This window comes from Pseudarthrobacter sp. NamE5 (genome assembly GCF_005796225.1).
Lineage (GTDB): Bacteria > Actinomycetota > Actinomycetes > Actinomycetales > Micrococcaceae > Arthrobacter.
Genome location: NZ_VAHO01000005.1, coordinates 1 through 57,671, shown reverse-complemented (window position 1 = coordinate 57,671; position 57,671 = coordinate 1). Strand labels below are relative to the sequence as shown.

General features: G+C 60.3%; 48 protein-coding genes (1 of these 48 running past the window's edge). 24 read left to right on the top strand and 24 right to left on the bottom strand.

Going from position 1 to position 57,671, the window contains the following annotated elements:
• The 5 genes from FDW84_RS08100 to FDW84_RS08080 form a co-directional block, all read left to right on the top strand.
• Positions 1–7, top strand: the 3' end of a protein-coding gene (locus FDW84_RS08100) for an SIR2 family protein (protein ID WP_138608341.1). It extends 1,778 nt beyond the left edge of the window; only the last 7 of its 1,785 coding nucleotides appear in the window; its start codon lies off the left edge, out of view; its stop codon occupies positions 5–7.
• 207 nt (positions 8–214) lie between these two features.
• Complete coding sequence (locus FDW84_RS08095) at positions 215–415, top strand: helix-turn-helix domain-containing protein (RefSeq protein WP_138608634.1); 201 nt, start codon at positions 215–217, stop codon at positions 413–415.
• Entirely contained in the window at positions 412–3,903 is a 3,492-nt protein-coding gene (locus FDW84_RS08090; RefSeq protein WP_138608339.1) for a helicase-related protein, read from the top strand. Before FDW84_RS08095 ends, FDW84_RS08090 begins: the two co-directional genes overlap by 4 nt.
• Positions 3,900–6,584: a DUF1156 domain-containing protein gene (locus FDW84_RS08085; RefSeq protein WP_171046719.1), complete on the top strand. Its 2,685-nt coding sequence runs from the start codon at positions 3,900–3,902 to the stop codon at positions 6,582–6,584. The genes FDW84_RS08090 and FDW84_RS08085 overlap by 4 nt, the downstream gene beginning before the upstream one ends.
• A gap of 1 nt (position 6,585) precedes the next feature.
• Positions 6,586–9,948 carry a DUF499 domain-containing protein gene (locus FDW84_RS08080; protein ID WP_138608335.1) on the top strand — a complete coding sequence of 1,121 codons (3,363 nt, stop codon included), beginning with the start codon at positions 6,586–6,588 and terminating at the stop codon, positions 9,946–9,948.
• A gap of 1,278 nt (positions 9,949–11,226) precedes the next feature.
• Here FDW84_RS08080 and FDW84_RS08075 read toward each other — a convergent pair.
• The 5 genes from FDW84_RS08075 to FDW84_RS08055 form a co-directional block, all read right to left on the bottom strand.
• Positions 11,227–12,564, bottom strand: a complete 1,338-nt coding sequence (locus FDW84_RS08075) for a hypothetical protein (RefSeq protein ID WP_138608333.1) — start codon at positions 12,562–12,564, stop codon at positions 11,227–11,229.
• 3 nt (positions 12,565–12,567) lie between these two features.
• On the bottom strand, positions 12,568–14,334 hold the full coding sequence (locus FDW84_RS08070; protein WP_138608331.1) for an Hsp70 family protein: 1,767 nt from the start codon (positions 14,332–14,334) through the stop codon (positions 12,568–12,570).
• The gene (locus FDW84_RS08065; RefSeq protein ID WP_138608329.1) at positions 14,331–15,464 is read right to left on the bottom strand and encodes a hypothetical protein; all 1,134 of its coding nucleotides are present in this window, start codon (positions 15,462–15,464) and stop codon (positions 14,331–14,333) included. Before FDW84_RS08065 ends, FDW84_RS08070 begins: the two co-directional genes overlap by 4 nt.
• On the bottom strand, positions 15,461–16,597 hold the full coding sequence (locus tag FDW84_RS08060; RefSeq protein WP_138608327.1) for a hypothetical protein: 1,137 nt from the start codon (positions 16,595–16,597) through the stop codon (positions 15,461–15,463). The genes FDW84_RS08065 and FDW84_RS08060 overlap by 4 nt, the downstream gene beginning before the upstream one ends.
• A gap of 414 nt (positions 16,598–17,011) precedes the next feature.
• Positions 17,012–20,131 (bottom strand): DEAD/DEAH box helicase, encoded by a 3,120-nt coding sequence (locus FDW84_RS08055; protein ID WP_171046731.1) that lies wholly within the window; start codon positions 20,129–20,131, stop codon positions 17,012–17,014.
• 217 nt (positions 20,132–20,348) lie between these two features.
• Between FDW84_RS08055 and FDW84_RS08050 the strand changes: the two genes are divergently transcribed.
• Positions 20,349–21,719, top strand: a complete 1,371-nt coding sequence (locus tag FDW84_RS08050; protein WP_138608323.1) for a phosphoribosyltransferase-like protein — start codon at positions 20,349–20,351, stop codon at positions 21,717–21,719.
• Positions 21,720–21,946: 227 nt separating this feature from the next.
• A complete protein-coding gene (locus FDW84_RS08045) occupies positions 21,947–23,053 on the top strand; it encodes a reverse transcriptase family protein (protein WP_138608321.1) in 1,107 nt (368 codons plus the stop codon).
• 4 nt (positions 23,054–23,057) lie between these two features.
• Here the strand turns inward: FDW84_RS08045 and FDW84_RS19690 are convergent, their stop codons facing one another.
• Positions 23,058–23,432, bottom strand: coding sequence for a hypothetical protein (locus FDW84_RS19690; RefSeq protein WP_240721436.1), 375 nt, complete (start codon positions 23,430–23,432; stop codon positions 23,058–23,060).
• 207 nt (positions 23,433–23,639) lie between these two features.
• On the opposite strand from FDW84_RS19690, the gene FDW84_RS08030 reads away from it, so the two are divergent.
• Complete coding sequence (locus tag FDW84_RS08030; protein ID WP_138608319.1) at positions 23,640–24,668, top strand: pentapeptide repeat-containing protein; 1,029 nt, start codon at positions 23,640–23,642, stop codon at positions 24,666–24,668.
• 203 nt (positions 24,669–24,871) lie between these two features.
• Here FDW84_RS08030 and FDW84_RS19490 read toward each other — a convergent pair whose 3' ends face one another.
• The 5 genes from FDW84_RS19490 to FDW84_RS19680 form a co-directional block, all read right to left on the bottom strand.
• Entirely contained in the window at positions 24,872–25,237 is a 366-nt protein-coding gene (locus tag FDW84_RS19490) for a nitrilase-related carbon-nitrogen hydrolase (RefSeq protein ID WP_240721435.1), read from the bottom strand.
• Positions 25,238–25,506: 269 nt separating this feature from the next.
• Positions 25,507–26,232 carry a response regulator gene (locus FDW84_RS08020; RefSeq protein WP_138608316.1) on the bottom strand — a complete coding sequence of 242 codons (726 nt, stop codon included), beginning with the start codon at positions 26,230–26,232 and terminating at the stop codon, positions 25,507–25,509.
• Between the two features lie 341 nt (positions 26,233–26,573).
• Complete coding sequence (locus FDW84_RS08015; protein ID WP_138608314.1) at positions 26,574–27,593, bottom strand: hypothetical protein; 1,020 nt, start codon at positions 27,591–27,593, stop codon at positions 26,574–26,576.
• Positions 27,590–28,039 carry a hypothetical protein gene (locus tag FDW84_RS19685; protein WP_240721448.1) on the bottom strand — a complete coding sequence of 150 codons (450 nt, stop codon included), beginning with the start codon at positions 28,037–28,039 and terminating at the stop codon, positions 27,590–27,592. The genes FDW84_RS08015 and FDW84_RS19685 overlap by 4 nt, the downstream gene beginning before the upstream one ends.
• Positions 28,036–28,242, bottom strand: a complete 207-nt coding sequence (locus FDW84_RS19680) for a hypothetical protein (RefSeq protein WP_240721434.1) — start codon at positions 28,240–28,242, stop codon at positions 28,036–28,038. The genes FDW84_RS19685 and FDW84_RS19680 overlap by 4 nt, the downstream gene beginning before the upstream one ends.
• A gap of 95 nt (positions 28,243–28,337) precedes the next feature.
• Between FDW84_RS19680 and FDW84_RS19885 the strand changes: the two genes are divergently transcribed.
• Entirely contained in the window at positions 28,338–28,469 is a 132-nt protein-coding gene (locus FDW84_RS19885; protein ID WP_256371718.1) for a hypothetical protein, read from the top strand.
• Complete coding sequence (locus FDW84_RS08005) at positions 28,466–29,101, top strand: FadR/GntR family transcriptional regulator (protein ID WP_240721433.1); 636 nt, start codon at positions 28,466–28,468, stop codon at positions 29,099–29,101. The genes FDW84_RS19885 and FDW84_RS08005 overlap by 4 nt, the downstream gene beginning before the upstream one ends.
• 95 nt (positions 29,102–29,196) lie before the next feature.
• Here FDW84_RS08005 and FDW84_RS20010 read toward each other — a convergent pair whose 3' ends face one another.
• Positions 29,197–29,841, bottom strand: coding sequence for an 8-oxoguanine DNA glycosylase OGG fold protein (locus FDW84_RS20010; RefSeq protein ID WP_371419154.1), 645 nt, complete (start codon positions 29,839–29,841; stop codon positions 29,197–29,199).
• A gap of 1,193 nt (positions 29,842–31,034) precedes the next feature.
• Positions 31,035–31,220: a hypothetical protein gene (locus FDW84_RS19290; RefSeq protein WP_171046715.1), complete on the bottom strand. Its 186-nt coding sequence runs from the start codon at positions 31,218–31,220 to the stop codon at positions 31,035–31,037.
• A 752-nt stretch (positions 31,221–31,972) separates the two neighbouring features.
• Between FDW84_RS19290 and FDW84_RS07995 the strand changes: the two genes are divergently transcribed.
• Positions 31,973–32,608 (top strand): hypothetical protein, encoded by a 636-nt coding sequence (locus FDW84_RS07995; RefSeq protein ID WP_138608312.1) that lies wholly within the window; start codon positions 31,973–31,975, stop codon positions 32,606–32,608.
• 206 nt (positions 32,609–32,814) lie between these two features.
• Here FDW84_RS07995 and FDW84_RS07990 read toward each other — a convergent pair whose 3' ends face one another.
• Both FDW84_RS07990 and hisC read right to left on the bottom strand, forming a co-directional pair.
• On the bottom strand, positions 32,815–34,227 hold the full coding sequence (locus FDW84_RS07990) for an amino acid permease (protein WP_138608310.1): 1,413 nt from the start codon (positions 34,225–34,227) through the stop codon (positions 32,815–32,817).
• Positions 34,228–34,278: 51 nt separating this feature from the next.
• Positions 34,279–35,376 (bottom strand): histidinol-phosphate transaminase, encoded by a 1,098-nt coding sequence (gene hisC / locus FDW84_RS07985; RefSeq protein WP_138608308.1) that lies wholly within the window; start codon positions 35,374–35,376, stop codon positions 34,279–34,281.
• Positions 35,377–35,469: 93 nt separating this feature from the next.
• Between hisC and FDW84_RS07980 the strand changes: the two genes are divergently transcribed.
• Complete coding sequence (locus tag FDW84_RS07980) at positions 35,470–35,973, top strand: Lrp/AsnC family transcriptional regulator (protein ID WP_138608305.1); 504 nt, start codon at positions 35,470–35,472, stop codon at positions 35,971–35,973.
• Between the two features lie 119 nt (positions 35,974–36,092).
• Positions 36,093–37,751 carry a thiamine pyrophosphate-binding protein gene (locus FDW84_RS07975; RefSeq protein ID WP_138608303.1) on the top strand — a complete coding sequence of 553 codons (1,659 nt, stop codon included), beginning with the start codon at positions 36,093–36,095 and terminating at the stop codon, positions 37,749–37,751.
• 108 nt (positions 37,752–37,859) lie between these two features.
• On the opposite strand, the gene FDW84_RS07970 is transcribed toward FDW84_RS07975, so the two are convergent.
• Entirely contained in the window at positions 37,860–38,321 is a 462-nt protein-coding gene (locus FDW84_RS07970) for an Ltp family lipoprotein (RefSeq protein ID WP_240721432.1), read from the bottom strand.
• Positions 38,322–38,704: 383 nt separating this feature from the next.
• Complete coding sequence (locus FDW84_RS19285; protein WP_171046714.1) at positions 38,705–38,848, bottom strand: hypothetical protein; 144 nt, start codon at positions 38,846–38,848, stop codon at positions 38,705–38,707.
• A gap of 176 nt (positions 38,849–39,024) precedes the next feature.
• Between FDW84_RS19285 and FDW84_RS07965 the strand changes: the two genes are divergently transcribed.
• Entirely contained in the window at positions 39,025–39,954 is a 930-nt protein-coding gene (locus tag FDW84_RS07965) for an NADP-dependent oxidoreductase (protein WP_138608297.1), read from the top strand.
• A gap of 145 nt (positions 39,955–40,099) precedes the next feature.
• On the opposite strand, the gene FDW84_RS07960 is transcribed toward FDW84_RS07965, so the two are convergent.
• Complete coding sequence (locus tag FDW84_RS07960; protein ID WP_171046713.1) at positions 40,100–40,720, bottom strand: hypothetical protein; 621 nt, start codon at positions 40,718–40,720, stop codon at positions 40,100–40,102.
• A gap of 214 nt (positions 40,721–40,934) precedes the next feature.
• Here FDW84_RS07960 and FDW84_RS07955 point away from each other — a divergent pair, with 214 nt between their 5' ends.
• The gene (locus FDW84_RS07955) at positions 40,935–41,783 is read left to right on the top strand and encodes an alpha/beta fold hydrolase (protein WP_138608293.1); all 849 of its coding nucleotides are present in this window, start codon (positions 40,935–40,937) and stop codon (positions 41,781–41,783) included.
• 136 nt (positions 41,784–41,919) lie between these two features.
• On the opposite strand, the gene FDW84_RS07950 is transcribed toward FDW84_RS07955, so the two are convergent.
• The 3 genes from FDW84_RS07950 to FDW84_RS07940 form a co-directional block, all read right to left on the bottom strand.
• A complete protein-coding gene (locus tag FDW84_RS07950; RefSeq protein ID WP_171046712.1) occupies positions 41,920–42,327 on the bottom strand; it encodes a nuclear transport factor 2 family protein in 408 nt (135 codons plus the stop codon).
• Entirely contained in the window at positions 42,327–42,992 is a 666-nt protein-coding gene (locus FDW84_RS07945; protein ID WP_138608289.1) for a dihydrofolate reductase family protein, read from the bottom strand. The genes FDW84_RS07950 and FDW84_RS07945 overlap by 1 nt, the downstream gene beginning before the upstream one ends.
• Positions 42,993–43,093: 101 nt before the next feature.
• Complete coding sequence (locus tag FDW84_RS07940) at positions 43,094–44,608, bottom strand: MFS transporter (RefSeq protein WP_138608287.1); 1,515 nt, start codon at positions 44,606–44,608, stop codon at positions 43,094–43,096.
• A gap of 316 nt (positions 44,609–44,924) precedes the next feature.
• Between FDW84_RS07940 and FDW84_RS07935 the strand changes: the two genes are divergently transcribed.
• The 3 genes from FDW84_RS07935 to FDW84_RS07925 all read left to right on the top strand — a co-directional run bounded on the left by FDW84_RS07935 (position 44,925) and on the right by FDW84_RS07925 (position 46,903).
• Entirely contained in the window at positions 44,925–45,248 is a 324-nt protein-coding gene (locus tag FDW84_RS07935; RefSeq protein WP_138608285.1) for a hypothetical protein, read from the top strand.
• A 251-nt stretch (positions 45,249–45,499) separates the two neighbouring features.
• Complete coding sequence (locus FDW84_RS07930; protein WP_138608283.1) at positions 45,500–46,039, top strand: hypothetical protein; 540 nt, start codon at positions 45,500–45,502, stop codon at positions 46,037–46,039.
• A 174-nt stretch (positions 46,040–46,213) separates the two neighbouring features.
• Complete coding sequence (locus FDW84_RS07925) at positions 46,214–46,903, top strand: response regulator transcription factor (RefSeq protein WP_138608281.1); 690 nt, start codon at positions 46,214–46,216, stop codon at positions 46,901–46,903.
• Between the two features lie 33 nt (positions 46,904–46,936).
• Here FDW84_RS07925 and FDW84_RS07920 read toward each other — a convergent pair whose 3' ends face one another.
• Positions 46,937–48,610, bottom strand: a complete 1,674-nt coding sequence (locus tag FDW84_RS07920; protein WP_138608279.1) for a GAF domain-containing sensor histidine kinase — start codon at positions 48,608–48,610, stop codon at positions 46,937–46,939.
• A 261-nt stretch (positions 48,611–48,871) separates the two neighbouring features.
• Positions 48,872–49,192, bottom strand: a complete 321-nt coding sequence (locus FDW84_RS07915; RefSeq protein ID WP_138608277.1) for a GYD domain-containing protein — start codon at positions 49,190–49,192, stop codon at positions 48,872–48,874.
• Positions 49,193–49,419: 227 nt separating this feature from the next.
• Between FDW84_RS07915 and FDW84_RS07910 the strand changes: the two genes are divergently transcribed.
• The 4 genes from FDW84_RS07910 to FDW84_RS07895 all read left to right on the top strand — a co-directional run bounded on the left by FDW84_RS07910 (position 49,420) and on the right by FDW84_RS07895 (position 54,402).
• Positions 49,420–50,535, top strand: coding sequence for a glycerophosphodiester phosphodiesterase family protein (locus tag FDW84_RS07910; protein ID WP_138608275.1), 1,116 nt, complete (start codon positions 49,420–49,422; stop codon positions 50,533–50,535).
• 114 nt (positions 50,536–50,649) lie between these two features.
• A complete protein-coding gene (locus FDW84_RS07905; RefSeq protein WP_240721431.1) occupies positions 50,650–52,182 on the top strand; it encodes a serine hydrolase domain-containing protein in 1,533 nt (510 codons plus the stop codon).
• 13 nt (positions 52,183–52,195) lie between these two features.
• A complete protein-coding gene (locus FDW84_RS07900) occupies positions 52,196–53,197 on the top strand; it encodes a bile acid:sodium symporter family protein (protein ID WP_138608271.1) in 1,002 nt (333 codons plus the stop codon).
• A gap of 218 nt (positions 53,198–53,415) precedes the next feature.
• Positions 53,416–54,402 carry a LysM peptidoglycan-binding domain-containing protein gene (locus FDW84_RS07895; protein WP_138608269.1) on the top strand — a complete coding sequence of 329 codons (987 nt, stop codon included), beginning with the start codon at positions 53,416–53,418 and terminating at the stop codon, positions 54,400–54,402.
• 51 nt (positions 54,403–54,453) lie between these two features.
• Here FDW84_RS07895 and FDW84_RS07890 read toward each other — a convergent pair whose 3' ends face one another.
• Positions 54,454–55,320 (bottom strand): GmrSD restriction endonuclease domain-containing protein, encoded by an 867-nt coding sequence (locus tag FDW84_RS07890; RefSeq protein ID WP_138608268.1) that lies wholly within the window; start codon positions 55,318–55,320, stop codon positions 54,454–54,456.
• 547 nt (positions 55,321–55,867) lie between these two features.
• Here FDW84_RS07890 and FDW84_RS07885 point away from each other — a divergent pair.
• Positions 55,868–57,397 carry a hypothetical protein gene (locus tag FDW84_RS07885; protein ID WP_138608266.1) on the top strand — a complete coding sequence of 510 codons (1,530 nt, stop codon included), beginning with the start codon at positions 55,868–55,870 and terminating at the stop codon, positions 57,395–57,397.
• On the top strand, positions 57,394–57,531 hold the full coding sequence (locus FDW84_RS19280; RefSeq protein WP_171046711.1) for a hypothetical protein: 138 nt from the start codon (positions 57,394–57,396) through the stop codon (positions 57,529–57,531). Before FDW84_RS07885 ends, FDW84_RS19280 begins: the two co-directional genes overlap by 4 nt.
• Positions 57,532–57,671: the final 140 nt, after the last annotated feature.

Sequence of the window (57,671 nt, the reverse complement as noted above, 5' to 3'; positions counted from 1 at the left end):
CTGGTAGGGACTCTGGCCACGCCAGTAACGCTGCACCCGCGTCATTAAACCCCGGTCTGAGCTGCCCGCTTCCTTGCACGGGTTTCTTTCGTCTTGTCCCCGGCCAAGCGGTAAAACTAACCCGTACAGACAGGAAGAGCGGACGATACCCGGCCTAACCCTGTGAGCATTTAGGGTGGGAGTTGATAGGACGACTATATTGGAAGGTTTCGCTTTGACTGAGCCCTGGCTATCGGCGGACGACGTGGCGACTCACCTCGGCGTCGCCAAGGACACCGTCTATGTATGGATAGCCGAGAAAGGCATACCGGCCCACAAGATTGGCCGACTGTGGAAGTTTCAGGTCAGCGAGATTGATGAATGGGTCCATAGCGGCGGTGCAGCAATTGACGATGGAAGTACGGAGCCCTCATGACTGACCCTCGGAATTCGATCTTCGATGTTCTCCAGGTGGGCGCCACCGTAATAGGACTGGCTGGGCAGGAGCCAGCGAAGATTGTCGCGGTAGAGCATCTTACTGATGATTCAGCCAACGTGGCGTTCAGAACGGCGGCTGGACTCGTAGAGAAGATCGTCTTTGCAAACGCAATGGATCATCTGCGCAGCGTCAAACCCGGGATTGCCTTCAGCTTCGACGCGGAGCCGAATGCCTTTCTACTTGCGGCCGAAGCAAGGCGCATGCGTTTGGCCTATCTGTTCGATCCCTTGGCGGCCCTCGGGACGAGCGATGTTCAGCCCCTGCCCCATCAGCTCCGGGCGGTCTATGGAATCATGCTGGAGAAACAGCCCCTCCGGTACGTGCTTGCTGACGACCCTGGAGCCGGCAAGACCGTTATGGCCGGCCTACTAATGAAGGAACTTCTTCTGAGGGGCGACGCCGCGAACGTGTTGGTGGTATCCCCAGGTGTACTCGTCGATCAGTGGGACGAGGAAATGCGGGAGAAATTCGGCCTAGAGTTCGAAATGCTGACGCGGGACAAAGTACTTAATGAAAGCAACCCATTCGCCCGTGGGGGCCTCTGGCTCGCACGCCTGGACATGCTTGCCCGCAACAGCGAAGGCATCCTCGAAAAGGCCTGCCAAATCGACTGGGATCTAGTCATTTTCGACGAGGCGCACAAGATGTCTGCCTCCGTCTGGGGCAGCGAAGTGAGGAAAACTAAGCGCTATCAAATGGCCGAAGAGATTGGGCAGCACACCCGAAATCTCCTTCTCATGACAGCGACCCCGCACTCCGGGAAGGAAGAGCAGTTCCAACTCTTCATGGCCCTTCTCGATTCTGACCGCTTTGAGGGGGTGGCACGGGAGGGTACTCGCAGAGTCGACGTGTCAGACCTAATGCGACGCCTGGTCAAAGAGGAACTTCTGACATTCGAGGGCAAGCGCCTATTTCCAGAACGCTTTGCATTCACGGTTCAGTATGAGCTGACGGCCGCGGAGAAGAATCTTTACGCTGCTGTCACCAGCTATGTCCGTGAGGAAATGAACCGTGCTGACGCAATCGAAGGTGACAATCGGCGCCGCACTGCGGTCGGCTTCGCTCTGACCACGCTTCAACGCCGGCTTGCTTCGTCGCCCGCCGCTATCCACCGTTCCCTAGAAAGACGTCGCCGGAGGCTGGAGTCAGAGCTTGAAGATGCACAACTGCTCTCCAAGAGGATCAGTGACGATGTTGATGTGGTCGATGTGGACGACTTCGAAGAGCTGACAGACGAAGAACGCGAAGCATTGGAAGATCGGGCAGTGGCTGGTGCCACCGCCGCCCGTACTCCCGAGGAGCTCAAAACTGAGATTGCCGTCCTAGACCGCCTGCTTAGCCAGTCTCTGGCAGTGAAGTCCTCCCCCACCTATGCCAAGTGGAACGCCCTACGGGAGACGCTCGACGACAACGAAGAAATGCGTGATGACACGGGCGCACGCCGTAAGGTCATCATTTTCACCGAACATAAAGACACGCTGAATGATCTGGTCTCCCGTCTTACTCAACACCTCGGCCGAGACGACGCTGTCATCACCATACATGGCGGAACGAAGCGTGAAGACCGCAAAAAGGCAAAGGAGACGTTCGAACAGAATGAACGTTGCATATTCCTGATCGCCACGGACGCTGCCGGTGAAGGCGTAAACCTCCACAAAAACGCACACTTGTTGATCAACTACGACCTTCCATGGAACCCCAACCGGATAGAGCAGCGATTCGGACGAGTTCACCGAATCGGCCAACCCAACACCTGCTTCATGTGGTCACTAGTAGCGGAAGATACACGGGAGGGTGACGTTTACGGACGTCTCTTGGAGAAGCTCGATGAGCAACGGGCTACTTTAGGTGGACGTGTCTATGACGTACTCGGTCAGCTCTTCCAAGGGAATGCCCTTCGTGATCTGATGATTGCCGCCATTAAAGAGGCAAACGCGCCCGAACGGCAGCGGTATCTCACGGAGGTAGTCGATCCGAAAATTTCCGAAGGCATACCAGAACTGCTGAGTGCCAGCCAACTCGTTCCGTCGCAGATGGAACAATCCGAAGTGAACGAGGTGAGGCGACAAATGGAGCGGGCAGAAGCAGCTCGTCTCCAGCCACACCATGTGGAGGCCTTCTTCCACAAGGCATTCGCTGATGCGGGTGGCTCGCTCCGAATGCGTGAGAATCACCGCTTTGAGATAAAACGTGTCCCCGGGGAAATCAAGGAACGCGATCGAGTCACAGGTTACGGTCAGCCGGTCGTGGATGCGTATCACCGGGTGGCTTTTGATCCGCAATACGTCAAGGTCGAGGGCAATAACCACGTTGCCACGCTGCTTCACCCAGGGCATCCACTGATGTCTGCAACGATGAGTGTTGTTTCAGACCGGCACCATGAGGCTCTGCAGCGTGGTGCCATCCTTGTTGATCGATCGGATCTTGCTGTCCAGCCTTATGTCATCAGCTTGTTAGAGCATGACGTCACAGACGGCAGGACGGGACGAGATGGTCAGCCGCTAGTCGTTTCTAGACGCGCCCAATACGTTCGATCAGACCCAGACGGGACAATTACGCCGTTGGACGGCTCTCCAATCCCGAACTTCGAGCCGGCGGATGGTGGGGAGCGCCAACTGGCTAAAAAGGTATTGGCAGAGCCGTGGGCACAATCATCGGATCTAGACGCAAGGGTCATCCGTCAAGCATCCGTCACCATCGCCCGCAAGCATGCAGAAGATGTCACTCAGCGCACGCTTGCCCGAGTTGAAAAAACCAAGCGTCTAGTCCGGGAGCGGCTTACGCGCGAAATCAACTACTGGGACCAACGTGCCTTCGAGCTCAACGAGCAGGAACGCGCCGGTAAGAGAACGAGACTGCCCGCATCACAGATGCGTGATCGGGCAGAAAGCCTCGCCCGTCGCCTAGACCGCCGTCTAGATGACCTGCGGAAGGAAGGCGATATTTCAGTCCGGCCTCCCCGGGTAACCGGCGCCTGCTTGGTCATAACTCAGGGTTGGTTGGACGCCCAAATCGATCCCCAGGGTGCAGACGCACGGGCAAAGGAAACTACGCGAGTCGAACGACTAGCGGTTGATGCAGCACTCCGAGTTGAACGAGCGTTGGGCCATCGTCCTACAGAAATGCATCACAACAACCCCGGATATGACATTGAATCTGATACAGGTAACGGCCTCGACTTCATTGAAGTGAAGGGACGGGTCCTTGGCGGAAGAACCTTTGTTCTGACCCGTCAAGAGGCGGTCACGGCACTTAACAAGGGCAGCCATTCTGTTTTGGCGCTTGTTCAGGTGGCCGCCGACGATTCGACCAGTGTCAGATATCTACGCCGCCCAATAACACAACCCCTCGACCCTCGCGCAGCTCGCGTTGAGTATGACTGGGAACCCTTCTGGAATCAAGCAACAGAGATGAGCCAACAGTGAGCGAGACGGCCCGCAGGAAGAAGTTGATCGAGGTCGCCCTGCCTTTGGACGAAATAAATGCCGCGTCGAAGGCTGACAAGGAACGCAAGACCGGAACCGTGCGCAATCTCCATAAATGGTTCGCGCCTATGCCGCTGCCTGCATGGCGTGCACTTCTATTTGCCGCGTTAGTCGATGATCCCGAAGACGATAACCATCGCGTGTATTTGCTTGATCTAATCAAGCGCCTTGTCCAAAATGGCGCAGACCTGCCGGACCAGTCCGATATCGCAGAAGCGACTGCGATCCTGGCTAAACAATTCCCGGACGGACTTCCGACTGTGATGGATCCCTTCTGTGGAGGCGGATCAACCCTTATCGAGGCTCAACGTCTTGGGCTCCCTACATTTGGGTCAGACCTAAACCCGGTTCCGGCACTGATCAGCCGTACCCTCACTGAAGTCCTGCCCCATGTCTATGGCACTCAGCCGTTGCGACCTACAACATTCCCTGAAGGAGAGCTCGCTCTCGGGCGAGTCTATAAGGGGTACGAAGGTCTAGCTGAGGATGTGCGCTTCTACGGCCAAGTCGTGTTGAACCGCGTTTCTAGTGCAATAGCTGATGCCTACCCAGCTGATACCGCAGAGATTCCGGTGGCCTGGCTCTGGGGCAGGACTGCAAAGTGCGTCAATCCGGCCTGCGGAATCGAAACTGTATTGGTCACCTCTCTATGGGTTTCAAAGAAGCCAGGGGATTTAGCTTGGATGGAACCTGAAGTCTTCGAGGGCAAAGTTCGGATGCGTGTCATTTTCGGGCAGCGCACTGGTGCACCGCCAAACCCGCCGAAGGTGGGGCGTGGCACGAGCTTTGCTTGCCTCGCGTGCAGCAGTGTTCTAGGAGACGCCACTTTGGTGGAGGCGGGCCAACGAGGCGAGATTGGGTATCGGTTGCTCGCTGTAACCTCAACCGTGCGAGGCCGACGCGTCTATCGGGCAGCTACGCCAGCCGAGGAAGCTGTTGCATTGGAGGTACCGGTCCCGGAGGACATTGCCGATATTCCTCAATCAACAGACACTAGATCCTTCTCTGGCCCACGTTTTGGGTTCCCAAATTTTGCTGACTTATTTATGCCCCGCCAACTCCTTGCGTTGGCAGCTTTCGCAGATCGAGTGGCAGAACTCCACTCAGAACTTATCGAGTCTGGCGTCGCAGAAGACCGGGCGAAGGCGATCGTCAGTTTGCTTGGCCTAGGCGTAGGCAAGCTTGCTCACGGAAGTTCTACGCAGAGCAGGTGGAAGTTCGATTCCCGTAGTGGAACCGCAAAGGCAATCTCAGCATTCGCACGGAACGATCTGCGGTTGACGTGGGACTTCGCTGAGGTCAATCCTTTATCTGATGGTGCAATGAGCTGGCTCCAGTCGCTTGACACCCTGCTTGACGCTCTGCCCTATGCGCCGCACGGATCGGGAAAGATCCGCAAGGCCGACGCGAGAGTCACCGCCCCTGGTTCGTTGGCCCTTATCGCAACAGATCCCCCATACTTCGATGCGATCGACTACGCCGATCTCTCTGACTATTTCTACATGTGGCATCGGCGAGCGCTTCGATCAGTTCATCCAGACCTCTACGCCACAGTCGCAACGCCGAAAGCGAGCGAACTGATATCCAGCCTCAGTCGGCATGGCTATGACAAAGAGGCAGCTCGTGCCTACTTCATTGAGGGGTTCACGGAGACATTCAAGAATCTCGCCCGTTCGTCGGTCCCTGACCTTCCTATGCTTGTTGTCTACGCATCCAAGGAGCAGAAAGCAGGCGAGGAGGAGACGCGCTGGTCGGCCATCCTTACCGCCATGGTGAACGCCGAACTGGAAGTAACCGGTACATGGCCGATCCATGGCACTGGATCGTCACGCATGATTGGAATTGGTACCAATGCCGTTGCTTCCTACATCGTTATGAGCTGTCGGCCACGTGCAAGCAGTGCCATAACAACCAGCCTGTCAGACTTCACCAGGGCACTTAGGCGTGAGCTGGGTCCCGCAGTCCGAGACCTACAAGCCTCGTCGATCCTTCCGGTAGACCTCGCCCAGGCAGCTATGGGCCCTGGCATGCAAATCTATTCACGGTATAGAGCTGTCTTGGATCAAGCTGGCCGGCCCGTTCCCGTTGAGCATGCTTTGCGACTCATCAATGCGGCCCTGTTCGAGGTGCTGGATGAGCAGGAAGGCGAACTAGATCGTGAGTCGCGCTTTGCCGTTCGCTGGTGGGAGACGCATGGCTGGGAACCAGCGCCCTTCGGAGAGGCGGATAAGGCAGCCCGTCCATTGGGGATCAGCGTCGATGACGTAGTCCGGGCCCAAGTCGCTACGGGGCAGGCAAACCGAGTCCAACTGCTTGGACGAAGTGGCCTCAGTCGAGACTGGACGCCTTCGTCTGATGTCGCCCTTACTGCGTGGGAGGCGGTTCATCATCTGGCAGATCGGTTGATTGATGGGGGCGGTGAATTGGACGCGGCCAGACTTATGGGTCGTCTCGCGGCGATACAGGATCCCGCAATGGCGTTGACATATCGGCTCCACGATATCGCTGCTAAAAAGGGCCGGACATCGGACCAGGAGCGATACAACGCACTAATCAATTCGTGGGCAGAGCTGGTGAGGTTAAGCGGCGATGGCGTCGCTTCTATAGAGGAGTTGTTCTGAGATGGCGTCGCTAACGAACAAGGAACGGGTCGGCCGCGTACTCGATTTGGTGGCTGATGGACTTGGTCCCTGGATGACCACGCTATTGCACAGCAAGTATGGCGCGGATTGGGCAGCCAAGGTGGGCGGGACACCCGGGTTGACTGGCAGGGACGCAACCCCCAACCAATCCGACCCGGCGTATTTGTTTTGGGTTTTTGATAAGCAGTGGCATGCAGTGTTCAAAGACCACTTGTCGTTCGAGGATAAGCGAGCGACTTCAGCGTTGTGGGATGCTCGAAAGGAATGGGCTCACGGCGAGCGCATCTCGTCAGAGCGCACGGAGCGAGTGCTCATGGACGGCGAGCATATCCTGCGCTCAATTGGTGCTGTGCGGCAAGCGGACAAGGCTGATGAGATGCGCCGAGAGTTCCGTCGGATCATGTTTGAAGAGGACCAAAAGCGGATTCAACGTGCCCAGGAGAAAGCGCTCTCGGTCCAAGTCGACTCCACGGGGCTGCCGGCGTGGCGTGACGTTGTTGAACCTCACGACGACGTTGCTAGAGGGACTTTCGAGCTCGCACAGTTTGCGGCTGACCTGCGGCAAGTCCATCAGGGCGTCGCTGGCCCTGAATATGGAGATCCGGCTGAATTTTTTGGCCGTACCTACATCACTCGCGGTCTTCGTTACTTGTTGGAGCAGGCCATTAGGCGCTTCGCGGGGACCGGAGGCGAGCCCGTGATCGACCTAATGACCACGTTCGGCGGTGGCAAGACCCACTCACTCCTGGCGGTTTATCATGCCGCTGCCGGTATGCGGGCGGAACAGCTTCCAGGTATGCGAGATTTGCTCGACAGCGTTGGCATCGCCGAACTGCCTGCGAAAGTAAGCCGCGCTGTCCTCGTTGGGAACGACCTTTCAGTGCTGGGATCGCAGAAGTCCGATGGAACCGTTGTTAACACCATGTGGGGTGAACTCGCGTACCAGCTTGGTGGGCGCGAGGGGTACGACCTGTTGGCCAGGTACGATCAAGCCTCGGTGCCTCCTACTACGACCGACTTGGCTACGCTCCTTACCAAATATGGTCCTTGCATCGTCCTCATTGACGAATGGGTGGCGTACCTCCGGCAGCTCTGGTCATTGGAAAAGGCGACGCCTGCTGGAACCTTTGACGCCCATATGACCTTCGTGCAGTCATTGACCGAGGCCGTAAAGGCAGTCCCGAACGCGCTGCTTGTCGTCTCACTGCCAGCGTCTGATGTTGTACGGGATATGGCTGGCGTTGAGATGCCGGTCGAAAACGAGCATGAGATTGGCGGGACTGCAGGTTTGGAAGCCCTGCGCCACTTGCGTTCGGTCATCCATCGGGTTGAAACGCCCTGGCAACCGGCCACGATCGAAGAATCCTTTGAGATCGTCCGACGCCGAATTTTCAAGTCCTTTGGCAGCGAACAAGATGCAGCACGCGACCTCGTGGTGCAAAAGTTCACCGAGCATTATCTTCGTTATGCCTCCGAGGTGCCCAGTGAGGTTATGCAGCCTGGTTACCGCTCGTCGATGCGTACCGCATATCCAATTCACCCGGAGTTGTTTGATCGGCTCTACAAGGACTGGTCCACACTTGAGCGCTTCCAGCGAACACGAGGTGTACTGCGTCTTATGGCCACAGTCGTTTATGCATTGTGGATAAGCGGTGACCGCTCTCCGATGGTCCTTCCTGCATCCATTCCTCTCGACAACGCCAAGGTGTTCGATGAATTGGCGAATCATCTTGACGACTCTTGGAAGCCGATTGTGGACGCCGATGTGGCTGGTGAAACCTCAACGGCTAACGTTGTTGACAGCGAAATTAAGATCCTAGGCAAGTCAATGGCTACGAAGCGTGCGGCCCGCTGCGTCTTTCTGGGCACTGCTCCGCTCGCGAATCTTCGACAGCGGGACGGCAGCGCCGGGACAATACGTGGAATTGAGCAGAAGCGTGTTGTTCTGGGCTCGACCTACCCTGGTGACAATCCCGCCCATGTAACGGATGGGCTGCGCCGCTTAGGCGACCTGGGCAAGTATATGAACCGGGATCAGGACCGTTACTGGCTCTCCCTCCAGCAGACGGTTGCCCAGATCGTTCAGGAACGTGCCGATTCCTATCACGACGACCAGGTCTTCGATGAGCTGGCAAGCGTTGTAAGGCAGGAAACGGACAAAGGGCTTTTCGAACGAGTCCACCGCTTTCCCCCCGGAAGCATCGATGTCGAGGACGATGCTGGCATTGCACTTGTGATTTTTGGGCCTGACCGGCCATTTTCTAAGCGGGCGAAGTCAATGGCCGAGGACGCATCACTTGACTTCCTCAACAAGCGGGGCACGAATGCTCGAATCCACAAGAACAGCCTTGTCTTCCTGGCTCCGGAAGTTGACCGAATCGACGTGCTACTCAATGCTGTTCGACACCGTATGGCGTGGGAGTACATTCTCGGGAATCGCGACTCACTGAACCTAGACCAGCACAACATTAAGGTCGCGGAATCACGGGTAGCGCAGGCCAAGCAGACGGTCTCGGACGCAATCCGAGAGGCATATCGATGGATTCTGGTTCCAACCCAGGAGCCGGGTTCTGCAGATATCTATCTCGAGCCCATCCTGATGAATGGAACAGGCACATTGGCCGAGCGTGTGACACGGAAAGCCGACGCGGGTGAGTTCGTTGTCAGATCGTTCTCCCCGTCATTGTTGAGGATCCAAATCAACCGGCTGAACCTGTGGAAGGAAAAGCCGTATGTTCCCCTTGACGTTCTTGCCGGCTATTTCAGCCAGTACGTATATATGCCGAAGGTCACCCAGCCCAAAGTGGTGATTGATGCAGTTTGGCGACTTGACGAAGTCCTGGCAATTGCGATGGATGGATTCGCCTACGCGGACGCATACGAAGAAGGCCGCTTCCTAGGCCTGACGGTTTCTGCTCCAACTGCAGTACGCCAGGGCGGGCTCATCGTCGACCCAGCAGTCGCACTCGAACAAATCTCGAAGGACTCCCAGCCGGAAGAGGAAGCAGAACCAGGTACGCCTGGTCAAACACCTAGCAATCCTGACAGCACACCTCAAAAAACGGGTCAAGACGGCGGCAGGGCTGACGACGGCGGAACGACGGGGAAGACACCCTCAAGGTTCCATGCGACCAAAGATCTAACGATCAACCGAGTAGTCCGCGACGTGGGGCAGATCTATGAAGAAATTCTTTCCCACTTCGTTACAAGCGCTGCGGCTGTTCGCGTTTCGATCGATATTGAGTCTGAGCAGCTAAACAAGCTAACTGCCGATCAGAGAACAGCGATCCGAGAGAACTTACGGACACTCGGGTTTGACGATGCTGACTGGTCGATGGACTAAAGCTGGAAATGACCAAACGCGGTTGAAAAACCCGCGACCCTATAACTCGGTCGCGGGTTTTCTGTTGATCGACTATTGGGGATGTCAGGACGGAGTTGGAGGCCTGTTGCCGTAGGCGTCGTTGCTCACGCGGTGGTCGGGACTTTCTTGATGCCGAACACTATTAAGACGAACATTATCGGGCCCAACTTCGTTTTGGGCGGGCCCTTAGGCCCTTCCTCTAGCTAAATCCCTTCGCTCTCGTGCCGTCTGCGGCCAAGGCACCATAGTAGAGTGCCGGAATCATCGTCGTCGCCCTGTCCCTTGCGAGGTTCCCAGTCTGACCCGACGCCAACCTGCATCGGTTTCAAGGTCCTGTCGTGGGTTGTCCTGGAAGAACGACCAGTGCGGTTCGCCCGACACGCGGCCATTCGGAGCAGGCCGGCCTCCAGTTGCTTTCTTGCTGGGCAGCACCTGGGGACGCTCTCGCTTTTCAGTTACTACCTTCTGCGTCTGCAATCGGTGTCTCGACTTCAAAGGCGTAGTTCCCTCCACAACTCCATTACGAGGTGCCTGCGGCTTTTTAGGCTTGCGCTTTACAGCGGAATTAGAGGCAGCTTTTCCGGAACCAGGACACAAACCACCATTGCGGGCCGAATGCGCGATGACCTTTCCCAATTCCGGCTTTGCCGTGAGGGGCTTGCCGCATGCCTGGCATCGCCATCCGGATCCCTTCGAACTAACCGCCTTCGCCACTTTCCTCCCCAAATCATTTCTCGTAAAACTACAGCTACCCTATCGGCATCGCCAAAACGCACTTCGCTAGCAGTGTCAAAAATGCGTCGATGAAAAGACTTAGTTGACCGATCCCTTCAACGAGCTGACAGTGAGCGTCCCAAAATGCCTCCGTCTCTTGCGGATTCTGGGGCCACCTATACTTCGTCTAGTCATTCGCGCCGTAACTGCGTTCGAATGACGCGGTACCGCGACTTAGAAACGACTAAAATCGGCGATCACGCCCGCGTTGAGCTGGAGGGTAATCACTGTGTTTGTGCCGACTTTAGCCTTCGCCAAATCGCTTGCGCGGCGCGGAATTCGTTTTGGCTGCAACGAGTGCAGGACGGCCTTCCGTTACCTAGTTATGCCAGAAACGAAGGCGGCAACGGCTCGATTACAGTAATGCCTCGCCCAGCTGCTCCTAATATTCCTGATGACGAGAATAGTAGAAGTATTTCTTCTTTGCCAGATTCGGCCTCAACTCCCCGGACAGTAGGAACGACGCGGGCCCATCGATCCTCGTCACACCGATCGAAGGCGCTCGATGTGACGTCGCTGTTCCTTCTCGTCTTGCTTAATATGGACACTCACCAAAACTTTCCCGCCCTCTGGCTTGTAGTAGATGCGCCCCATGTTCTCGCTTCCTGCGATTCCAGTGGCCAGTTTCGACACTTCACGCCAACCGCGAAGACCTTCGAGGTCCCGCCCCGAGAGCTGACCCATATCAATTTGCGTTAACGCGCGGAGGATGGACGCCGGCGCGTCAAGATTCGCGATTATTTCTACGCTATCCAGCACAAAGGCGAGGCGGGCGAAGGCATTATCCAGGAATCCAACAACGCCTCGACGGGGAGCTGCATGCATTTCCGCCCGCCGGCGACGCACAAAGGCTTCTTGCCCGAGTTCGTCAAGTCGCTGCTCTAGCATCTCGATTGTTGTTTCGAAACCGCCAATTCTCGCGTCGGCAACCTCAGCTTGATGACGATAGTTAACAACTGCATGACGAAGATCAGAGTTCTCGCTGAGCGCCAGCTCTAAAAGTTCTTCGGTATCCGTCTGCCTTACCGAATAAGCCTCAGCATCCGCATTTTCTTCGTTTGACTTAGTAACTATAGCGATTTGATCGTGCAACGACTTCTGGTACGCAAGAGACCTATCCAAGGCCTGCATAAGCTTGGTTTCGTTATCTGTAGCCCCTACCAAGCGCTGCCGGAGAGAATCGACCTCTTTCTCCGAATGGCTCAGGCGCTCCGACAATTCAGCTGTCAGATCCAGCAACTGCTCAACTCTGGTTGCAAGATCCTCAAGTGGGGATACTGTTGGCGCTGCTGGCAGCCCTAGGCTTTTCGGTGCAGGCGAGAGGACCGCGGCAACCTGGGCTGCAACTTCGGCACGTTCACTCTTGGTACGGAGGCGAGCAAACCAGTCATAGAACTTGCCATCACTTGCAGGCCTATAACTAACATCCCAGCGCTGAACGGCCAGACCAGCACTCTCAAGGGAATTAACGACGTCACTGGCAAGCCGCTCGGATCCGTTGAACACCAAATAGTGACCAAAGTCGTTGGTGTCAAGGGTCCACTCACCTTTGAGCCCCTCGAAGGCGGGCCGGTTATGGGTCTCCATCGCTGCCGGCGCATAAGGGACATCAGCACCAGCCAGCAAGAACCGCTTACAGTCCCCGATCTCCCATGATGGACCGGCAAGGTCGATTAAGTCACCCTTTTGCACGGGATACACCGCGCCTTCATAAACAATGCCGCCGTAGCCATTTGGAGTGATCCGAACGGGCCGTTTCACTTCCCCATACATAAAGGATGAACCGTTGACAACCCGAACGACTATTTGCAACGCGGCCATCCGCTAGGCCACCGACGCACATCGGCAGGCAGGGTCCCCCCATTTGCGCTTGCATACCGCGCACGGTTGAAAGTACAGATGTTCCGTCAGCTGCTCTTGCGTTGCTTGATCAGGACCTCCAAAACGGGCGAATGCCGTGCGCTTGTGTTTGTATAGCACGTCTCCCGGCACCATTGCGGGATCCGCCTTGTCGGCCACATTTGCGCGGATAGTTAGGCCTCCCCCCGGGGATGATATTCCTGCACCACCGGCATCGAGATCTTCCTTAAGCTCACTCCCCGGAAGTGCAATGCCGAACTCCAGGTCGAAATATGAGGCCGTAGCTTTGTCTTGGCGCTGACTTGATGTGGCGCTGAGGGACAGAATCAAATCCTCGTCGATCTTGATGTCCAGTTCCAGTCGTTCAACCAATGGGGGCGCCGTTTCGTCCACGTCGATCGCTATGACGCCAAGAGAGGTCCTAGGATCGCTGGCCTGCGGCTGCTCCGTCAATTGCGTCGGAGTAACTATCGAGAACTTAGCAACACCATCCGTTGGATCGGTGCAGAAAAGGTGAAACGAGTCCTCGCATGAGTCCCCGTCAATTGGCATCCGCGTCCCAGCTCTCAGCAGGGGGAGTCTGTAACCGCGCGCCATCTCCAGCTCAATCTGTTTGGCCAGGACCAGCCGCTGGGCATCGTGTGCAATCCAAGCTGCTCCTTGAGAAACGAGTGTTGAGCTGTTTGCCGGCACAATTACACGTCCAGGCCCAAACAACTCGTGCATGCGCCTACGGATACTTGGCATCGCAGCCATGCCTCCAGCGACTAGACAAAGGGAGACTTGGGCCGGGGCCATGCCCACACTGTCGAGCAAAGCTTCAATTTCCCGTATTCCCTGATCAACGAGAGGACGGGCTATCGCATCAAATTCCTGGCGACTTAGTGTGTACTGGAGTGTCGTACCTGAAACAGGGAAGTAGTTCGGAGTGTAAAACGTAACTTCTGCACGATCTGAAAGGGCGATCTTATTCCGCTCCGTCGACTGCAGTAACCGGAGCCGGGCCTCGCGGCTAGGTCGATCGTTGTCAGCAATGCAATGACTGTTCGAAAACCTGCCTACGACTTCGTCGCGAATAACTTGATCAAATCTATCCCCGCCTACCTGATCCGTTCCACCGTTTCGGAGTTGGAGGATTCTGCCGGGCTCAATCCGACACAAAGTGAGGTCTAGGGTCCCTCCACCCCAGTCAACGACGAGCACATTTTGCCGCATAAGACCTCTGATCGTGCTTTCGGCGTCAGTCCCTCCCCGAAGATATCCGTATAACGCTGCCAAAGGTTCGTGAACAAATTGAGCTACCGAAATTCTCGCCTGCGAACAGGCATCTCGCAGAGCCCGCCGCCTTGGTCCGTTCATACTCACCGGAATGGTGACGACAGCGCGGGCAAGGTCGCCAAGCACTTCTCGTTGTCGGCTTTGCAGTGATTCTGTACGCACGTGCCGGATGACGTCGGCGACAATGTCCACGGGGCTACGATCAACACCACCAACACTTACAACCTCTTGACCCAGTAGAAACTTGGGCGAGCGCACGGTGCTGCCGTGGACTCCCAGCCCCACCTCCTCTAGCGCGTTACGTGCCTCACGGCCAACGATTACTTCCTCGCCCTCATACCGCACAACGGAAGGGTGCGGACGCCCTTCCTCATCGACAACGTCAATTACACGATCGCCAACAACGACCGATACCAAACTATTGGTTGTGCCAAAGTCAAACCCCGCTATCATTGCGTTCCCCCGCTAGTGTCTTTGAGTCTTGTAACTTCCGTGTCTATGGCATTAAGTGCGCGATCCACGAACTCCTCAGCGACCTGCGTGCTTCCGTGGCGTAGTGCATGTAGTCCATCGCTCAGCAACTCAACCTGAGCGGTTAGCCGACGAATGATCAACGTGCGAAGCGCTTCATAGTCATCTACATGATGGCTCTTATCCACTGCACGATTGCTGCGTTCCCGACGAAGCTCGCGGCCTAAAGAGTCAAGGGTCTGCTCAAGGTCAGCTATTTGCGCCCTCGAAGCATCAAGCTCCGTTGCCAGCGTCTTGCGTGCTGATTCAGCGTGTTCCGCTCGTCGCTCCTGAAATGCCCTTTGCGCCAGTGCGTCAGCCGTAGCCCTTTTTGCGCGCCCATTGTGCTGTTCAAAATGCCGTGACAGGCGGCCTAAAGCTTCAGTATTCTTGGCTGTAGCCAGAAGCGCGGCAGTTCCCTTCGAGATCCTAGTAGACGGAGACGTTCGCCAAATCAGCGTTGCCATATCTTTAACAAACTGATCCTCCGTCCATTGCTCACGGAGTATTTGAAATAGCTCGAACGTGATGACCGCGTTTACTCGCAGGCGTTGCCTCTGAGCACTCATAACTTCCGAGGATTTCTTCAGGCCCAAAGCCTCATGTGCTCGCTCCTCCGCCAGTGCGCTTATGTCTTGCGCCGTGAGAGCAGTCTCGGGTGAATTACTAGCCAGTCGTCGGACCACCTGCTCAAAAACCCTGTTCTCTGCCAATGCGACAACTACGAGCTCAAGTATTCGCTGCACTGCGCGATGATCAACATCCTGCTGCGCGACAGCTGCCAACAGCGTGGGCGGCACTGCAAGATAAGGATCGCCCTTAGCCAAATTCTTGACGATCAGAACTTCATCTTGCTTAGATTGTTCATCCGACGAGAGCGCGAATAAGCTGGTACGAGGAAAGACCAGTTTACGGCCCGGGTTCTCATATGCGTATTGGAACAGCTCGCGCACCGATTCGAAGGGCGAATTTTTCACTCCAACCGGACCTGGCATGTCGACAGTAGATTCTTCAGGCTCCGAGAAGTATTTGCTTACTGCATGCCCATCAATTGGGCGCTGATTTTTGGTCACGTTTTTGAAGCTCCTTGGGCTTGAAGGCGACGCTGTAAATCTGCATACCAAGTCTCCGCCTTGCGGCTGTGGCGAAGGTACTCGGCGTGCCGGCTTGCAGCAGTGAGGTCACCGGCAGCGTACGAGTGCTCGGCCGCAACTAAGTGCAACTTGAACATGTCACGAGGTAGCTGGCCGCTAATTTGTGAAAGGGCTTCAGTAACATCTGCTGCAGCCGAACCGTCAAGAGGCAAGGCACTCCATATAAGGACCTGCTCGATAGCTGAATCGCTGAGCGCTGAATCTAGGCCCGGATGCGCCGCGTCGCCGATCGCCGCACTCCGCCAAGGTAATCCATGAAGCAAAGCCTGAAAGCGCAATGAAACCTCAGACACGCGCTGACTCTTTGTTCGTGCCATTGCCCTTTGAAATTGATTGTAATGGAATGCGACTATTCCACAAATAGCCTCGGCAGGAACACGGTCGAACGTTCCGAGTATACCCACCGCTTTGTCATATTTACTTTCGTATTCCTCACTTTTGCCGTGCCTACCGCTAACTCCAGACTCGGCAAGTTCCTCGCGTGCGAGAACACCGTAAAGATAGAAAGCAAGACCTGAGGCATAACGCTCCGCGCTCCGATACCCCATTGCACGCATGATGAAGTCATCGACGGCTTGGGCGCTCAGCTCCCGAGCATCAATAAGACGTGCCAACGCAGCGTCAACACCGTCAAGGTCATCTTCCTCCGCGAGGGCGAATTCAAACTGGGACTTCTTGACCACTTCCGAGTTAACTAATGTCACATCCACTATCCCGCTACGCTGGGCTGTCAAGAGTTCGATAGCACTGTCAGCCGACATCTGCACATCATTAACTTCGACGATGTTGGAGCTCCGGATTTCCCAATCATGCGCGGAAGTTGCCGTAGTAATGGTAAGCCGACTTCTACCACATTCCCTGCCTCTGAACACAAGAACCGGACGTCTGACCGCGTGGCCCTCAAAGCTATGTACGCGCAGATCGCGCTCAGAGGAAAATTCAATTCGACACTTAGAACACACGAAGGCTGCAGGCTTGGGTTCAACTTGGTTATTAGGACCGTCGCCAGTGACTTCCCGAAATTCCATATAGCCGGTTTGCCAAAAACCCATTTTACTCCGGCACCTAGACTACGAAGAGCTGCACAGGAGCGAAGGCAAAACTTGGGCTTTGCTCTGCCTTACGTTTGCGACTCACAACACGGGCGACATGAGGCCTGGAAACCCGTTTAAGTACAAATATGGCACAGCTGGCAGCCTTACCAGCTAGTAGTCGCGCACCGCTTCGTGCCCTGATAAAAACAAGTCGGAAGTACTCCACGTCCTTGCACCTCTCACAACCCCCAACGCCATCCCATTCCAAGGGCTGGTCCCATCGTTGAGACTACTTGCCTTCATTGCTTGAAAAACAAAAATCAAGAGATCGTTCGGAAACCTTCAGTTGTTCTTGAGCCAATCTTGAGATTCCAGCCCATAAAGACCTCTTCAGACATGCGACCCGCGGGGAAGTACCTACTCTGTGTAGGACTAATGCCCCACAGCCGCCGCTGTCGCATACACATCCGCAGGCATTGGCCGATGAAGCTTCCACGTGATCGCGATCGGCTTCTCGCCTGAGTGCTGCACGTAGTCCACCTGACCAAGGCAAGTGTAAGGAACAGTCAGCCCGGTCTCGTCGTCCGCCGTGTCCCTCGTGAAGATCAGAATCCTCGAGCCGTGGGAGGCCCGGTCAAGGTACCGCCGTCCCGTTTTGCTGGTTGGCGACGTCGCGTTTTGAGATTCCCAGTGGAACAGCTCGGGACTGATGGCGTAGTCCTTATACATCGTCGTCGCAGAGTGCTTCTTGTCGTCCTTGTTCAGGGTGACGAAGAAGGCGTCAGTGGACGTAGCCGAACACCATGCGACGCCTTCCCGGTGCTGGACGTTCTTGCCCTGTTCCAGCGAGCCGTACTGCAAGGCCGCCAAAACCTCCTCGCGCCGGTACGTGGCGTGCGACAGCAGCGGGATGTGCTGCAGCCCAGCGCCTAGGCCCTTGGCAGCGTGCTTGGATGCGGACACCCCCAGCTTCACCACCTGGCGGATCTCGCGGCACACAAACTGATAGCCGCGCAGGTGGTCCAGGCCGTGGTCGTACGTTGTGAATCCGCCGCCGTCATCCCACAGCGTGTAGAACAGCATGCGTGCAAAAGTCTGCTCGCGCATGCCAAGGTCCGCGTAGCGGGGCGCATCAGGAGCAACCAGCATCGAATAGGCAGCGGCCCGTTCCGGATCGTCCACATGGATCAGCGCGGCCATACGGCCCAGTAGCTTCTTTTCCTCCGCGTCCGACAGCTCCTCAAGCTTCCCGCGCAATGCGGTCTCCAGTGGTGAGAGCCCCTCGATCAGTCCTGCCTGGCGGAGGTAACCGGTCCACGAGTCCCTGGTGGACCGGTAGATCGTCTTCACGTCGTTCCCCGACTGCTCCAGATAGGCCTCCAGCTCGGTCTCGGCGTAGGAGGCAATGTCCCGGACCAGCTGCGCCCGGTTGAACCGCAGCTGTGCCTTGATGTTGTCCAGGACCACCTTCTGCGCCACCCGGTCCAGCACGATCTGCGAGCCGGAGGGTAGGTAGGGGAACTCGTCCTCGACAGCCTTTTCCAGCTCCTTGCGCCCGTAGCCGGTCAGCGCCCGGTAGCGCAGATCAAAGCGGAACTCACGGCGCTGCTGGCCGATGAAGTCCAGGACCGTCAGCACCGCTTTGCCCTCGGCCCGCCGGAGCCCACGTCCCAGCTGTTGTAGGAAGACCGTGGCGCTCTGGGTGGGCCGGAGCAGCAGGATTGTATCCACCTGCGGCAGGTCCAGGCCTTCATTGAAAAGGTCGACGGCGAAGATGCAGTTGATCTCCCGGTTGCCCAGGCGCCTGAGGGCTTCCTCGCGGTCAGCATTGTCAGTGGTGCCGTCGACGGCGACGGAGGCAATGCCGGCCCGGTTGAATACTTCGGCCATGTAGCGGGCGTGCTGGACGGAGACGCAGAAGCCGATGGCCCGCATCTGGTCGGTGCTGGTGACTTTGTCCCTAAGTTCGCGGATCACCTTGGCGGCGCGGGCGTCATTGCCCGTGTAAAGGGCGCTCAGCTGGGTGGTGTCGTAGTTGCCGCGCTTCCACTCCAACTGGCTCAGGTCGACGTCGTCCGAGACGCCGAAGTAGTGGAACGGCACCAGCAGGTCCGCGTCGAGTGCGTCCCAGAGGCGAAGTTCGCTGGCTGTGCGGCCATCGAAGAACTGCTTGGCGACGTCGACGCCGTCGCCACGTTCCGGGGTCGCCGTGAGTCCGAGGAGCTGCTGCGGTTTCAGATGGTCGAGCAGGCGGCGGTACGTGGGCGCCATGGCGTGGTGGAACTCGTCGATGATGACGACGTCGAAGAAGTCTGGCTCCAGCTGCTCGATGCCGAGGGAAGAGAGCGACTGAACGGACGCAAAGATGTGCTTCCACTCCTGCGGCTTGTGCTCCCCCACGTAGAGCTCACCGAAGGCGCCGTCCTGCATGACGTCGCGGTAGGTGCGCATTGCTTGCTTCAGGATTTCCTGCCGGTGGGCGACGAAGAGCAGTTTTAGATCTCTGCCGGCGGTTTCGCTTAGCCGTTTGTAGTCCAGAGCCGCGATCACTGTTTTGCCGGTGCCCGTGGCGGCGACCAGAAGGTTGTGGTTGTAGCCCTTGAGGCGCTCAGCTTCCAAGTCCTCCAGCATCTCCTCCTGATGGAGGAATGGCTGAACCTCAAGCCCGGTGGCTGCATCCGGTGCCGCTGTTCGCCGACCGCCGTTACGTTCCAACGCATCGTCCAGCTTTTCGCCGTCGCGCTCCGGGTCATAGCTCTGGAAAGCCCGCTGCTCCCAGTAGCTGTCGAAGGTGACCTCGAACTTCTGCAGGAGGGCGGGTGTTGCGACGGAACTAAGCCGGACGTTCCATTCAAGCCCGTCGAGGAGAGCAGCCTGGCTCAGGTTTGAGCTGCCTACGTAGGCGGTGTCGAATCCGGTGTTACGACGGAACAGCCAGGCCTTAGCGTGCAGCCTGGTGGCCTGGGTCTCGTAGCTGATTTTCACCTCAGCCCCGTACCGGTTGACCATCTCGTCTATAGCGCGGCGTTCCGTCGCGCCCATGTAAGTGGTGGTGATGACGCGGAGCTTTGCTCCGCGCTCTTTGAGCTGCTGTAAGGCAGGTTCCAGGAGCCGCAAGCCGGTCCATCGGACGAAGGCGCAGAGAAGGTCAACGGTGTTCGCGGACTCTATTTCTGCTCGGAGTTCGGCGGCGAGGTTGGGCTCGTCCTTGCTGTTAGTAAGCAGAGTCGAATCGCTAAGCCTCGTCGCGGGACGGCGCAATTGACGGTGTCTAACGACGTCAGGACGTTGAAGGTAACGAAGCTCCGTGGGGCCCCCCGTTATGCGGTCGGGATAGTTGATCTCCGCGAGAAGGCGGTTGGCGAGCCCCACCCGCTGCTCCGGTGGCGCCTTGGATAACGCTTGATGAACGGCGTCCCCGATCTGGCGGGAAAGAATACCAGGCACATCCTCGTCATTCACATCAAAGAGCCCTGCCTGCAGGGTAGGCACCAGCGCTAACCGATTTTCAAGACTTTGTGTGTGCAGGAGTTCGTACAGCCCCTCACTCAGGTGTACTCCAGCGCGTCCCCCATCATTTTCTTCCACTGCGCCAGGCTAATTGGTAGTTGGGACAAAACCAACCAACCAGTATGTGTAACCTCAAGTCTGAGTCCTACGCCTGTAATCGTGACACTCGAGAATTGGCTGCCATCGTTGGCGCAGAGCTGGGCTCGAAGCCAGAGCTTTCAAAGTTGGGTCCCGGCCGGGTTGCCTCTAATCTTACGACATGCTCAACTGTCCATCCATTTCGTCCTGGCTGCGCCAATTCAATGCCGCCGAACGTCCCCTTGCGGAACTCATTCTTTCAAAATTGCGCTTCGTTACCAATGATGAAATTGCTCACGATCTATCAGAAGCGTTGATGGAGAAAGTGGACATAACTACTCGACGGCAATCGCAGATAATTATTGAATCGATTATCCCGTTCGAGGATATCAAGCGTTATTGGCGCGACCAAATAGGTAAGGACCAAGAACCAGAACGCGAGCCAGAACTTTATCAGGATTACTACCCATCCGAAGTCCGCGACTACGACTCGGGGTCCGAAAAGCTCCTGGATGTGATCATTAGAAGCGAGTACCGGCGAGTCCAAGACAGGTATGCAGCAGCAAGGAAACCTCACCCTATAGTTCGCACCCGACATGAAATCAACGCACTCAAGGAGTCCTCACAGAAAGTTGACTTCATCTTAATAACTGACAACATAGGGTCAGGAAAACAAGTAATCGATGCTCTTGATAGGCTTGCTGCGTTCTGCACTACCGGACCCTTTTCGAATTGCGATGTTAGAATCTCAGTAATAGCCTGGACCGCCACAAAAGCCGGCACTGAAGCAATTACAACCTGGGCAAGCACGATGCCACCGACGTATGGAAATATCTATAAGTTAGTTGCGCAATCATTAATTGATCATTTGAACATTTTCTCCCTGAATTTGACGCAGACTTATCACGACTTAGGCGATCTTGAATCGCGTGAACAACTCTTCGACCTATTCAGAAAGTATGGCGATCCCAAAAATAAGAAAAAACATACTCGGGGTCTCGGCTTCAGAAAAATAGCTTCACGAACGGTCTTGCTCGGGTCGTCGTGCCCCAACACTGTTCCCGACTTTTTGTACTCATCTTCCGGGAGCGAAGGATATGTGCCACTATTCCCCGGCAAACGTATCCCACCGGATATAAACGAAGTTATGGTCCACGATACTCGCTATAACCCTCAGCACACAGAGGCGAAAGAACGCCACGAGCAACGGATACGAAAGCAGCACCTATTGGTAGCCGCCAACCGACCGGTCAAACGTGGAGATGCGAAATGGGGGATTCTAGTGCTTGCGGTGGCCGGGACTGCTCGCGAGGAGGCGATCCTTTCGAGCAACATCTCGTACCACCGTTTTCGTCAGGCGGAACGGCAACTGATAGCACTAGGATGGCTCACTGCTGACTTCACTGCCACAAAAGAAGGCGAGAATTCCGTGCGGACATACGGGCGCAAGAGTAATCAAGCCGATTATGCCTCCGCTCGGAGATACATGAAGCGGAAAGTTGACGCGCGCAACGTCACATACTATCCTCAGTCTTTGCGTGGGGTGAGGTAAACCTAGTTAGTCGTCTAATTTAGTCGGCACGTATCCGCAAGCAAGCGCGACATCGGCTTCAACCCGGAGATTTGGCTTCAGCCAGACCTTTATGCACAATGCCAATTTGGTTTGTGTAGGTGGATAGTTGCTTCATGCCGTCGCTTCTGCCAAGAATACATATAACCGGATAAACTGATCAAGGCCTACGAAATTCAATCTGAATTTCTCCGGCATGAGGGAAATCAATGGTAGGAATCGCCTCGCCTCACGCCTACAGCGCTGCGCTTTCCGCTCGAGGAGGCTCGCCACAGTTATTGCGAGAAATTCGAGAAATTGATCGCCTAACTCGATCCTCACACGTTATACCGCTGTACACTCTTACGCACCTTTGCACGGTGGCCAAGGTACCGTATGAGGCTGCTCGCGATGTTATCTTCAACCACCGTGCGCACTATTCAGCTAGGAAACTTAAGAAGCACTCCGGGAAGGGGTTTAGAACTATTCATGCGCCCTCCCCCCACCTCAAATCTCTGCAACTGGCTATTCTGGAAAATTGTCTCCCCAAAAGGCCAACCTCTGATTTGTCATATGCCTATGAACCCCGTCGGAACACGCTGGAAGCGGCTCGCCGCCATATAGGCGCCAAAACCATGATTCAACTCGACCTCGCTGATTTCTTCGGCTCCATAAGCTCGACTGCACTATACAAAACTTTTGTCGGTTTCGGCTATCCCAAATTGCTAGCGTTCGAGATGTCCTTGATTTCGTCGGTCGGCCACGAGGTGACTCTCCGCGGACCCGACGAGAAAGGGGTGGTCTACGAGCTTCTGAAGTCGGGGCGGCTTCCACAGGGGGCTTCGACAAGCGGCAAGCTTTCCAACCTTGTCTGCATTGGTTTAGATCAGTTGTTGGGAGAGGTGGCCACGGCGTGGGGCGGAATCATCACCCGATATGCGGACGATATTACGTTTTCAACGGGCCACGCGGTCAGTCGGAGCGAATGCAATTCCATCCTACGAGATCTTAAGAGTGCCATACACGTTTCTGGTTTTACTATGAATGAGCGCAAGACCCGGGTTACTCGTTCCGGCCAAGAGCATAGGGTTCTTGGCCTCTGCGTCGGTCAGGATTCTGTATGGCTTAACCGAAACTACAAGAATTCGATACGGGCCCATTTATACGGCCTCGAGAAAAATGGACTCGCCGACCACGGGATTCATAGAGGGTTTTCCTCTGATCAGGAATTCATGAGCTTCATATGGGGACACTATGCTTACTGCGTCTATGTCGACCCTGACTTCGGCGCCGAAATGCGTGCGCGCCTGGAGCTTGCAGGAGTTGAGAGGGTGTGACCCGTCAGGTTAGGTCGATGAAAGTTCCTATCCGCCGCTGCCGGTACATAGGGACCGAACCCAAGGCCGGCCTCAACGACGCCCACCGGGTCCACCAGCACGCTCCGCCCCGCAGACACCAGGGGCCTGGCACACCTCTGCCACGTCGACGTCGCGACGTCCAAAAAGACCGCGACCAGCCCACGAGGCCCGTGACCACCAGGTTCGCCACCGAGGTGTCATGCTTCTCGCTGAGCCGGCCGAAGACCGCCTTGGGCACGACGGAGTCGCGGCCCAAGGCGTACAGCAGGCGGGAGGCGCTGGCCTGCGTGGCGAGGCTGGAGACGAACTGCGCCACCACCAGGCCGGCCAGGAACACGGCACCGAACAGGAAACTCATCCGGAAAGCACGCACCTGGCACGGCCGGTGCGTGCTTTCGGCCGGGGAGAATGGCTTTGAGAAGTTCGCAGTCGTTGCCCTGCTGCGATTGAGCAGAAGGAAGCTATGACCTCGCACCCGGTTACGCCACGTCTTAACATGCAGCGGCCTGGACCCCAGGACCGCCCCGACCCAAAGCCCGGGAAGCTGTGGACTCTAGTTGTCGGTGTGATCTTGGCTGTGCTTCTTGCTGGCGGGCTTGGTGTGGTGGTCTTCATCGTTGTCAAGGAACATCTAGAGCTACCCCCAGCCGAAGCGGCACGCACCGCCGTTACTCTGATTGGGGTTCCCACTGCCGCCGGTGCAGTCTTTGTGGCGCTCCGAAGCCTTCGCTTGAAGGAACAGCAACTGCACGCGGACCAGCAGCGAGTTGTAGACGCGTACCGCACCTATGCTCTGGCCTTCGACACTGAGCACAGCCGTCGGCAATATGACCAAGAGCGAGAATTTCGTGCGCGGTATGTGTCCGCTGCTGAGCAGATTGGACATGATTCAGCTGCAGTCCGCCTTGCCGGTGTTAACGCCATGGCACACCTTGCTACAGACTGGACAGAGCAGCGGCAGTCATGTGTCGATGTACTATGCGCCTATCTTCGCCTCCCTCACTTGAAGATGACAAGCAGCAACCCGGCCGATGCTGATATTGATGATCCGGCAGATGGGGAAGTGCGTCGGACGGTACAGCGTCTGATCGCGGAGGGATTTAAGAAAGATGCAGAGGGGAAACCTTCTTGGCCCGACACTGACCTTGATCTTGATCGTGCTGAACTCAATGACTTCATACTGGAAGATGCAGTAATTCGAAGGGCCTCCTTTAAGAGGACTGTATTCCGTGGGCCCACCATGTTTCAGGGAGGAAGCAGTAACAATGTTTCGTTCCAAAGCGCCGTTTTCCTTGGGCGCACATCCTTTGCACGTACAGTATTCGGAAAGTCTGATTTTAGCGGTGCCGCTTTCCATGATTATGTGCGCTTTGACATCTTCTATGATGAACGTCCCGCGTTCATTTACAACTCATTCATGGGCACAATGCACGTTTCAGCCCTAGCGGACAGAAACTATAATTTCAAGCGGGCTTCTTTTGCCGTTGAACCAACCAAAGGCAAATGGGTATCCTATGAAGCTTGTCGGTTGAATGGTCTTCCTTATGAACCACCTTCAACTAGCGACGGCGCTTTTAAGAACAATGAGGCTTAGGTAACGGGCGCCACATGCCCTGAAGCACTCTCGGCTTCTGGTAAAAACTACAGACATCCAGGGTACGTCCTCCTTACTAGGAAGGTGCCGAATTTGAGCAAAAGTAAACAAAGGCCACGCTCGGGACAATGGCTTGGCTGGTGGTTTACATTTCGCATCTTTTGCTTGGGCTGTTCACTTCACACCCAAAAATGTACCAAATACTAGAACTGATATGATAAACACTGGATAGAGCTCGCCCGCGCGGCGTTCAAAGCCAGCCACTGCTCTGTCTTGTACTCCCCCGGCACCCAGGACGAGCAGACCAGCAGGACCTGCGCGCCGGCGTCTGCCAGTGACCTGGCCAGCTCCGGGAAACGCAGGTCGTAGCAGGTCATCAGCCCGAACAGCGCTCCCCCGTGTTCGAACACCACCGGGTCAGTGGACGGTCCCGGCTTGATGAACGTCGACTCGCCGAAGCCCTGCGCGTCGAAAAGGTGGATCCGGTAGAAAGCCAGCCGAGAGAGCAGGTAGGCGCAGATGACGGCGCTGATCACCGGGACCACCATGTAGGACACCGCCGTAGGCATGTGAGGGAAGTGACGGCGTCCGACCCCAGGCACGAGTACGCGGAGTTGGCGGCGCCGGCGGAGATGGTAGCCGTCGCTAATCTTTCCTCGACACCCTATCGCTTTGCTTTGCCTAATCCTTAGGACGCCTGACCGCGGCTCACCCTCTGCCGAGCAGTGATCCACCTTCATTTCGGCAACGGGGCCTAAAGAGGACCAGAGCCTCCTACAGCCAAGTGCGGTGTTGCTAGGTGTTGACAACCTGGCTACCCAGCAATTGCAAAGCGTGATCAATTTCTCCCGTCCGGGCTCCCCCAGCCATATCCTTTAGTTGGATGAGAGCTCAAAGCCGCTACGGCCATAAGAATCAACTCTTGTGGACGATTTGTAGCCCCCAAGGCGCCATGATCACGAGCCTCTTGAATATGCTCTGGGCGGCGAGATCCCGCGTAAATGAGGAATGGAGTGTGATCACCAGACGCCCGTAATTTGTCGAGCAAGGTGTAACCAGCCCGATTGTCTGGGGGGCGGCCCATGTCGGAGATTATCAGGTTGTATGATTGCCGCCGTACTAGTGCAAGTGCTTGCTCCGTGGATTGTGCCAAATCAATCGTTACCTCCAAGGCTTCAAGCGCTTGTCGCTCATAGACGTTATTTTCAGGCCGATCATCCACCCAAAGGACAACGGAACCTTGAAGACGCCTCTGTGTTCGCTCATCAGGAAGCGCTTGAGCAAGAGCATCGGCAAGCCGGGCTGGGCTTGTTGCCGCCTCAGGCGTTTGACCTGCGGCCGACTTGGCTGTTGCGGCACCAAGGGCTACCGCGGCTTCCACCTGTTTGCGCTGAAAAGAAGCCTCTAACCCAGCCGCTTTGAAGGTTACATCATCAGACTTTAAGAGCTTGCGGAACTCTGACTTGAACGTGATGACAAGAACAAACACAAGCACCGGCCAAAGTATGGCACCTAGCAAGGCGCCTACGGAGGTCAATAGGGCGCTAATCTGTTCGAGTGTCATATGCCTTCATAAACAGGACTCGCACTAGCGGCCATGATGACAACAAGGCCGCACGAATCATTCAATTCGAATTAAAGCACACAATGAACCGCGACTGGCTGGACGCTTGCGCTACAACGCGTCTCCAGCTACAGACCTTGGCTACCTACAGAAACCCTGGCATCCCTTTTGATAGGCAGAAACTCCCCCTGGGGGTCGTACTGGCCGCCTCGTGAGGCTCAGCGGCCGAGGTGCGAACTAAACGGGTCTATACCTCCAGCAAAAACTATCGTAGTGATCTGCATGCAATTGCAGTATCTCGACCGCAATTAATTCATGTCAATGGGCCTTTATTTGTGTCTCTATCGACGCAAGGTAGTTGTCAGCGCAGCATACGCAAGTGGGGCGCGGGGATCATAGCGGGGACGACGGGCGGACTCAACGACTGCGGGCATGCTAGTGGCGGCAGCTATTGTAGCGGAGCCCAATCCCAAACCAAGCTCGAGCATGCTGTCGCTTGAGACACTACTATTAGCAATGCCCATTCCGTGGCCGAAGAGTGCACCAACAGTGCCGACTACAACTTTTGGCCATCGTCGTCGGTTCATGCCCTCACGGAGAAATTCGACCTGCTCTGCAACTCGTTCGCGCATGCGCCTTTCCCAAAGATCATTTTCTGTCGAGGGAATATTCACAGATAATAGAAACTGATCATCGATCCAGCCTCTTAGCCTGCGCAATTCAGAGCTATATTGGTTTTTGAATTCTATAATTTCGCGAGGCGGGATAGAGATGCTAGGGCCAGGTAAAACTTCATGTATTGATCGATATATGAAGTGTTTCCGTTCGATAGATACACTTTCAGTATTGGAGGCCTGGATAAAACGCCGATCATCGGTGATTGGTTTGTAGCTTATCGAACCATCGACACTAAGACTTGACGCCATCAGGCCGGCCATCAGTGGCATGTACCATCTAACAAGGCTGCTAGGTACTCGAAGCCAACCCGACTCATTATCATGACTCCAAGCTTGGCCTTGCTCTTCGAGTTGCCTACGAACTGAGTAAAGTAACTTCTCAGCGCGCATGCTGCGCATACCTTGGTAGCCGGCACTGTCTTCTTCAATAGGGGCGCTTTGAAGCGCAGAGAAGGCTTTCTGCACCTGACTTTGAACTTGGTCGTCTAATAGGGTTGGCGCAGGGTCTACCATCCGAAGCAAGCCAAGATCAATCAGTTCCGCCATGTAGGGGTCATCACTGACAGCCGCCTGAACTGCCTCCGGCACTATTGTCGCCACTTCGTCCCAGTAGAGAAGCGTTCTGCTGAGCCAACCGGTCGGAGGAAAGGTCATTTTAGGGTAATAAAGTGCGACATCTTTCATTGCCAGGATTTTACGCGTATGCAGTCAAAGTGGGCACAACAAGTTACCCTGCCGAGATTCAGGTGACCTTGAACCAAGGCCTGCCAAAAATACGGCGCCGAACAATTGCCCGCCAATCTGCAGGCGATGGCGCCGGCTGCGGACGCCGAGTCCTCGAACACGAAAATTCGTTCACGCGGCCGCTTTGGAATCCAACGCCGGAGAAGGAAGAACCCGGATTCCTCGTTACACAGCCTATTGGCAGGAGCAGTTACCCCGCGACGAGCAAGTACCGGAGCCATTATCTCATTTACTCGAGCTCTCCCAAGTTCCCCTTCCGGGGACAGGACCAGCTGGGTGTTGAACAGCTGGCCTTCAGGGCCGCGTTCGCAGACGCTGCCGGGGACGAGCCAGATGTTCAGGTCTTTGGCGAGCTGTCTGAGCTCTTTGACGCGTGGGCCGTTCAGCGGTTCGGCGCTTGCCTGGAGGCTTTCGGTTCTTTGCAGGTCAGTTCCTCGTCGCCGAAGAGGTGGAGCTCGGGGAAGACCACCAGCTTGCTGTGCGGTGGGGCTTCGAGGGCTGCCTCGACCTCGTCGGCGAAGGCCGAGACAGGTTCGCCGATGAGCCGCGGCCGAGCCTGGGCAGCGACGAGGGGAAGGATGCGTTGCATGGGTTTTTCTCCGCGTTGGGGTGTGACCCGGGTTATATTAGATCAGAATGATCCAATAAAGGGAAGGGGCGGTGATGGGCCGTAAAGTAGCGGATATGACCCGTCAGCTGGAGGACACCGTCGACTCCCCGCGCCTCGGTGCCGGCAGGATGCCCGGGATGGAGCGCCGCAGCGCCATGGATGCCGTGCGCATGCGGATCGGGATGGCGATTTCTCTTGGCTTGTGAAGCCCGGCGAGCGGCTGCCGGACCAGGAGGACGTGGCACTGGGTCTCTCGGTCAGCCCGATTACCGCCCGGCGTGCGCTGGTGAGCCTGGCTGAGCAGGGTGTTGTGGTGCGCCGCCGCGGCCGGGCCGGCGGGACCTTTGTGGCGGATGCGCCGCCTTCTGATGTTTTGGCGGAGCTCTCGGCGTCGCCGGCGGAGTCCCAGGCAGTGAACCGGCTGGTGGACCGGCGTTTGCTGTTTGAGTGCGCGGTAACGCACTATGCGGCAGTCAATGCCACTCCTGAACAGGTGGATGAGCTGGGGCGGCTGACGCGTGAAATGGCAGAGTCAAGCGACTGGTCCTACTACCACCGGATGGACGATCAGTTCCACCAGCTGGTGGGCACGGCGTCATGCCTGGACAACGCCGTCGAGGTCTACCACGAGACCCTCGCCGAGCTGTACGACTACTTCATCCCCTACCCCATAGAGAAGCTGCACAAGTCCAACCATGATCACATCGCGCTGGTGGCCGCCCTCCGGGCCCGCAACGTTGAGGAAGCGGTGGAGGTCTCCCGGAAGCACGTGGACATCCTGCACCGGACCATGTTTATGGGGCTGGCGCAGGGCGGAACTGGCACGATGTCGGAGTGATTCGTCTGTTGTTTTCTACCTCAAAGCCGCCGTTGCCCTTGTAGGAAATGCTTCGCGCAGGAATTCTTATCCCCGCATGTTGCCGGTCATCTCCCCTATCTGTTCGAGCGGTGCCGTCTGAAGAGGGTTATTTCTATCTCGTCGGCTCGAACACGCCTCGCCCCATTCAGCCGTACGCTTGCCTGGTCGGCCCAACGGCAGAGGAGCCTGCAGTACCGTTCGTATGTTTCTGGCCACCAACCCGCTGTGGGTGCCTGTGGCCACGCATCCATGCCGAGATTCTTTGACACCACCTGATCCAGAATGATGTGCTTCGGGGCGATCTCACTGCCTTGGGCGAAGTACAGGAATTTGGTGGAAAAGGCAGGCCCAAACCAAGGTATTCGTCCAGCGCCTCGATCCGTGGTCAAAACCCGGTAGCCATCGCGGAGAGGTGCCCCATCCTGAACCAAAGCCCAGGCTGCTACGAGACGCTGTCCCGCTTCTTCCTGGTGAGCGGCCAGTCCGTCAAGCCGCTGACGAAGTCGCGGGGCTCGACTGCCCAGGCCCCAAGCAAGAGAGTAATAGAACAATTGGAAGGCATTGGCGACTGTAGGGGTCCGGTCACCAAGATCAAAAACTTCCTTGCGAGTGACCGCTATACGCTCCGTTCCTGCTAGTTTCCCCTGAACGAGTGGCAGTCCACGAGCACTAAGCTCGCGTTTCCAGCGGGCACTATCCACGGCCACCGCGTGGTTCATCACGGCGCCGGAACCTGGCAACTTCGCGAAAACGTCGTCGGGCAGGTCCGCATTTTCGTTAATCATGAGCCGACTCTACTGGGCTGGCTGCCAAGGAGATGCAGAACACTCTTCATAGTCAGCGGTGCAGATTGCGTATTAATACTGCATTCGCGCAGCGCGTGCAGCTATGGCTAAATGTCGCTCCACCATCAGCTATGAATGAACGCATGAAGAATTCTTGGGCCGATTTGGAGTCGCAAAGCATCCGGCAAGCGATCGAGCTATGGCACGCGCTCGGTAGCGAGGAATTTATATCGCGGACCAGGTTCAAGGAATCTCACCGCTACGTTGTCATTGACCGAGGGCAGGCTATTGCCAGCAAACCCTTGGTTGCCATGGCTTTTCAGCTTCAGCTCGGCTGCGGCAAAGATGGGCCTCCCAGGCTCTCGAGAGGTGAGCAGACACGAGCCATTTTGGAACGTTTGGGCTATGAGCTGGTAGATATCCAGGGGGAGACACCTCTTGACGCCCCCGGACTTCCTGCGATCAATGTTGGTCCTAACACCCGGTTTTGGTGGGCAAACCAGTCTGTAAATTTTGATCCTGTTTACGAAGACGGGACGCTCTGGGCGCCTCTGAGGGACCGCCGCGGCCAGCAAGTCGATCATTGGCGCACCTTGGACAGTGCCTTACCAGGTGACCTTGTTCTTCACTATGCGAGCCCAGAAGTTCGTGGCATCAGCCGCGTGGCTACTCGACCGCGGCCGGCCTACCCGCCCCGGGGTTACAACGACGTAACTCCCGACACTAGGGGCAAGTTGGTACTAACCGACCCCCTCCACCCAATTCGGGTTGCACGAGACGTTGCTTTAGCAGCGCTCAACAATGGCGTGGGCCCCGTCACCGCGAGTGGGACTTTGAGGAACGGATACGTCTTTCCCATCGAGGCTGATAGTGCCCTCAAGCTGCTTCGGCAGGGAGGTCTGGAGGTAACGATTGAAACCCTGGAACACCAAGGGGTTGAATCCAAGTTTTCCGAGCGCTATCCGGGCACACCGACCGATAGGTTGGCTACCGTGGCGGTACGTGCCGAGCAGCGATTCCTTCGAAACCAACAACTTCGGCGATGGGGCAGCAGGTGCTCGCTCTGCGACCGACGCCTTCCAGAGGAACTCTTGGTCGCGGCTCACATCAAGCCCCGCTGGGCCTGCTCAGAGGACGAACGCATGGACACGCTGAATGTGTCCATGCTCGCGTGCCTCTTCGGCTGCGATGCCCTGTTCGAGCTCGGCTACGTCGCCGTTGATGGGCAAGGAAGTATTGAGCGAGGTCATCGCAGTACTGACGGAGTCGAGGACCGGGTAGCTGACATAGTCGGCCGCCCATGCAGAGCCCACAGGGACGGTTCAAGAAAATACTTTGAATGGCACCGGCAATATCATGCGGGCACCCGGAGCTGACAGCTTAGGCCTACCGCCCGATGCCCATCGAGCGATGCTCACTTCACCGGCATAACTCATTTTCGACCGACGTGAGCCTAAACACCGGCCAGCCCGGCGTACAGACAAGGGCGTGCCCAGCTAAATCCCCTACACGGCTTAGCCAGGAAACATGGAGGAGCGGTGCCCCGTTTCTCAGGTCTTGGCCAATACCAGGCGGGCAACTAGTCCTCTCGGCCATTATTGCGTCAAGACTTGGTCAAGATAGACGAAGGTTTCGCCGAGAATTGAGAAAAACTGATTATAGGTGCGACTACTAAGTGAAGAATTGATTGATCCGCATCAGAGGGAGCCGCTGAAGCGCTTTTTGCGCCTGACGACGGCGTCCACTATCGCGGTCGACAGGGGGATCACTTTGAAGAGCACGAAAATATCGACAGCCAGGGCTTCTATGTTCCGCGCCTCCAGCTGGCAATGCATGCTCTCCGCAAGCATTACAGGCCTACAAGCGGATGGTATGACAAAAGTGGTGGCGAGGGCCGCAGCAGCAGCTGCCAAGAACGAGCTCGTCGAACATCGATCCTAAAACTTGTCTAGCGAATTGGCTGCGCTGGCTATAGCCCTGCCACCGCTCGGGACGGTGCTGGTTCAAGACCAAGGAGCGGCACCGGGCAACGGTTGCTCCACAACCACGAACAAGGAAGCAAAAAATGAGGAAGTTTGTAATCGCTCTTGCCGCAGCGGCAACGCTGGCGCTGTCCGCTTGCGGCACCGGAAATGACTCCGCCAGCCCCAAGACCACAAGCACTCCTATCTCCGCGCCCTCCGCAGAGCCGGTGGTCAAGACGACTCCGACGCCGACCAAAACCAAGGACGAGAAGCTGAGTTCTCGCGGAAACCTGCTGATGAGTCCTGGAACTTTCGGCACGATCAGTGAAGCGTACTCCGGCACACTGCAAGCTAAGTTCGCTGTTAACTCCATTGCGCCCATCGAGTGCACTAGCGACATGGCCAGCTACTACAAGCCTGAGAACGGCAACCTGATTGCCCTTGATCTAGTAGTGGAAACAACGCCAGAGCTGGTTAATGACCGTAACCCTACATTTCGGCTTAGCGGCTATGACTTCAAGTACATTGGCGAGAATGGGACCACCTTCAACGGCAGTCTGAGTTCCGCCGCCACCTACGGTTGCATCGATGACTCACTCATCTTCCCGTCGGCGGGCATGGGGCCCAATGAGAAAGTTACCGCCAAGCTCATCCTTGATCTGCCAGCAGCTCATGGAACCCTGGTGATGCTTGGAAATAACGGCAAGGGCTTGAGTACGCGTTCTGATCGGACATGAGCGTGCCGGCACCCGGTCGAAGGACGTGGCCACCGGAAACGCAACTCTATGCATTGACTCTGAGAAGGACCGGTTTGACGAGCGGCAGCAACGAGCGAATAATCACTGCCGGTCTCATTGCATTGGAATGAACCGTGAAGGGCGCGCCCGGATACACGAGACGCGCCCTTCCTCAAGCCAACTTATTTGAGGCTTCATCCAAACAGTCAGTCGATGAGCACCGGGGCCTGGGTGCGCTCGGAAGATTCAGCGCTGGAGTCGACCTTGCGTTTCCGCTGCTTCAGCCAGTTCGCCACAGCCAGCAGCGCCACGAGTCCGAAAGTGCTCAGGAGCTGGGGACGCGAATCCTCGCCGATGAAGCCCACCGTGAAGATGGCCGCGAGGATGACCAACCCAAGCACAGTGAGCCACGGGAAGCCTGGCATCCGAAGTGGAAGCTCCGTTCCCTCGCGGTCAGCCCGGAGCCGCAGCGCGAGCTGGGCGAGGAGCGCGGACGTCCACACCAGCAGGCACGTCGAACCAACGATGTTCAGCAGGACGCCAAGGACCATCTCGGGGAAGGCCAGCTCCAGGACAACTGTGACAACGCCGAAGGCGACGCTCGCTAGGACCGCGACCACCGGAACCCGCGCCTTGGAGACAGCAGCAAGCAGCCGCGGCGCCTCACCCCGCTCCGCCAGGGAGAACGCCATCCGTGAAGCACCGTAGAGGTTGGCGTTGAGCGCGGAGAGCAGTGCCGCGACGGCCACCAGGGTGATGGCGGTGGCAGCCCCCGGCATGCCGGCGGCCTCCAGCACGGCGGCGAACGGGCTCTTCAGCCCCTCAGAACCCACGGGAACCACAGCGGCGATCACGAAGATGGCGCCGATGTAGAACACCAGGATGCGCCACAGCACCGTCCGGACGGCCTTCTTCACGCTCCTGGCCGGTTCTGCGGTTTCGGCTGCGGCCACGGACACGATCTCGGTGCCGCCGAACGCGAACGCCACCACGAACAGGGCCGTCGCAATCCCGCCGAAACCGCCGGGCGCGAAGCCCTCCCCCATGAAATTAGCCAGGCCCGGCGACTGCACACCCGGCACCAGGCCGAAGAGCAGGGCAGCACCCACGAGGAGGAACCCGACGATCGCGGCCACCTTGAGCAACGCGAACCAAAACTCAAACTCGCCGAAGTTCTTCACGCTGGTCAGGTTCACGGCGGTGAGCACCACGATGAACACGAGAGCCATCAGCCATACCGGCAGCGCCGGGAAGATGGTGGCCAGCAGGCCTGCCGCACCCAGCGCTTCGGCCGCGATGACCACCACCAGCTGGATCCACCAAAGCCAGCCAACGGTGGCGCCGGCCACCGGCCCGTAGGCCTTGGCGGTGTAGACGGAGAAGGCACCGCTGTTCGGGTTGGCGGCGGCCATCTCGCCGAGGGCCCACATCACCAGGATGATGAGTGTGCCAGCTACGAGGTAGGAGATCAGCACCGCCGGGCCGGCGGCCTGGATGCCGGCCCCGGAGCCGATGAACAGGCCGGCACCGATGGCGCTGCCCAGCCCCATCATGGTGAGCTGGCGGGGTTTCAGGGCCGCGCCGAGGGCGCGGTCAGACGTCGTTGTCTGGTGTTCCATGGGGAGTCCTCTGGTTGTAGGTGGAACGGATTGGGGAAGGTCAAAAAGGTGTCATGCCGCGTGAGCTGCAAGGAGCCGGAGCACGCGGTTGTTGGAGACGGGGTCGGCCACGGTAATCCGCAAGCCGTCACCCGGGTACGCGCGGACCATGATGCCGGCGCCGTTGAACGCGTCCACGAGCGTCGCCAGGAGCCGGTCATCGGCGCGGATCCAGAGGAAGTTGCCCTGGCTCGGCTGCAGTTTCCAGCCCTGCGCCTCCAGTTCCGCTGCCATCCGGGCGCGCTCCCGCTTCACGGCGGAAACCCGCGCTGCCATCTCCTCCCCCGCGTCCAGCGACGCGATCGCCGCCTTCTGCGCCAGCGCGCTCACTGCGAACGGCAGGGCGGTGCGGCGCAAACCTTCGGCGATTGCCGCCGTCGTAATGGCGTACCCGACGCGCAGGCCGGCGAGCCCGTAGGCCTTGGAGAAGGTGCGCAGGATGCAGACGTTCGGGTACCGGCGGTAGAGCGCCAGGGAATCGGGGCCGCTGCCGGCGTCGGCGTATTCCACGTAGGCCTCGTCGATCACCACCAGGACGTCGGAGCGGACGGCCTGCAGGAAGGCCTCGAGGCGGCAGTGGTCGATCGGGATGCCGGTGGGGTTGTTGGGCGTGCAGAGCAGGATGACCTTGGTGCGGTCGGTGAGGGCGGCGGCCATGGCGTCGAGGTCGTGGCCCTCGGCGTCGTCCAGCGGGACGCGGACCGGCCGGGCGCCTGCCAGCTCCACCAGGATGGGGTAGGCCTCGAAGGAGCGCCACGCGAACACCATCTCGTCCCCGGCGTCGCACAGTCCGATGATGATCTGCTGCAGGACGCCCACGCTGCCGGGTCCCACCGCCACCTCCCCTGCCGTGACGCCGAGGTGCCGGGCGATCCGTTCGCGGAGTTCGACGGCGGCCATGTCCGGGTAGCGGTTCATCCTGCCTGCCGCCTCAGCCACCGCGGCCGCGGCAGCGGGCAGGGGCTCGTAGTGGCTTTCGTTGCTGGCGAGGGCCGCGATGTCCGCGCCGGCACCCCGGCGGCCCGGGACGTAGGACGGAAGCCCGGCCACGGCGCCGCGAAGGGTGGGCAGCGCGGTGTCCGGCCGTGTCAGGAGTTGTTCAGGGGTCATGGGCACCGATCATGGTTGTGACCCGGCCCACATAGCAAGATACTCTTTTGTGCTTGGGACTTCTGCTCAACTTCTAGTAGCTCTGGTGAAAATATGACCATCACGAATGCTCGCACCCTCGATTCGCTCGACGGTCGGATCATCCTGGCCCTCGACAAGGACCCCGAAGCCAGCGCCTTGGCACTTTCCCGGACACTCGGCGTCGCACGCAACACCGTCCATGCCCGGCTGGCCCGGCTGGAGCGCAGCGGCGCACTCCGCTCCTTCAGCCGCCGGCTGGACCCCGCCGCGCTCGGCTACGAGCTCATGGCCTTCCTCTCCCTGGAAATCAGCCAGACGCGGTTCGGCTCCGTGGAAAGCGGCCTCGCAGCGATCCCGGAAGTCATCGAGGTGCATGCCACCACCGGCGACGCGGACCTCATGGCCAAGGTGGTGGCCCGCAGCACCGCCGACCTCTACCGCATCACCAACCAGATCCTGGAGATCGACGGGATCCAGCGGACCAGCACCGCCATCTCGGTCATGGAACTCATGCCGCCCCGGTACGACGGCCTCATCAGCCGGCTGTCCGAGCAGGAGTCCCGCAGGGCAGACTGATCACGGGTGGCGAGCGCCACAGCTGGGCGTTTTGTCACTCCTTCTTGTTTTTGTTGCCAAAAATCCCAGCTGCATTCCCCGCTCTTGCCTCCGTGAGAGCTGCGCCACAGGATTCCTGCATGACTTCACTTACCGTCTCCGGCCGTGTGGCCCAGGTTCTCAGCAGCTACGTCAGCGACATCTTCGGCGTTATGGGCAACGGAAACGTCTACTTCCTGGACGCCGCCGAAAAGCTGGGCCTCCGCTTCTCCCCCGTCCGGCATGAGGGCGCCGCCATCGCCGCGGCCGACGCCTACTACCGGACGTCAGGACGCCTCGCTGCAGGCACCACCACCTACGGCCCTGGCTACACCAACGCGCTCACCGCCCTCGCGGAGGCGGTTCAGGCGCAGATCCCCGTCGTGCTGGTCACCGGGGACGCGCCCACCAGCGGCGCCCGCCCCTGGGACGTGGACCAGGCGGCCATCGCCGCCGGCCTCGGCGCGGCCACCTTCACCGTCACCCGCGACGCCGCGGGCGCCGTCACCCGGCAGGCGGTGGAGTACGCACTCACCCGGCGCACCGCCGTCGTGCTTGCCATCCCCTACGACCTCGCCGCTCTCGAAGCTGCGGACGAGGAACTTCCGGCGCCGTCCGCACCCCAGGTGACGCACGATGGCGGCACGGACCTTGGGGAGGTAGCCCGCCTGCTCGCCGGGGCGAAGCGGCCGTTGATCCTGGCCGGCCGCGGCGCGCACCTCGCCGGAGCCGGGCCGGAGCTCCGCGAACTCGCCGACCGCCTCGGCGCACTCACCGCCGGAACCGCCCTCGCGCTCAACCTCCTCAAAGGCGAGGGATACCTGGGCGTGGCCGGCGGTTTCGGCACCGACACCCCGGCCGGGCTCATGGGCGAGGCCGACGTGGTCCTGGTGGCCGGGGCGAGCCTGAGTCCCTTCACCATGCGGTTCGGGCACCTGCTCGGCCCGGACAGCATCCTGATCCAGATCGACACCGCGGTGGAGCCGACGAACCCGCGGGTGGACGTGTTCGTTCAGGCGGATGCGAAAGTCGCTGCTTCGCGGCTGTTGTCTCTGCTTGATGGTGAGGGTGTGGTGAAGGGCTGGCGCGCTGAAGCTTCCCGGCGACTTGCGTCGGGATCCGGCCAAGATGCCGGCTCGACGGAGACCGCGGACGGCCGGCTGGACCCGCGTGCCTTGGCCACCGCGCTGGACTCCGTCCTGCCCGAGCGCCGCACGGTGGTCCAGGACGGCGGGCACTTCATCGGCTGGGCGCCTATGTACTGGAACATCCCGCGGCCCCATGACCTGGTGATGGTGGGGACCGCCTTCCAGTCCATCGGGCTGGGCCTGGCCAGTGCCGTCGGGGCTGCGCGCGCCGTGGAGGACGACCGCACGCTGGTGCTGGCCTCCGGCGACGGCGGTTTCCTCATGGGCCTGTCAGACCTCGAATCGCTGATCGCTGCCGCCCGCAGCGCCGTCGTGGTGATCTACAACGACGCCGCGTACGGGGCCGAGATCCACCAGTACGGATCGCAGGGCCTGACCGAGAAGCCGATGCTGATCCCTGAGGTGGACTTCAGCGGGATTGCACGGGCTTTGGGTGCCGAGTCCGCTGTTATCCGATCCCTTGGTGACCTGTCCGCGCTGCAGGACTGGATCGACGCCGGCGCCAAGGGAACATTCGTGGCCGACTGCCGAATCACCTCCTCCGTCCGGGCACCGTGGCTTAGTGAGTGGATGAAGGCGTCCCAGGCAGCGAAGGCGGCGGTGGCGGGGTAGCTCATGAAGCAACAGCGAAGGCCTGGACCAAGACCGGCTCGGCCATCACCCGCTTCTACCGTTCCTCAACTTTGTTTGCCCGGCCGCCGGAGACCTGGCCTACGGTGTCTATAACCCGGCAGCTGTCACCCCATGTTCGGCTTCCTCTGGTGAGAAGCCTTCGAATATCAGCTGATCAATAAGGCGTTGCCGCGAAAATCCCTGCGATTCCAGGTAGGACTCGGCTTTCTTGGCTGCCTGTTCCTTCCAGTCCACGGTCACATGATCCGCTGCCCAAGTGGCGTCTTCGGTAGCGAATTGTTCAAATTCCAGCTGCTTGATCAGGCCGGTCCGTGAAAATGCCTGAGATTGCAGGTAGCTCTCCGCCCTCCGAAGGGCGTTCCTTTGCGCCGCCGTGGCGGTGTCCGTGGCCTCATTCGTGGGCTGCTGGGCCTGTGTTTCAACGGGGGCAGGCTGTTGGGCTTGTGTTTCAGCCGGTGTTGGCGCAGCTGTTGATGTCGGATTCGGGTCCACGGTGGTGGCCTGGCGGTTACCGCCGGTGCAAGAGGACACGATAATAAAGAAGGCCACGATAACCGCCGGAATTATGAACCGCTTTTTCTTCCAGATAGGTTTTTTAGCTGGTTCCCTTGGCTCAGCCGGGGGCGGTGGAGTGGCAGTTGGACTCATTTTATGCTCCTTCCCATGAAATAATTTTCCTTTCCAGAAGGTCTCTTGTGTAGGCCCCTCAGCTTCTCTTTGAAAAACTCAACTAGCATCCGAAAAGCCGGCGGGCCAGCGGTGGACTGCTCAACTAAGACGCTGATCCGTTTAGGTTCTCCATTTGCTTCAGAGTCCAGTTCTTGGCACAGCGCTCCTGATTCATCGCTCTTACGTCGTTCGGTCACGAGTGCTAACAAGAGGGACGGTTGGCGGGCAGCCGCGTACCGCCGCCGTAACTAACTGATAGGGCATCAGGACGCGCGGCGGAATTCTCCCGGCCGGACCTGGAGATGGAACGGCAGCGGCAGCTGGATCGGCTTGTCGCCGATGGGCCGGTCGAGCAGCTCGTTGATGGAGCTTTGCCCTTCCAGCTCGCCGTTCCGCTTGGTGCCCATAAACCGACCCTAAGGGCGCCACCGCTTGGCTGGCTTCCGTGACACGGGCTGTGGCCTGCTCAGGAACCGAGGCGGGCGCCGCCGTCGAAGGCCCCCGGGCCTAACCCGGCCGTGCGATACACCACTTTGCGCCCTGATTCGGAATAGCAAAGCATGACTGTGCCATTGTGCAAGGCATGAAGGCAATCACTTACAGCTCATACGGAAACCCCGATGTCCTCGAATTCGGCGATCAGCCGATGCCGAAAGTCGGGCCGGGAATGGTCCTGGTCAGGGTCAAGGCAGCCGCGGTGAACCCGGTGGACTGGAAAATCATGGCCGGGTACCTGGATGCCGTGATGGATCTGCAGTTCCCCGCCATCCCCGGCTGGGATGTGGCAGGGGTTGTGGAGTCGGCGGGAATTGACGCGCGGCAGTTCCAGTCCGGCGACGAGGTCATTGCCTACGGCCGCAAGGACTACGTCCACGGTGGAAGCTTTGCCGAGTACATCGCGCTGCCGGAGCGGCTCCTGGCCCGGAAGCCTGCCTCGCTCGGGTGGAACGAATCGGCGGGCCTGCCGCTGGCCGGCCTGACCGCCTACCAGGTCCTCAACCGGCTGGGCCTGAAGTCCGGCGAGACCGTTCTGATCCACGGGGGTGCCGGAGGGGTGGGCTCCCTGGGCATCCAAATCGCCGTTGCCTTGGGTGCCAGTGTCATCGCCACTGCCTCGGAGAAGAACCACGAGTTCCTTCGCTCCCTGGGAGCCGAGCCGGTCGCCTACGGGGACGGGCTCGCCGAGCGCATCCGTGCGCTACGTCATGACGGCGTGGACGTCGTCGCCGATTTCGTGGGCGGAAACCTCGAAGCGACGCTGGCCGTGCTGGCCGAAGGAGGCCGGCATGCCTCAATCGCCGACAGTTCAGTCGAAGAGCACGGCGGCGACTGGATGTGGGTCAAGCCGGTGGGAGCCGACCTGCAGGAACTGGCCGACCTGGCGGACAGCCGGAAAATGCGGGTGGAGGTTGCCGAGGTCTTTCCGCTGGAAAAAGCCGCCGACGCCTTCCGCTCCAACATGGAAGGGCACACCCGCGGCAAGATCGTGGTTGCCGTAGACCAGGATTCCTGACCCAGTCAGCTAACTGACTAAGGCTCCGTTCCCATGGAACGGAGCCTTAGCTGTGTAGAGGTGGATCCACACCCCCAGCTGCAGCGTCCGGCCATCGGCCCGTCATCCCTTGACGGTGAATACTGCCGACTGACATGGAACTCCGCTATCCGTGGGTGACCGCAGCTCCCACTAAACCGAAGACAGTCCCGGCCGCCACGGCAATGAGGGCACGCTTGCGAGTGGGATACAGCCAGCGCACCGCGAACACGGCCACTGCCATGATGACGCCGTTGACGATGCTCAGGATGACGGCTATCCATTCGGTTCCGGTGGCCACCCCGAAACCTCCGCCGCTGCAGCCGCTGATCCCGCACCATGCAAAACTCGCCACCATCCATTGCGGAAGACTCAGCAGCACCGCCAGCGGCACGGTCCACCAGAGCTTCCTGGCGTCCGGCGTCACCCCGCGTAGCCTCAGCCCCGGATACCTGGCCGAGGCGTCCGGCAGGCGTGCCGGTGCCGGTGCACGCTTCCGCACACTGCCGACAATTAACCGGAAGACACCCGCGTTGACCACCGCAAGGAGGAGGTATCCGGAATAGTAGAGGACCGTCGTCGGCATCGGTCCTCCCCCGGAGCCAAAAGTGCCGATGACAAAATTCGCAGCCGAAACTGGCAGCGTCAGAACCACCATGGCGAGCAGCACGCCCTCCTTGAACCCCGCATCCCAGCCCATGCCGGCGGTTTCGGCCAGAAGCGACGTAACAACTACAGCAAACGTCACCAACAAATAGGCGACCACAGCAATCTGGGCCGAGCGCGGCTGGGCCGAGTTATTCGGCTGAGATCTTCCACGCACAATGCTCCCCTTGACGTCGTTCCAGCCCATCGCTTTGATTACCGCACGCTAACAGCCGACGGCGACGGCCGGAATTGCCATATCGAGGGAACCCTGGGCGACGAGGAACGCGCCCCGCTCGAGGCTATAGCCTTTGCCAATGGGAAGTTTAAGCGAAAGGCAGCGGACAATCCGTTCCAACGGGGCGGACCTGGCGGTGTTTGAGTACGGGCCGGACCCGGCAGCCGATACTCCTGTCCTGCTTCTGGTCCATGGCTACCCGGACGACCACCGCTTATACCTTCCGCTCATCCGCGAACTGACGGAGACATTCCACATCATCGCTTATGACACCCGCAACGCCGGATTATCGTCTGTAACCGACAAACCGGCGAGCTTTGTGCTGCAGGCCCTGGTGGACGACCTGTATGCGGTGCTGGCGGCCACGACTACCGGGCCCGTTCACCTTGTGGGCCACGACTGGGGGTCCATTCAGGCCTGGGCAGCAGTCCAGGACTCACGTGCCGCCGGAAGGATCAGCCGCTTCACAAGCGTGTCCGGGCCGGACCTGCAGCACTTTTCCCGGTGGCTACGCGAACGGCTGCGGCACCCGCGGGGCTGGTCCCAGCTGTTGGGACAACTCCTGCGCAGCTCCTACGTGGCCGTGTTCCAGATTCCCCTGCTGCCCGAGGTGCTCTGGCGCTTATTCCTCACCGGCTCCTACGAGCGCGCCACCGGGCGCACCGTAGGCAACAATCCCATCCGCGGGCTTGCCCTCTACCGGGCAAACTTCCACGTCAGGCGCCAGCCTCCGGTTCGGGTATCCATTCCCGTCCATGTGATTGTCCCGGCCAGCGACCCATTCGTCTCCCCGAGCCTGACCGACGGTTTGAATGATTGGGTTCCCAGGCTCACGGTGACAAGAGTGCAGGCTGGGCATTGGTGGCCGGCGACCCACGCCTCGGACTTTGCGAAGGTACTGCGGAGAGAACACGGCATAGAGCTCTAAACAGCAATGCCGCGGACACCTGGGGTTTCCCTACGTAGGCGACGGCACTCCTTCCGCCGCATTATCATCCGGGCGGGTGAGGTGCACCGACGACGGACCGGCCTCGCGTTTCTCTGAGATCTGGAAACCCGCTTTGCTAAGGAGCTGGCGGTGGCGGGTCCGCTGCCCGCTCCGCGCGCCATGGCTTCCGCCACTCCGCCGCATCCCAGCCGTCCATGATGTAGATCCGCTCGTGTGCAACGCGGTCATCCCGGAATTCCAGGAGGTTGACCGTGTACATCCAGGGCGCGCCGTCGTAGCTGATGAGGTTCTCCACCACCACCAGGTCCTCACGGTGGGTGATCCGCCGGGTGTGGAACTTGAGTTCCGCCGGGTACTGCCGCCGCCATTCGCGGAAGTTCTCGACGCCCTCGAAACGTTCGCCGGACTGGGGGAACTCAAGCACCGCATCGTCATGGTAAATCTCGTGGGCGATGTCCTCATCCTTGCCGGAGTACTCCCAGTGGCGCCGCAGGGCCTGCAACAGGTCTGGCTCATTGAGCATCATGCACCTCCGGTCCGCCGGCGGGTGAAGACCAGATGCACCACCCCTTGCGGCGAAGGGGTCGCCTCGATGTCGAAGCGTTCCTCAAGTCCCTCTAGCCTGTCCCAGAGCCGTTCGCCCCGGCCCAGGAGGATCGGCACGAGGACGATGTGCATGTGGTCGATGAGGCCGGCCTCGAGGAACTGCCGCACCGTGCTGGCGCCGCCGCCGATCCTGACGTCCATGCCGGGTGCCAGGGCGCGGGCCTGTTCAAGTGCGGAGACGGGGTCCGCGTCAATAAAATGGAAGGTTGTTCCGCCTTCCAGCTCGAGGACCGGCCGGGGATGGTGCGTCAGGACGACCACGGGGGTGTGGAACACCGGGTTATCGCTCCACCACCCCTTCCAGTCCTCGTTCTCCCAGGGACCGCGTTGGGGGCCGAACTTGTTGCGGCCCATGATTTCGACGCCGACCCCGGTCCCCCACTGGCCGGCGAACGCCTCGTCGACGCCGAAGGATCCTTCCGATTCCCCGTGGAGGCCCATCGCACGGAACGTCCGCGTTTCGAAGGCCCACTCCAGCAGCCGCTTTCCTGCGTGGCCGAACGGAGCCTCCAGTTGCTGGCCCTCACCCGTGCCGAAGCCGTCGAGGGAGACCGAGAAGTTATGGACGCGGACAAGGGACATGTCATCTCTCCTGAAGTGTCGTAGGCAGTCACTGTATGGCGCTGAATCCCAGCCGCTGAAGACCTGAACCCTGCCAAGTGCCGCCGTCGGACGTCCGGGCCTTACATCACCGTCGGCTTCCCCGGCTGCCCCTTGTGCGACGCCCGCGCGATCTCGAAGCTTTCCTCAAACGGCAGGGTTTCCACGTCCAGCAACGGATTGTTGTCCTGCGTCGCCACCAGCTTCCGGGCCGCTTCCTCCGAGTCCACGCTAGGCATGGACCCGGGCAGGTGGCGCCCGGCCGACTCAGGCAGGAACCGGATGGCCACGGCGGCAACGGCGGCCACAGCCATGAGGTAGTACGCAATCGCCATGTCGTCGCCGGTCAGCTCGATCAGAGCCGCGATGATAAACGGGGCTGTCCCGCCGAAGATGGCCACCGCCAGGTTGTAGGCGATGCCCATCGCCGAGTAACGGTGCTCGGTGGGGAACAGCGCCGGCAGGGCCGAGGCGAGGTTCGGCACCGAGAACGCCACCGGGAAGGCGAGCAGGGCCAGGCCCAGGAGCGTTGCCGGGAGGCTGCCCACCGCTATCGCCAGGAACGCCGGAATTGCGAACACCACGGTGCTTAAGGCCCCGATCCACAGCACCCGGCGGCGGCCAATCCTGTCCGAAAGCAGCCCAGTAAAGGGGATGCACAATGCCATCGCCACGAGCACCGGGATGGTCAGCAGCGTACCTTCCACCTCGCTGTACCCCTTGTTGGTGGTCAGGTACGTGGGCATGTAGGACGTGAGGGCGTAGGCCACCGTGTTGGCGGCCGCCGCCAGGATCATGGCCAGCACAATCGGCCGCCAGTGTGCTTTCAGGATCCCGATCGGTCCTACGGGGCGGAGCTCCTCCCCGGTCTCGGGGTGCTTTGCGGCCACTGCTTCGGCTTCCAGCGTGGCCTTGAAGGCGGCCGACTCCTCGATCTTCATCCGGAAGTAGACGGCCACGGCGCCCAGCGGCCCGGCCACCAGGAACGGGATCCGCCAGCCCCACGCCTCCATCTGCTCCTGGCCCAGCGTCAGCTGCAGGACGGACACCACCAGTCCGCCCGCCGCGAAGCCCAGGTAGCTGCCCATATCCAGGAAACTGACGTAAAAGCCCCGGCGGCGGTCCGGCGAATGCTCACAAACAAACGTCGTGGCGCCCGAGTATTCGCCGCCGGTGGAGAAGCCCTGCACCAGCTTGAGGAACACCAGCAGCACCGCCGCCCAGATGCCCAGCACCGAGTAGCCCGGGAGAAGGCCGACGGCGAACGTCGCCACGGCCATCAGCATCAGCGTCATGGCCAGCACCTTTTGGCGGCCGATCCTGTCACCCAGCCAGCCGAAGAAAATCCCGCCCAGCGGCCTGGCAATGAACGTGGCGCCGAAGGTTCCCAGCAGGAACAGGTTCTGCACGGCCCTGTCCGCCTCCGGCAGGAACACCGGCCCCATGGTGGTGATGAGGTAGCCGAACACGCCCACGTCGTACCACTCCATCGTGTTGCCCACGATGGTCCCGCCGAGCGCCTTCCGCAGGGTGCGGCGGTTGACGACGTTGACGTCGGATACCTGCAACCGCCGCTTCTGCCCGCTGTGCTGTGTCATGGCCCGTTCACCGCCGCCTCGCTCGCTTAGCTGGGCACACGTCGTCGTTCTTCCAGCCCGCCTGACCGGCAGGAGCCCAACACTTTCGATCATCCTGCCACTGCCGCACGGTGGCAACAGCGGAATGGCAACAGTGGAATCAGGAGGTGGCCAACCGGCGGAAAGGTCACGTGGCGCGCGAAAGCCCCGCCGTGGGGCACGCCCCGCCGGGGCTACTTACCTAACCGCCAAAGCAGGGCATTTCTCCCCTTCTGCCGCGTCCGACGCCGGGACTGGCCTGATCCGCACCAGCGTCCACCGCAAATGAGGAGCCGTCATGGCCGGGTTTGTGCAGATCATCGAATTCAGGACCTCCCGGATCAAGGAGATCGAAGAGCTGGGCCGTCCATCAAGAACCGGGGGCAGCACTCCGGCCACGTTCCGCCGCATCGTTGCCACCGCGGACCGGGACCACCCCGGGACCTACTTCACCATCGTCCACTTTGATTCCTTCGACTCCCCGATGGAGAACTCGGGCCGGCCTGAGACCTCGGAGTTCGCCGCCAACATGGCGGAGCTGTGCGACGGGCCCGTGATCTTCCACAACCTGGATGTCATCTGGGAGGACAACGGCGACGGTGCTGACAACGGCCAGGAGTAGGCCTTGGCTTGGGTCGAACGCGGTCGCCCCGACGGTATGGAGACCGCAATCACGAAGTACGGGACTTTCAGCCCTATAGACGGGTCCATGACTTTTGCGATTCTTGTAAAGGCGCCGTCCGGGTCCTCAGGTTGCGAGGCCGGAACGGCTTTCCATGCGAAACTCCCGGGTTCCGTCGTGGACGAATCGAAAAAGCACACCGGCCGGCGTCAACGTGGACACCGGCTTGGCAGTCCTGTGAAAGGATCGGCATGCCCGCTGACATAATCACGCTCCACACCGACCTGACCGCAAAGGCAGAAGCAGCGCGCCGAAGGGCGATGCTCCTGCACCCATCCAATTTCAACCGCACCCAATCGGGCGGCAGCGAAGCGGCGGCCCGGGCGGAACAACTCGCCACCCGCTTCGAGTGCCTTTATGAGCAGCTCACCAGCCAGGGACTTCCGGAAGGGGAAGCACGGACCGAAGTGGCGCGGATTGCAGCCCGGGAAGTATGGGACGGGTTCGCCGCCCAGCTCCGCCACCACCGCGCCGCGGGCAACCAGATGGACGCCAGCGTCCTGGCTGTCGCCCTGAGCTCGATCCAGGGCCTGGCCCTCCCGCTGGTCCGGCACGCCGGCGACGTGAACTACGCAAGCCGAGCAGTGGGCACGGCCCGCCGTCGCCTCCAGTACAACGGCGGGCTGCTGCACCGCCTCCACCCGCACAGCAACCCGGCCTTCAACGATGCAGACGCCACCCTCGAGGCGCTGGAGGCTTTCCTCGCCCGGTCCCAGCCGAAAGCGGCCTAAACGGGCGCAGTCCGCCGCGTGTGCTCGACCTCACAGGAGTAACAGGCAGGTCCGGACTTTCGACCCTGCTGGCAGACGGCGACGTGCTGGATGATGTAGTGAGGTTCCTTTCGTAGGGGCGGCAGCTGGAAGAGAAGCGGCCGGGGAGGGCATCGAGCCGATGGAAGCGTCTTCATGGAAACACCAGCAACAACCCCGGACACGGTGCGGTCCCCAGTCCAGCCAGTCCGGGTCTTCATCGTCAACGACCACGGCCTGGTCCGGCAGGGGCTGCGGGACCTGCTTGAGCAGGAAGGATTCGATATTGCCGGCGAAAGCGGATCAGCCGCAGAAGCACTGCGCCTAATCCCCGCCCTGAAACCGGACATTGCCCTGCTGAATGACCAGTTGCCGGACGGCACAGGGATTGAGGTTTGCCGCGATCTGCGCTCCACTGCGCCCCAGGTAAAGTGCCTGATCCTGACCGGCTGGGATGAACAGCACGCCGTGCGGGCAGCGGTCCTGGCCAGCGCGTCCGGGTACGTCCTCAAACAGATCGGGAACAACAACGAACTGTTCAATGGCATCCGCAGTGCCGCGTCGGGACGATCACTGATAGGCACAGGTGTCCGGGAAAGAGTTGCCGAAAGCCTGCACGCAACTGCTTCAGCTTCCTGGCTGACCGCCATGACCATGCAGGAGCGGAACGTGCTGGCATACATGGCCCGGGGCTTGAGCAACCGGCAGATCGGGCAGGAGATGGTGCTGCCTGACACCGCGGTGGCCACCTGCGTGTCCTCAGTGCTGGAGAAACTGGGCTTCCGGCGCCTCAGCCAGCTCACCCCCGCTGCACGCAGGAGGATCCTGCGGGAATCGGTGCACTGACCGCGCGGCCCTTACTACGCTGTGGGCACCGGCCTACGCTGTGGGCACCGACCAGGTCACACTCGTGCCCTCACCCGGCGCGCTTTCGATGACGCAGGTACCGCCCAGATGGGAGGCCCGGCTCCTCATGTTGTCCAGGCCGCTGACCCGCTGCGGATCCTTAAAGCCTCGCCCGTTGTCCCGGACAGTGAGCACCACCTCGTGATCGTGTGCCGAAAGCAGGACGTAGATGTCTTCCGATCCTGAGTGCCGGACCGCGTTACTGACGCTCTCGTGCAGCACCGGCAGCAGCTGTTCGGCGATCTCCGGTCCCACAGCATCATCAACAGGGCCGGAGAGCTGGATCCGCGGGAGGAAACCGGCAGCGCTGGCAGCTTCCTGGACGGCGCGGAGGACGCGGCCGCTGAACAGCTCCTGGTCGGCCCCCCTGGTCTGGAGTGAGTAGATGGTGTCGCGAAGCTGGCGGATGCAGCCGTCCAGTTCGTCGGTAACACCGGCGATGCGCTCTAGGCAGAGAGGGTCCGAGGTGTACCGGCGCAGGCCCTGGATATTCAATCCTGCCGCGAACAGCCGTTGAATCACCAGGTCGTGCAGGTCCCTTGCGATCCGTTCCCTGTCGATGAACAACGCATGTTCTTCCCGCAGCTGGTTCGCCTTCAGCAGGTCCAGCGTCAGGCCTATCCGGGAGGCGAATACGGTGCTCGATTCAACGTCCACCTCCGTATACCGGGTGCCGCCGGCGGCCCTGGCCAGGATCAATACCGTGTCGCGGTGGCCGTCACTGTTGTTGCCCAGGGCGGCTACCAGGACCGGCCCAAGCTTTTCAGCCGACGCCGAGTCAAACACCTGAAGCGGATCGTTCAGCGTCCTGGTTTCCCCCGTCGCGAGCACTTCGGCGAGCACCGGGCCGCCAGGGAGCTCCTGCCCGCCCGGCACAGACTGAACCCCCACGGAGGTCCGGCATCTGATGCTTCCGTCCCCGGCCACCGAGGCAATGAGGGCCAACGATGAGGCCGAAGCGTGAAGTGCCCGCTCCGCGATCATGTCCAGGTTCTCGGTATCGGAGCGTGGTTGGGCCTTGAGGCTGTCGCTGACTTCCATCCCCGCTTCCAGCCACCGCTGGCGGCTGGTGCTGTCCTCAAACAAGCGTGCGTTCTGGATCGCCACGCCGGCGGCAGAGGCAAGGGCAACTGCCAGGTCCTCGTCCTCGGCCGTGAAATCGACGCCGTCCATCTTTTCAGTCAGGTACAGGTTCCCAAAAACTTCATCGCGTACCCGGACCGGCACGCCCAGGAACGTCTTCATCGGCGGGTGGTTGCCCGGGAAGCCTGACGCTATGGGGTGCTCCCCCAGGTCATGGAGCCGCAACGGTTTGGGCTCGCGGATCAGTTGCCCCAGCACGCCATGGCCGGTGGGAAGGTCGCCGATGAGCCGGACCCCGTCGTCGTCGATGCCCACGGTGATGAAATGGCTGAGCTGCTGGTCGTCGCCGATGACGCCCAACGCTCCGTACCGCGCGCCAACAAGTTCGCAGGCTGACTGCACCACCCGGTCCAGCACCGCCTCGAGGCTCAGGTCCTCCGTCAGGGAAACGACCGCGCCGAGCAGCCCCTCCACATGTTCCTGGGTTCGTACAAGTTCATCTGCCCGGTCTACGAACTCCCGCAGGAGTTCCCGGGTTCGCCGCCTGATTGGCTCACGCCACATGAGAAAACACCCCAATATTGTCCACGTCATCCAGGGCGGGCTGCATCGCCCTGGATCCGATATGTGTGACAGCCCCCAGCGTCTCTCCCGACCATGCTAACAACCGGCGTCGCTGGATGGCCTAAACGTGTTACGGCCGGTTGTCACGACCGGCCATAAACTGCGGCGGCATTCCTGCCGCCGGTGCCAGCAGGCCGCCGTCGTAATGTACGACGCCGGCCCGCTGCCCAGCTGCCAAAAGTATCCTTTTGTTCCTGCTCCCTACTGTCCGGGTGCCCGGTAGGACGGCGTCTTCTTGACCGCCTCGTCGATGTCCTCCACGGTCAGCAGCGGCTTCAGCCGGACGTTGACGTTTCCCGTGGAATTGATCAGCAGCGACAATGCTGCAGCACTTGCGTCATCGGGCACTTCGAAAACGCCGAGGACGTCGTAGTAACCAAAGGCGTAGTAAAAGCTTTCCAGCGATCCTCCTACAGATCCGAGGGCCTTTTCCAAAGCTTCGCGCCGCTTGGTGCCGCCTTCCTGCATGAGCCCCTTAATGCCGTCGCCCACGTAATTTGCCTCAAAGAGATACTTTGGCATGGTCCCTCCCCTTGCACCTCATCCTGTGAGAAACGGGGCTACGGCCCCGTCAGGGCAGACCGTATTCCCCCGGTAACAGGCAGTCAATACGCCTGGCTACCTAATACGGCCCCCTCCAGTTAACCTCCCCTCCAACTGCGCACACCAAGCCCGCAACCTCCCTTCCCTAGCGTGAACGGGTCACCAACCGACAGGCCGCCCCCGTTTCTTGCTGGAGGAAACCACCCATGCGCACAGTCCTGACCGCCGCGGCAGCCGCCGCCCTCATCGCCGTGGCGAGCCCCGCCGTCGCAAGCCCTGCTCGCGAGACCGGCACGCCGTCGTCGAACGCTGCCGGCGCCGCCGCCTCCGCCCTGAAGGTGAACGAGCGCAACGGCTCCTTCGACCTGCAGTCCCACCGCGGCGGCCGCGGCGAATGGACCGAGGAATCCCTGGCCGCGTTCAAAAACTCACTGGCCCTGGGCGTAACCACCCTGGAACTGGACACCCACCTGACCGAGGACGCCAAGGTGATCGTCTGGCACGACGACACCATCCAGGCCGCAAAGTGCATCGACACCGCACCTGCCACCGCCGGCGACCCCGAATTCCCCTATGTGGGCGACCGCGTGGCCGAGCTGTCCCTGGCCCAGATCAAGACCCTCAACTGCGGTTACGCCCAACTGGCCGGCTACCCCGAGCAGGACGTCATCGAGGGCAACCGGATCGCCGAGCTCAAGGACGTCTACCAGCTGGTCCGCGACGCCGGTGCAGCCAAGGTCCGCTTCAACGTCGAGACCAAGGTGGAGGCCAGCCAGATCGGCGGCGCCGGGATGGAGTCCCTCACCCGCGCCGTGATCGCCGAGATCCAGGCCTCCGGCATGGCGGACCGCACCACCCTCCAGTCCTTCGACTGGTCCTCCCTGAACCTCACCAAGGAACTCGCCCCCGAACTGCCGCTCGTGGCGCTCTCCAGCGGCGACGCCTGGATGGGCGTGGGCCAGCCCGGCGCCAGCCCCAACCTCGGAGGCATCGACATCGACGACTACGACGGCTCCCTCCCCAAGGCGGCAGCCGCGTTGGGGTACGACGTCGTCTCCCCCACGTTCCGCTCCGTCACCCCGGCGATGATCGCCGAAGCCCACGAACTCGGCCTGCCCGTCATCCCCTGGACGGTGAACACCACCGCCGACATGGAACGCCTCATCGACCTGGGCGTGGACGGCATCATTACCGACTACCCCACCCGCCTGCGCGCCCTCATGGAAGAACGCGGCCTGAAGCTGCCCAAGGCATATGTAATTGACTGGCTACCTAACCGGGATCCTCCGCATTGTTTTCCGCCTGCACTGGCCATACCGTGAAGGGACGGGCGGCTAAGTGCAGGTGCGGGCATGCGGAGGATTTCGTGGTTAACGCGCTGCTTCCTGTTGTGCCTTGAGGTTCTCGCCTGCCTTCAGGTGCCGACGGCGGCCGCAATGGGAGCGCGGGAGGCCGCACCTTCTGTCGGCCCTGACCAGGCGTACGAGGCCGTGGACGACTTCGTGCGGGAGCAGCTGGCGGAGATGGGGCTCCCAGGCGCCGCCGTCGTCGTCGTTAAGGACGGTGTCCCGGTGCACTCCGCAGCCTTCGGCAGGGCCGATGACTCGGGGCGGCCGATGACCGCGGACACGCCTGTACTGCTTGCATCAGCCACGAAGTCCCTCACCACAGTCGCCGTGCTGCAGCAGGTGGAGGCCGGGAGGCTCCGCCTGGACGAGCCCGTGCAGACCTACTTGCCCTGGTTCACCCTGCGGGACAGCCGCGCGTCCCAAATCACCGTCCGTCACCTGCTGCACCAGGCCAGCGGCATGGCTGCCAGGGACACTGCCTTCGAAGGCTCCTTCGCACAGGGCCCGGAAGCCTTGGAAGAAGGAGTCCGGGCGCTGGCGGGCTCTCCTTTGGCTGGTGCGCCGGGCGAGGCCTTTGGCTACGCCAACGCCAACTTCAACATCCTCGGCCTCCTGGTGCAGACGGTGAGCGGCCAGCCGTTCGGGGATTACATACGGCAGGAGGTTTTCGAGCCGCTGGGCATGACCAACAGCCATCCCACCCGCGCTGCTGCCCGCGCCGACGGCGCCGCGGCAGGCCACTCCCGCTGGTTCGGCAGCTTCTGGCAGCAGACGGAGGTGCCCGCACCCACCACCGGGATGCCCTCGGCCACCATGTACGCCTCGGCGAACGACCTGGGCCAGGAACTGATCATGCTGCTGGACGAAGGCCAGTACCGGGACCGCCGGCTCCTGGAGCCGGGGAGCGTGCGGACCATGCTGGAGCCCGGCGTGCAGGTGGACGGGTCCAAGATGTACGCGATGGGGTGGTTCACCCGACCGCTTGTCGAGTCAGTTCCGCCCGCTGAAAGCGCTGGCGGGGCGGGCGGGGACCTGCCGCTGCTGGCCGAGCATCAGGGTGAGTGGGGCAACTCGCACACCTACCTGGCGATGGTCCCGTCCTCCGGTCTGGGCCTCGCCCTGGTCATCAACGCCAACGACACCTCCGCCCCGTCCCGGCTGAAGGCCATCGACACCAACATCCTGCGGATCCTCCACAGCCAGGAGCCCGTCCCGGCGGTGGTGCACGAGGACTGGCTGCAGCAGTACAGCTGGGCGGTGGCGCTGGCGCTGCTGCTCGCCGAGCTGCTCAGCCTGTGGCTGGCACTTCGGGTTTTGCTTTCGGGACCGCACGCAAATGCGGGCAGAAAACGACTGTTGGTTGTGGGGCTGGCAGCGCTTGCCCTGGACGCCTTTGCGCTTTGGCTGTGCTTCATTTACGCTCCGGCGAGGTTCGACACCAATTCGGCGGTCATTATCCGCCAGTTCCCCGACGTTGGGGTGATGCTGGTGCCGGTGCTCGGGCTGGCGCTTCTGTGGTCACTCCCCCGGACGGTGTTGCTGCTGCTCAAGAGCCGCTCGGGCAGAACGATGCCCACGTCATCAATGCGCGCTGATTCCGAGAGCCAACACTCACTGTGATAGTCCGGTAGTTATGTCTTCTTTATCCACACCTTCCACCGCGTCTGCCGCCGAAGAACGCAGCGCGCGTGTCGCCGTCACGCTTTTCCCGATTCTTATCCTGGCTGGGGGTGCCGTTGCGCTTGCCGCACCAACCGCCTTCACCGGGCTGGGCGCCTGGATCAACCCGCTCCTGGGAGTCATCATGTTCGGCATGGGGCTGACGCTGACGCCACCTGACTTCGCTGTGATTGCCAAACGCCCTGTCCCCGTGGTGATCGGCGTGGTGGCCCAGTACGCCATCATGCCGTTCCTCGGCTGGCTGGTAGCGGCCGCGCTCGGGCTGCCGCCTGCGCTGGCCGCGGGCGTCATCCTGGTGGGCTGCTGCCCGGGCGGAACCGCCTCCAACGTGGTGTCCTACCTCGCCAAGGGCGACGTCGCCTTGTCCGTGGCGATGACCACTGTTTCGACACTGCTCGCTCCCCTGCTGACCCCGGTGCTGGCGCTGTGGCTGGCCGGCCAGTACATGCCCGTGGACGCCGGCTCAATGGCGTGGTCCATCGTCCAGATCGTGCTGTTCCCCGTACTGCTGGGACTTGTGATCCGGCTCTTCCTGCCCCGCCTGGTCAATAAGGCACTGCCCGCCCTGCCCTGGATTTCCGTACTCGCCATCACCGTCGTCGTGGTCGCGGTGGTTGCCGGAAGCGCCAAGGCGATCTTCGCAGCCGGCCTGCTGGTTCTCGCGGCCGTCATCCTGCATAACGGACTGGGCTACGCTCTCGGTTATGCCGCAGCCCGGCTGTGCCGGCTCCCTATTCCTTCCCGGCGAACTACCGCCATCGAGGTTGGAATGCAGAACTCCGGCCTTGCAGCTGGGTTGGCGCGGCAGTATCTGACTCCGGAAGCGGCGCTGCCCGGCGCCATCTTCTCGGTCTGGCATAACGTTTCCGGTGCGGTGCTGGCCGCCTACTGGCGCCGCCGCAACACTCCTGCAGTTCGCTCTGGCGAGACGGCTCCGGTGGCTGTCACGGAATAGACTATTCGAGGTACTCTGCCGGGCTTTTCTTGATACAGAGTGCGCCGCGGCCTCCCCGGCGCCGGAGTGTGGTGCAAGACACTCGTGGACTAGGCTCGCTTTGGTCCATTGAGGACTGCGCTCCGGTGACGCCGGGGCTTTTATGGGGGGCTTGATAGTGGAAAAACGGAGTTTCGGGCACGGCGGAGCGTCTGCGCTTGGGCTGGAGAACTGCAGTAGTGACTGTTGTGCTGTCTGTGGGACTGGCAGGATGCGCCTACGCTGAGGCCCCGCCAACTCCCGCTGCTGCAAAACCCGCAGCTGCTTCAGGTACCTCCGCCGCCGCTGCAAACTCTTCCCTGGCCGGCGATACCATCGTCGATTCGTTCGGCAACGCGGACTTCTACACCACCGTCGCCGGTGACACGCCCGCCGCAGTGGCTGCCGCATTTGGCCTGTCCGAGGCCAAGCTTAACGGATTCAACGGACTCGAGCCGAAAGCAGCTCCGGCAACCGGCACAAAACTTCGCTTGCTTCCCGCTGCAGGTCCTGTCGCCGGCGCCCAGGGCGCGGCCACCTTTGACGCAAAGGGGATCCCGACCACGTACGTGATTGAACGCGGTGACACCCTGGGTGGAATCACATACCGGTTCGGGATAACCGAGGAGCAGTTGGCGGAAGCGAACAAGGTCCCGTACGTGTACGAGAAGGGCAACACGTACTTTATCCGCTCCGGGCACCTGATCCAGCTGCAGAAGAACCCGGTGGACAGCAGGGCAGGCACCGGAAGAACGGTCAACAACTCATTCGGCCAGGCCATCACCTACACCACGGTCGACGGCGACTCCTTTGACAGCCTCGGATACAAATTCCGGTCCACCACCGAACAGATCCTGCTTTACAACCCTGCGCTGGCAGCAGGCACGCCCATCCCCGCAGGATCGAAAGTCCGACTGATACCAGGTGAGCTGAAGATCGAGGGAGCGCAAGGAAGTTTCACAGCCGATGCCGACGGCGTTCCACTCACCTACACCACGGCTCCGGGTGACACGGAACGACAGGTCTCTTTCCGGTTCAGCGTGACGGACCTCCGGGCAGCGAACCGCCCGCTCACCGGCACAGGCGGAACCTGGTACGCGTTCGCTGACCTGCCAACCGGGGAACTGGCACCGGGGCAGACCATCAGTCTTGCGCTGGACCAGCCCATCAACAAGCCCGGTCTCTGACCCTCTCAACGGCCCCCGCTTCCCGGCAGGTGCATCCCGCCGCCGTGCGCGCTACCCCTCGCAGGCGACGCCGTCGCCGTCGCCGTCCAGCCCGGAGCGGTAGCCGGCGGAGCCCGCATACAGGGGCGCTGCTCCGGCAGCCACCAGCTCTGCACAGTTGGCGTAGTAGACGGGCGCAGGGGCGGCGGGCTCGACGGCGGCCGGCGCCGGCTGCCCAGGGCAGCCGGCCAGGATGCCTGCGATCGCGTCATGCTCGGCCTGGGTCACCCACAGGCCGTACCGCGCCTTCACCGAGACCTGCCGCGCGACGTACTCGCACCGGAACCCCTTGTTCGGCGGCAGCCAGGTGGCAGCGTCGCCGTCGCCCTTTTGCTGGTTAGTGGGGCCATCCGTGGCCTGAAGGTTCAGCGGATCGTTGGCGAATGCCGTCCGCTGCTCCGTGCTCAACTGCTGCGCGCCCTTCTGCCACGCGTCGCTGAGCGCCACGACGTGGTCGATCTGCACGGCACTGCTGGTGGTCGTTCCGCGCAGGAAGCTGATGACCGTGGCCGTGTAGGGGTCCGCCAAAGTTCCCGACTGCACCTTGCAGGGAACGCTGTTGGTGTACGTGATGTCTGTCAGGTCCCGCTGGAGGATGTCGTTGCGGGTGTCGCAGCCGTTCTGGTCAACGTCCGCCCACGTCGGACCAAACAGTGAACGCTCGTAGCCTGTCTTGGGCGCCCGGCCCTTGATGGGAAGGGTGGCCAGTAGGTCGTCCGCCTCAACGGTGCCGGTTTGCTCGGCCGTGGTGGTGGCATCGGCAGCAACAGCCGGCAGGTTTCCGCCGAAGAGTGCCAGCAAAGCGGAAAGGACGACGGCGGCCGTCCACCGGGTGCCGGACGCAGGCGTAGTTTCGGGCAAGGATGTGTAGCCGGACATGCAGCTCCCCAGATTGTGTGCACGAAGTTTAGGGGCGTCAGCCCCCATAGCCGCTGACGCCACGGACGAGCCTAGCCGCCGTCAACACGTAGGAATGCCCGTTCGAGCGGAACTTGGAAAGTTCTTCCCCAGTCCTGTGCAAATCCTGCGGCGGCACCCAATTCTTCGCGGCGGCCCCATACCCAGGGTCTGATGGCGGATCCCGTAACCGATGTGGCCGGACCTCCCCAATCCAAGGCGGGACTCCACAAGCAACTGGTGGAAAACCCCATGGGTAACCACGAGTTTCACATGCACGACTCCATAACGGACCAGTGGGTGTGCTGCGCCACACGCGAGGGTATGGGGGTTTGTTGTCCATTCCGTTATCTACGTATAGGGGTTCTTGGCCATGCGTCCAAGTTAGGTACGAAGGGTTGTTGTGTGCTCTTTCGCTCCAGGTCTACCGTCTCCGTATCCGGAATTAGCCATATAGAGCATTGCCCGCTCGGACTCCGGCTCGCGGTCCACCATCGGTCGATGCCGTCCATAACGGAGGGGCACCCCTATGCGCCTGCTACGCCTTTTCATCGCTCTGTTACTTGCGGCCGCCGGCGCTGTCGCACTCCCCGTCCCGGCCCTGGCGGCCGATGTCGGAATCCCGGGGCCGTCATACGATGGCGACGGCGTTAAGACCCCGACTGCCGACAAGGCCCAGAGCAAGCTCTGGTTTCAGGATGGGAGCTGGTGGGGGCTGCTGTGGAGCACGTCCGCCCATGCGACAAAGATCCACCGGCTCGACGTCGCAACGCAAACGTGGCAGGAGACGGAAACGGTGGTTGACGCACGGCCGACTGCCCGCGGTGACGCGCTCTGGGACGCGCAGACCGGCAAGCTCTACGTCGTGTCAGGCACCACCGTGGTCTCGGAGTGGAGCTCGCCGCCGGCCAGGGATGCGGTGACCTCCGGGTCCGCAGTGCTCCACCGCTATAGCTACAACGCCTCGACGAAGACCTACTCAGAAGACGCAGGACTCCCCATCACCCTTCACCGCGGGAGTACAGAATCGATCACGGTGGCGAAAGACTCCCTCGGCAAGCTGTGGGTCACCTACACCGTAGTGGCGTCCGACAACAGCAACCGTGTCTACGTCAACCACTCGACGACGAGCGACACCGCTTGGGGGGATCCGTTCGTCCTGCCGACCACCAACGCGCAGGTGCACCACGACGATATCTCCGCAGTTACGTCGTTCCAGGGGGACAAGATCGGAGTCATGTGGAGCAATCAGCGGAAGGGGGATAAAAAGTTCTACCTGGCCGTGCACCAGGACGGTCAGCCAGAGAAATCGTGGCAGACAGAGGTTGCCTACGGCGGGGGAAACAACTGCAACGGGGGATGCGCGAACGACCATCTGAACCTCAGGCAATTGACAAGCGACGGCAGCGGCCGCCTCTTCGCAGCGATCAAGACCGCCCATCAGAACGTCGGCCAAACGTTTGTGGCGCTGCTGGTGCGCGATCAACAGGGCCAATGGACCAGCGCGCAGTTCGGCGCTGTCGAGGACGCCCACACGCGGCCCATGGTGATGATTGACGAGGAGCACCGCCAAGTCTGGATGTTCGCGGTCGCGCCGGAGGAAGGCGGCAGCATCTTCTACAAAACGGCACCGCTTGACAACATCGCCTTCCCTCCCGGCCCCGGCACGCCCATCATCCACAGCAGTACCGACACGGACATCAATGACCCCACATCAACGAAACAAAACGTCAATGGTCAGACCGGTCTGGTGGTGTTGGCGTCCGCGAGGAAAAACGCCCGGTACTGGCACGGTCACATAGCTCTTGGAGGCCAGTCCATTACGGCTGGCGCTGGAAGTGATACGACGGCGCCGGCGGTGACAGCTGGGTCGCCGGACGACCAAACGGCCGGGATGGCGGTGGACACGGCTGTAACCCAAACCTTATCCGAGACGACGGACGCGACCACGACCGACGACACCACCGCGGCGAAGAAGAACGCTGCCGGGGCCGTCACCCGAAACCCGAACGCGGATCAGGCTTCCCGATCGGCACGAAGTCCATCGGCACGGGAGTGAGAAGTCCAACGGGAGCGGGACAACCGTCCAGGACGCGCAGCTTCACCACCGCCACCACCGCCGCTGTTGCCGGCGGTGGTGGCGGTATGACCGAGAAGGGCACCGTTGAGGCGTTCGAGGACAGCGTAGGCTAACGACCCAGGTTCTCGCTGTCCTGGGTGACGCTCGCTTTCTTGCGCTTGCACCTCACCAAGGCTGCGACAATCCGGGGGATCACCCCCTTCACCTCGCGCAACCTCCCCCGGACGCTCTCACGTCCTGCAGCCTCTCCCCG

Bases quoted from the DNA above. Each gene is read 5' to 3' on its own strand.
- hisC (WP_138608308.1), bottom strand. From the start codon at position 35,376: ATGACCCCTGAACAACTCCTGACACGGCCGGACACCGCGCTGCCCACC.
- FDW84_RS07975 (WP_138608303.1), top strand. From the start codon at position 36,093: ATGACTTCACTTACCGTCTCCGGCCGTGTGGCCCAGGTTCTCAGCAGC.
- FDW84_RS20010 (WP_371419154.1), bottom strand. From the start codon at position 29,841: ATGAACCACGCGGTGGCCGTGGATAGTGCCCGCTGGAAACGCGAGCTT.
- FDW84_RS07885 (WP_138608266.1), top strand. From the start codon at position 55,868: ATGCGCCTGCTACGCCTTTTCATCGCTCTGTTACTTGCGGCCGCCGGC.
- FDW84_RS08075 (WP_138608333.1), bottom strand. From the start codon at position 12,564: ATGGCCGCGTTGCAAATAGTCGTTCGGGTTGTCAACGGTTCATCCTTT.
- FDW84_RS07915 (WP_138608277.1), bottom strand. From the start codon at position 49,192: ATGCCAAAGTATCTCTTTGAGGCAAATTACGTGGGCGACGGCATTAAG.
- FDW84_RS07925 (WP_138608281.1), top strand. From the start codon at position 46,214: ATGGAAACACCAGCAACAACCCCGGACACGGTGCGGTCCCCAGTCCAG.
- FDW84_RS07905 (WP_240721431.1), top strand. From the start codon at position 50,650: ATGGGAGCGCGGGAGGCCGCACCTTCTGTCGGCCCTGACCAGGCGTAC.
- FDW84_RS08015 (WP_138608314.1), bottom strand. From the start codon at position 27,593: ATGAAAGATGTCGCACTTTATTACCCTAAAATGACCTTTCCTCCGACC.
- FDW84_RS19680 (WP_240721434.1), bottom strand. From the start codon at position 28,242: ATGCAACGCATCCTTCCCCTCGTCGCTGCCCAGGCTCGGCCGCGGCTC.
- FDW84_RS07955 (WP_138608293.1), top strand. From the start codon at position 40,935: ATGGGAAGTTTAAGCGAAAGGCAGCGGACAATCCGTTCCAACGGGGCG.
- FDW84_RS07965 (WP_138608297.1), top strand. From the start codon at position 39,025: ATGAAGGCAATCACTTACAGCTCATACGGAAACCCCGATGTCCTCGAA.
- FDW84_RS07950 (WP_171046712.1), bottom strand. From the start codon at position 42,327: ATGCTCAATGAGCCAGACCTGTTGCAGGCCCTGCGGCGCCACTGGGAG.
- FDW84_RS07995 (WP_138608312.1), top strand. From the start codon at position 31,973: ATGAGGAAGTTTGTAATCGCTCTTGCCGCAGCGGCAACGCTGGCGCTG.
- FDW84_RS07930 (WP_138608283.1), top strand. From the start codon at position 45,500: ATGCCCGCTGACATAATCACGCTCCACACCGACCTGACCGCAAAGGCA.
- FDW84_RS08070 (WP_138608331.1), bottom strand. From the start codon at position 14,334: ATGATAGCGGGGTTTGACTTTGGCACAACCAATAGTTTGGTATCGGTC.
- FDW84_RS08050 (WP_138608323.1), top strand. From the start codon at position 20,349: ATGCTCAACTGTCCATCCATTTCGTCCTGGCTGCGCCAATTCAATGCC.
- FDW84_RS08090 (WP_138608339.1), top strand. From the start codon at position 412: ATGACTGACCCTCGGAATTCGATCTTCGATGTTCTCCAGGTGGGCGCC.
- FDW84_RS07980 (WP_138608305.1), top strand. From the start codon at position 35,470: ATGACCATCACGAATGCTCGCACCCTCGATTCGCTCGACGGTCGGATC.
- FDW84_RS08080 (WP_138608335.1), top strand. From the start codon at position 6,586: ATGGCGTCGCTAACGAACAAGGAACGGGTCGGCCGCGTACTCGATTTG.
- FDW84_RS07935 (WP_138608285.1), top strand. From the start codon at position 44,925: ATGGCCGGGTTTGTGCAGATCATCGAATTCAGGACCTCCCGGATCAAG.
- FDW84_RS07890 (WP_138608268.1), bottom strand. From the start codon at position 55,320: ATGTCCGGCTACACATCCTTGCCCGAAACTACGCCTGCGTCCGGCACC.
- FDW84_RS19285 (WP_171046714.1), bottom strand. From the start codon at position 38,848: ATGGGCACCAAGCGGAACGGCGAGCTGGAAGGGCAAAGCTCCATCAAC.
- FDW84_RS07920 (WP_138608279.1), bottom strand. From the start codon at position 48,610: ATGTGGCGTGAGCCAATCAGGCGGCGAACCCGGGAACTCCTGCGGGAG.
- FDW84_RS07940 (WP_138608287.1), bottom strand. From the start codon at position 44,608: ATGACACAGCACAGCGGGCAGAAGCGGCGGTTGCAGGTATCCGACGTC.
- FDW84_RS07945 (WP_138608289.1), bottom strand. From the start codon at position 42,992: ATGTCCCTTGTCCGCGTCCATAACTTCTCGGTCTCCCTCGACGGCTTC.
- FDW84_RS19885 (WP_256371718.1), top strand. From the start codon at position 28,338: ATGACCCGTCAGCTGGAGGACACCGTCGACTCCCCGCGCCTCGGTGCC.
- FDW84_RS07990 (WP_138608310.1), bottom strand. From the start codon at position 34,227: ATGGAACACCAGACAACGACGTCTGACCGCGCCCTCGGCGCGGCCCTG.
- FDW84_RS08020 (WP_138608316.1), bottom strand. From the start codon at position 26,232: ATGACACTCGAACAGATTAGCGCCCTATTGACCTCCGTAGGCGCCTTG.
- FDW84_RS19490 (WP_240721435.1), bottom strand. From the start codon at position 25,237: ATGCCTACGGCGGTGTCCTACATGGTGGTCCCGGTGATCAGCGCCGTC.
- FDW84_RS07900 (WP_138608271.1), top strand. From the start codon at position 52,196: ATGTCTTCTTTATCCACACCTTCCACCGCGTCTGCCGCCGAAGAACGC.
- FDW84_RS08045 (WP_138608321.1), top strand. From the start codon at position 21,947: ATGGTAGGAATCGCCTCGCCTCACGCCTACAGCGCTGCGCTTTCCGCT.
- FDW84_RS19690 (WP_240721436.1), bottom strand. From the start codon at position 23,432: ATGAGTTTCCTGTTCGGTGCCGTGTTCCTGGCCGGCCTGGTGGTGGCG.
- FDW84_RS07910 (WP_138608275.1), top strand. From the start codon at position 49,420: ATGCGCACAGTCCTGACCGCCGCGGCAGCCGCCGCCCTCATCGCCGTG.
- FDW84_RS08060 (WP_138608327.1), bottom strand. From the start codon at position 16,597: ATGGGTTTTTGGCAAACCGGCTATATGGAATTTCGGGAAGTCACTGGC.